Below are 44,665 nucleotides of genomic sequence, written 5' to 3' on the forward strand. Positions count from 1 at the left end.
CAGCGCGCTCTGGAACCTCCTTCGAGACGAAGCCTTCGGCTTCTCCTCAGGATGAGGGCTGAGGGTTGGCCACCAGGAAAAGAGCAGCCCCCATGACCACCGCGGCGATCGGCATCGACTTCGGCACCACCAATAGCGTCGTTGCGCTCGCCCAATCCGATGGTTCGGTGACGACGCGCTCCTTCGCCACGCGGGGCGGCGCCGTCGATGCCTATCGCTCCGCGCTGATGTTTTGGCGCGAGGGGCGCCCGCCGCAGAGCCGCATCGCCCATGTCAGTGGGCCCGACGCGCTCGACATGGCGTTGGGCATGACCACCGAGCATCGCTTTCTGCAATCGCTCAAGACCCATCTTTCCAGCCGCGCCTTCCAGGAGACGCGGCTGTTTGGCAAGCTGTTCGGGCTGGAGGATCTGATCGCCGTCTTCCTGACGGATATCGCCGCAGGCCTCGACGACCTCGCCGAGACGCCGCTGGTGTCGGGCCGGCCGGTCGTCTTCGCCGGAGAGCGGCCCGACGAGGATCTGGCGCTCGGCCGGCTCAAGGCCTCCTATGCCAAAGCCGGCATGCCGCAGGTCGACTTCGCCTATGAGCCGCTCGGCGCCGCCTATTGGTATGCCCGCGATCTGAAGCAGTCGCAGACCATGCTGGTTGCCGATTTCGGCGGCGGCACCAGCGACTTCTCGGTGATGCGCTTCGAGCCCGGCGGGGCAGGGCCTGGCGGGGCAGCGTTTGGCGGAGCAGGGCGGCTGGAGGCGATCCCGCTTTCGCATGCCGGCGTCGGCGTGGCCGGCGACACCTTCGACTACCGCATCATCGAGCACGCCATCTCGCCCGCGCTCGGAAAGGGCACCGATTACCGTTCCTTCGAGAAGCTGCTGCCGATCCCCGCGCATTACCACGCCGCCTTTGCGCAATGGCACCGCCTGTCGCTGATGAAGAGCCGCGAGACCATGGCCGAGCTGAAGGCGCTGATCCGCGATGCGGTCGAGCCGGGCAAGCTCGAGGATCTTCTGACCGTGATCGAATACGATCTCGGCTACGAGCTTTACCGGGCCGTTTCGGCCGCCAAGATCGCGCTGTCTGGTGCGAGCGAGACGGTGCTGCGATTCAAGCAGATGGGCGTCGAGATCGAGCGCCGCATCACCCGCGCCGATTTCGACGGCTGGATCGCAGCCGATGTCGGCGCCATCGAGACGGCGCTGGACCGGGCATTGGCCGAGGCGCGTGTCGAAGCCGGCGCGATCGAGGCCGTGTTCATGACCGGCGGCACCTCGCATGTGCCGGCCGTTCGCGCGCTGTTCGACCGCCGCTTCGGCGCGCAGCGGATCCATGTCGGCGATGCCTTCCGCTCGGTCGCGAGCGGGCTCGCCCTGCTGGCGCTCGACCGGACGCGCGCCCCGGTCGCAGCCTGAGCCCGGCTCTTCGCCTTGCCCGCAGGCCGGTGCGGGGCTACACCACGGACCCGAAGCCGTCTGGAGCACTTTGATGTCGTCTGATGCCGATCTGCTCGCCGACCGCCGCAGCCTGCGCCGCAAGGTGACGTTATGGCGCCTCCTCGCGGTCGTCGGCGTTCTCGGCGCGGCCGTCGTCGCGGGCCTCGCCTGGACCGGGCGCACGCCCGGCTCTCTCAGCCAGGCCCATATCGCCCGGGTCACGATCTCCGGGTTCATCTCGGGCGACCGGCGCACGCTGGAACTGGTGAAGTCGCTGGAGGAGAGCAGCGCCGCGGCCGTTCTGGTCCGGATCGACAGCCCCGGCGGCACGGTTAGCGGCTCGGAGGCGCTCTACGATGCGCTCCGCCGCCTGGCTGCCAAGAAGCCGATGGTGGCGGTCGTTGATGGTCTTGCAGCGTCGGGCGGCTATATCGCCGCGATCGGCTCGGATCGGATCGTGGCGCGTCAGACCTCGCTCGTCGGCTCGATCGGCGTGCTGTTCCAGGTCCCCAATGTGGCGCAGTTGCTGGACACGATCGGCGTCAAGGTCGAGTCGATCAAGTCGAGTCCGCTGAAGGCCGCGCCGAGCGGGTTCGAGCCGACCTCGCCGGAAGCCCGTGCCGCGCTGCAGCGCGTCGTCGACGACAATTACGACTGGTTCAAGCGGTTGGTGCGCGAGCGCCGCCGGCTGGCCGAGCCCGAGGTGGCGGTCGTGTCCGACGGGCGCGTCCATACCGGGCGGCAGGCCGCCGCGCTCAAACTGGTCGACGAGATCGGCGGCGAGCCGGAGGCGATCGCCTGGCTCGAGCGCGAGAAGGGCGTGGCGAAGGGTTTGACCGTGCGCGACTGGCGCCGCCGCAGCGAATCCTCCTCCTACGGGCTGTGGAGCGCCGGCGAGGCGATGGCCCGGGCCGCCGGGCTCGACAGCCTGGCCGCGTTGCTGGCCCGCGCCGCCGATCAACCGCTCGGTTTGCGTCTTGACGCGCCCATGGCGCTCTGGCAGCCTGCCCTCGAAAAGTGATGTTGATACAAGCGGTTATATTGCAACGATGATTAAATCAGAACTCGTTCAACGCATCGCCGAGCGCAACACGCATCTCTATCAGCGCGATATCGAGAACATCGTCACGGCGATCCTCGACGAGGTCGTCAAGGCGCTCTCGCGCGGCGACAGGGTCGAGCTTCGGGGCTTCGGCGCGTTTTCCCGCAAGGCGCGCTCCGCCCGGATCGGCCGCAACCCCCGCACGGGTGACGCGGTCGAGGTCGAAGAGAAATTCGTCCCCGTCTTCAAGACGGGCAAGGAACTGCGCCTCAGGCTCAACGACAAGGCGTGATCTCGGGGAGGGCGCTCAGGCGACGGGAAGTCGGCGCCAGAAGCGGATCGTGATCTGGAGATCGTGCAGCTGTCCGAGCTGATTGAGATCGTGCGATCTCGCAAAGGAACGCCAATGAAATCCTTCTTCAAGGCCTTGATCCTGGTTCCGATCGCGCTGGCGGTGGTGCTGTTTTCGGTGGCCAATCGGGCGCCGGTGCGGGTGTCCTTCGATCCCGTCAGCCGCGACGCGCCGCTCTTTGCCTTCGACGTGCCGCTTTTTGCCGTCGTCCTCGCTGCGCTGGCGCTCGGCGTGCTGATCGGCGGCCTCGCCTCCTGGCTGGGCCAGGGCAAGCACCGCAAGGCGGCCCGCCGCAACCGCCGCGAGGCCGAGACCTTGCGCTCCGAGACGCAGATGCTGCGCGCTGCCGTTCCCGACTCCGCCCTGCCGGCTTTGACCAACGGGCGGGCCTGATGCGGCTGTTCGCACCGGCCGACATCGACGCCGCGCTCAGCTTTCCCGGATTGATCGACACCCTCGCCGACGCTTTCCGCGGCGATGTCGTGGTGCCGCCGCGCGCGCATCATCAGATCGAAAGGGCGGGCGAAAGCGCGGTCCTGCTGATCATGCCGGCCTGGAGTGCGGCGAACGCCGCCAGGCCCTATATCGGCACCAAGATCGTTTCGGTGTTCTTCGGCAACGGCGCGCGCAACCTGCCTGGCGTCATGGGCGCTTATCTGCTGATGAATGGGGAAACCGGCGAGCCCATGGCCGTGATGGACGGCAACCGCCTGACCCTGTGGCGCACGGCCGCCGCCTCGGCTCTGGCCGCACGCACGCTTGCCAATCCAGCGGCGCATAAGTTGCTTATGGTCGGGGCCGGAGGGCTCGCGCCCTTCCTGATCAAGGCGCATCGCGCGGTGCGGCCCCTCACCGACATCGCGATCTGGGCGCGGCGTCCCGAGGCATCCGAAGCGGTCGTCGCTCAACTCGCCGCTGATGGGATCGAGGCTCGCGCCATCACCGATCTCGAAGGCGAGGCCCGCACGGCCGACATCATCTCCTGCGCCACCAACGCGACGCAGCCTTTGATCCAAGGCCGCTGGCTCAAGCGCGACGCGCATCTCGATCTGGTCGGCGCCTTCACGATGGAGATGCGCGAAGCCGACGCCGAAGCCCTGGAGCGGGCGCGCGTCGTGGTCGATTCAGCCAAGGCCATCGACGAGGGCGGCGATGTCGCCATCGCAATCGCCGAGGGCAGCTACGCCGCCGACAGGATTGCCGGCACGCTGGCAGATCTCTGCCAAGGGCGCATTCCGCCGCATGCTGACGGGGGCGAGATCACCCTGTTTAAATCGGTGGGCGTCTCGCTCGAGGATCTGGCCGCCGCGATCGCGGTCTGGGAGCATGGCTCTCCCGCGTGACGAGGCTCAACCCGCCCTGACACCAGGCCAGGCGATGCGCGTCAGACGCGCACCGGCGCGCCGCCAAGTGCGCCGAAGAACCAGAGCAGCAGCACGACCACGAGCGCGAGGCCCAGAACGCCGCCCAGGCCGTTATTGCCGTAGGAGCGGTGGCCGTAATAGCCGCCACCGCCGATGAGCAGCACGACCAGCAGCACGATGACAAGCGTCGACATGGCGAAAACCCTTTGACTGCGCATCGTGTGATCGATGCGACCTCATGTCAGGGGCAACGCGAGGCGCGCGGGCCGGGTTCCCTGGGCCGGCGATGACGGGGCGCTGAATCAGCCGCAGGCGTCGGCTACTCCGCCTTGGCGCCGACCTCCTTGATCAGATCGCCCCATTTCTTCATCTCGGTCTGAAGGAAGGCGGCGAGTTCGGTGGGCGTTCCGCCGACCGGCTCGGCGGCGAGCAGGTCCATCCGCGCCCGCAGAACCGGGTCCGCCAGACCGGCCTTGGTCGCGACCTGGATCTTGTCGATGATCGCCTGAGGCGTTTTGGCGGGCGCAAACAGGGCAAACCAGGACGAAACATCGAAGCCCGGCACGGTGTCGGCGATCGGCGCGAATTCGGGCGCGGCCGGCGAGCGCTTGGCGGTGGTGATGCCCAGGCCCCGGATCGAGCCCGCCCGGACATGCGGCAACGCCTGGGTGATGTTGTCGAAGATCAGGTCGATGCGCCCGCCGATCAGGTCCTGCGTCGCCTGCGCCGTGCCGCGATAGGGCACATGCACCATCTTGGTCCCGGTCAGCTTCTGAAAATACTCGCCCGAGAGATGCACGGAGGTGCCGATGCCAGACGAGCCATAGGTCAGCTTGCCGGGGTGGGCCTTGGCATAGGCGACAAGCTCCGCGACCGACTGGACCGGCAGATCCTTGTTCACGACCAAGAGGTTCGGCACCATCGCGACCATGCTGACGGGCGCGAGATCCTTGACCGGATCATAATTGAGCCTGGCGTAGAGATACTGGTTCGTCGCCATGCCCACCGAGACGATCAGCAGCGTGTCGCCGTTCGGCTCGGACTTGGCGACAGCGTCGGTGCCGATATTGCCACCCGCACCGGCCCGGTTCTCGACAACCAGATTGATGCCCCAGGTCTGGCCGAGCTTGTCGGCGACAAGCCGGCCGAGCACGTCGGTCGCTCCCGCCGGCGGGAATGGGACGACCAGCTTGACGGTGCGCCCCTGCGGCCAGGCGGTTTGGGCGAAGCCTGCCATCGGTGCGGCGACCGTGGCCCCAAAGCCGGCGAGCAGCGCGCGGCGGTCGATTGTGAAATCTGTCATGCTCGTCGTCCTCCCGAAGGCGCGGCGGGTTCCGGATCTTGACCGTCCAGCTGGCGCGCCAGCCCGAAGCTGCCTTCGCGCCGGCCGCTTGTCCATCGCCAAAAACGCATCCGCGTGCTTGACCTTTGTCGCATGCCCGGCCGAGTCTCTGGCCATGTCGACACTGAATCGCACCTTCGCCGCCATCTCTGCGCTCCTGATCGGGGCGTTCCTGCCCTGGGCGGGGCAGGCGCAATCCACCGCCGACGAAGAGGCGAGGCGTCGGGCCGCCAACATCGCCGCTTTCCCCGAGGCTGCGCGATCGCTGTTTGGTCAGAAGACGGCGCCGGCCAGCATGCAGGCGCGTGCCATCGGCTCCTATGCGCGGGGCTGCCTCGCTGGTGCCACCGCACTGCCGGTCGATGGCCCAAGCTGGCAGGTGATGCGGCTCAACCGCAACCGCAACTGGGGTCACCCGGTCCTGATCGACTATCTCGAGGACCTCGCCCGCGACGTACCCAGGATCACCGGCTGGCCCGGCCTGCTCGTCGGGGACATCTCGCAGCCGCGCGGCGGACCGATGCTGACCGGGCATGCCTCGCACCAGATCGGCCTCGACGCCGACATTTGGCTGACACCGATGCCGCGAGCCCGGCTTGACCGCGAGGCGCGCGAGAACATGCCCGCCGTCAACATGGCCCGGGCCGACTGGCGCGACGTCGATCCGAAGCATTGGACGCCGGCCCATACCCGCCTGATCAAGGCCGCCGCCAGTGAGCCGCGCGTCGAGCGCATCTTCGTCAATCCGGCCCTCAAGGTCGCGCTCTGCCGCGATCCCGGCGCCGACCGCTCATGGCTGAACAAGGTCCGCCCGATCTGGGGTCACAACTATCATTTCCACATCCGCATGAGCTGCCCGGCCGGTATGGCGAGTTGCAGCGGGCAGGAACCGCCGAATTTCGGTGATGGCTGCGGCGAGGAGCTGACGGGCTGGATCGAACGCCAGCGCGCTGCGATCTTCGCCCCGCCGAGGCCGCCCCGCACCGGACCGGCGCCGAAGCCCAAGCCGCCCATGTCGCTCGAAGCGTTGCCGGCCGAGTGTCGGCAGGTCCTGGTCTCGCGCTGAAGGTCGCCTTCAGCGTCGCGTGCCGGTCGTCCGCCCCGAACTATACGCGAACGGGTCTCGCTGCGGCGTGATCGCGGGCTGGGCCTGGTCGTAGCCCTCCTGGTCGAGAACGCCGGTACCCTCGTCGTCGCCGACGATCATTTCTTCCGTCGGTGGCACCGCGCCCGGCAACATCAGCGGCCCGCGCTGCTCGCTCGGCAGAGGCTGGTACCGCGCCTGCCCGGGCTGGTTGTAGCGGGGCTGGTTCAGCGGCTTGTTGTCATATTCTTCGAGGAAGCGGCGCTGGCTCTCCAGCCCCTGTACTCCAGGCGCTTGCCTGCCCGTGGTCGCCACGGGATACGCCCCTGAGACCGCACCCGGCGGCCGCATCCCTCCCGCGCTCGGCTGGCGCAGCAGGCCGCCGCCGGCGACCATGGCCGGTGCGCTGTCGCGCAGGCTCGGCTGCGCCATCGAATAGGGCCGCGCCGGATCGGGCGGCGGCAGATTGTGGTTCGGCGTGTATTTGATCACCGGCTTGCAGATGCGCCGGCCCTTGGAATGCCGGGCCAGGTCGATGTGGAAATGGTCGTAGTGGAACATGTCGGCGCCGGGGCCGAGCACCGTCGAGAAATGCTCGCAGGCCCCGACGAAGACCTCGCGCAGGAAATTCTGCTCCTCGGGCGAGCCGCGCCAGCCATCCTTGACGGTGATGTTGCGCCCGTCATTCAGGCGGAAGGAGAACACATCGACGGCATTGCCGAAGGCATGCTCGGAGGTCCGCCTCGTGCCGGTGCCGTTGTTCATGGCACGGCAGGAGTAGGATCCTGCCCGCATCTCGATGACCTGCGCACCGAGGACGTTCATCGCGGCCGGCTGAACCACCTCGGCGAGCCATTTGTCGGTGGTCGCGACGACGGGGCAGGACAGAGTCGCGCTGCTGGTCAGGCCGATGCCGCCATTGGCGAAGGCCGAGACCTTCAGTGGCTTTTCCATGCCGCAGGTGCCGGGGCCGTCGATCGGCTTGCCGCGCAGACTGACATAGGCGGAGAGCTGGACCTGGCGCGAGGCCATACAGGCGGCTTCCGCCTGGTCGCGCCAGGCGGCGCGCTGAGCCTTCTGGAAATTGCCGCAGCCCGCCAGGCCGGAGCCGAGCAGACCAAGACCGATAAGGGCAAGGTGGACGCGTCGCATGACCGTTCAAATGCGACCCGCTTCGTGAACGGTTTCTCAACCGGGTGCGCCCGGCACGACACAGCCGGATTAACTTTGGCGCCGAGGTTAATCGCGCCTTACCGCGGATGCAGAGCCGTTAACCGCCCGGCCGGCTTTGCGCGATCGAAACGCCATGCCAGAGAGGCGCAAGGCTACGCTGGGGAGTGAACGAACGCATGACGGGCAAGGCACGCTTCATCTTCCCCGTCCTGATGGCCGGCATCATGGCTTTCCTGATGACGGCGCTGGTCACCTGGCTCAATCTCGGCCTCCCGCCCGATTTCGTCAGGCACTGGCTGGCGGCCTTCGCCATCGCCTGGCCCTGTGCCGCCGCGACCGCCTTCATCGCCATCCCGGTCGCGCGCCGCGCCACGGGGCTGATCATCCGCGTCATCGGAGAATGACATGCAAAGCCTGCGCGACATCCTGAACCGCATTGCGACCGGCGAGACCTCCCCGGAGCAGGCGCTGGCCTTCAGCGCGGCACGCATCGCGCAGCGGGAGCCGGCGATCCAGGCCTTTGCCAGCCAGCCGGAGACCCTGGTGCCAGGTCAAGGTCCGCTCGCCGGCATCGCCTGCGGCGTCAAGGACATCATCGACACGGCCGATTTGCCGACAGGGATGGGCTCGTCGATCTATGAAGGCTGGCGCCCGCGCGCCGACGCGCCGATCGTCATGGCGCTGAAGGGCGCCGGCGCGACCGTCGCCGGCAAGACTCACACCACCGCCTTCGCCTTCCTCGATCCCGCACCGACGCATAATCCCCATGATCCGACGGCGAGCCCGGGGGGCTCCTCGGCCGGCTCGGCGGCGGCCGTGGCCGCGGGCATGATTCCGCTCGCCATCGGCACGCAGACCGGCGGCTCGGTGATCCGCCCCGCCGCCTATTGCGGCGTCGCAGCGATCAAGCCGTCCTATGCCCTGCTGCCGACCATCGGCGTGAAGCCCTTCTCCTGGTCGCTCGACACGCTCGGGCTGATGGCGGCGCGCGCCGACGATCTCGGGCTGGCGCTGGCGGCCATCACCGGCCGCGCCGCTCTCGACGCGCCGGCCGCCAGCCTCGCCGGGCTGCGGATCGGCATCCACCATCAGCCTTACGCCGGCGCGCCCGAGCCAGCCTCGGCAGCAGCGCTGCAGCGCTTTGAGGAACTGGCGGCGCAGGCCGGCGCCGCGCTCGTCCCGCATGCCGGGTCCGTTGCGCTGGCCGAGGCCTATCAGGCCCATGGCCCGCTCCAGGATTGGGAGGCGACGCAGGCGCTCGCCTGGGAATACGCCCATCGCCGCGAGGCGCTGCCTCCCAAGCTGCGCGCCTATCTTGATGCCGCGCGCGCGACCACGCCGGCCCAGTATGACGAGGCCCGACGCCTTTCGCGCCGGGGCCGCGACGCAGCCCGCAGCTTCTTTGCCGAGGTCGATGTTGTCGTCACCTACGCAGCCCCCGGTGAGGCGCCCGATACGATGAACTCGACCGGCGATTCCCGCTTCAACCGCCTCTGGACGCTGCTCGGCGTGCCCTGCCTGACCGTGCCGCTCATGCGTGGCCCGCGCGGACTGCCGGCGACCGTGCAGATCATGGCGGGGTTTGGTCGCGACGAGCATGTCATCGCTGTGGCGAAGGCGCTGGAAAGCCATGTTTCGGCAGGGGTCTAGCGCAGGTTATCCCCAAAACTCTTCAATGCTTTAACCGCTGCTTAAGCATACTCTTGGCTTTGCCGTGTTCGCGCCACGCTTCTGCCCCCTTGCGGCCGCCGCCAGTTCTGCTAGCCTGATGTCAGGTCAATGACACAGGAGGATGTGATGAGCCTCACGCTACGTCTCGACCGGTTGGTCATGGGGGCGGCCTTCGTTTTCATGATGCTGATCGTTTTGGGTGCGTTCTGACGGACGTCAGTCTCGAGTCGCTGAGACCGCAAGAGCCTTAATGCCGCGCCGCCGGGACATCGTCCCGGCGGCGTTCGCATGAAAGGCCATGGTCGGGAAAGACCCGCACGAGAGCGCTCGGCATCGACGCTTTCAGCTTTCAGGGCAGGGCGTCTCGCTGATCTCCCAGGACATCATGTTGATGACGCGGCCGCATCGGCCCAACCTGCGTCCCTGGCTGGTGCGGATGCAGGCCGTGGCGCCTTCCGTGATCTTGCGTCCCTCGTTCCAGCAGAAGCACAGCGGTTCGGGCGCCTGCGCCAGCCTTGGCGGGTCGATCGCGGTGGCCGGCGCGACGGTTTGAGCGCGCAGGGTCTGGGATCCGAAGGCCAATACCAGCATCGCCAGCCCCATAGGCAACGTTTGGGCATGTCCGTTCGGCTTGCGCATTACGCCGACACGCGCCGTTGGAACGGCGATCATGGTGGGCCTCCCGCATGACGATCAGGGGTTGGCGACGACCGGAGCGACAGATTAGCACCGGAACGCCGATCCGCCCAGCGTCGCTATAGTTTCAATTTATTGTTATCTGCCAGAGCGTTATTCCCCTGATCTTGCGAAGTGCGCCGGCATGGACCATATTGTCGTCAAGAGAGCCCAAGGGGGGCTCCGGGAGGAACCATGTCTCTGATCTCGCTCGCCCGTCGCGGTCGTGTCGTCGCCGTGCTCGCTGGTGCCCTGCTGCTCGTCCCCGTGCTCGCCGAAGCGCGGCCCGGCGGCAAGGGCGGTTTCGGCAGCCGCGGTTCGCGGACCCAATCGGCTCCTGCCCCGACCAATACCGCGCCCAATGGCGCGCAGCCTTTCCAGCGCAGCGCGACGCCGTCGCAGGCAGCGCCTGCGGCCGGTGCTGCCGCCGCCGCAAGCCAGGCGGCCCGTCCATCCATGGCCCGCAACTTGATGATGGGCGTTGGCGCTGGCCTGCTCGGCGCCGGTCTGTTCGGCATGCTGTCGGGCGCCGGCTTCTTCAGCGGGCTTGCATCGCTGGCGGGTATGTTCGGCTTCCTGCTGCAGATCGCCCTGATCGGCGGCGCCATCTGGCTGGCCATGCGCTTCTTCCGCCGCCGCTCCGAGCCTCAGCTTGCGGGTGCCGGTGCGCCGATGCCGCGTGAGATGGACCGGCCGCAGCCGGCCGGCATGAACACGATGGGCCGCATGGGCGCGATGGCCGGTATGGGAGGCGCGACCGCTGCACCCCAGACCACGCCGATCGAACTGTCGGGTGAGGATTTTGGCCATTTCGAGCGGCTTCTGTCCGAGGTCAACACCGCCTATTCGAACGAGGACGAGAAGGGCTTGCGCGAGCGCGTCACGCCCGAGATGTTCGGCTTCTTCGATGAGGACCTGTCTGGCAATGCCCAGAAGGGCCTGGTCGACCGTGTTTCGGACGTCAAGCTGCTGCAGGGCGACCTCGCGGAAGCCTGGCGCGAGGGCAATCTCGACTACGCCACCGTCGCGATGCGCTTCAGCCTGATCAACGCGCTCTATGAGCGCGCCAGCGGCAAGGTCGTCGAAGGTGACGCCACCGTGCCGCAGGAGGTCACGGAGCACTGGACCTTCGTGCGCCCGCGCGGCGGCGCCTGGAAGCTCTCGGGCATCCAGCCGGCGGCCTGAGCCCACCTCGACTGACGAATTGGGGAAACGGCCGGGGCAACCCGGCCGTTTTTCGTTGCGCGCTTTCGGGTGTCGCATGGGCGCGATCCGTCCTATAGGGCAAGTCCGTTGCTTGCTTACATGCGACGTCATCCCGGACGGAGCGAAGCGGAGCTCCAGGATCCATCATAAGGCACGACATTGCTCGATGATCGGTCCCGGATCGCGCGGCTCCGCGCTTGTCCGGGATGACGGAGTGCTTCTTTCCCGGCCTGTCTGCCTTTGGAGACCCTGCCCATGTCCGATATGCGTCTCGTCGTCGTCGGTGCCGCAGGCCGCATGGGCCGGATGCTGATCAAGGCGATCCATGAGGCGCCGGGCTGCACCCTCGCAGCGGCGGTCGAACGCCGGGGTTCACCGCATCTCGGCCAGGATTCCGGATTGCTCGCGGGCCTTCCGGCCAGTGGCGTCCCGGTGACGGATGCTGCCGAACCGGCTTTCGCAGCCGCCGAAGGCGTGCTCGACTTCACCACCCCAGACGCGACGGTGGCGTTTGCCGCGCTGGCCGCTCAGGCGCGCATCGCCCATATCGTCGGCACCACCGGGCTCGAGCCGCAGCATCTGGCGGAACTGGCGGAGGCGGCGCGGCAGACCGCCGTCATTCGCTCCGGCAATATGAGCCTCGGCGTCAATCTGCTGGCGGCGCTCGTGCGCAAGGTCGCCGCCACGCTGGGCACCGATTGGGACATCGAGATCGCAGAGATGCATCACCGCATGAAGGTCGATGCGCCCTCGGGGACGGCCGTTCTCCTTGGCGAAGCAGCGGCGCAGGGACGCGCGGTCGATCTGGCGCAGCAGCGCGTCGCCGTGCGCGACGGCCATACCGGTGCGCGCGAGCCCGGTACGATCGGCTTTGCAACGCTGCGCGGCGGCACCGTCGTCGGCGATCACAAGGTCATCTTCGCCGGCGCGGGCGAGCGGCTCGAACTGAGCCATATCGCCGAGGATCGCGGGTTGTTCGCGCAAGGCGCGGTCAAGGCCGCGCTCTGGGGCAGGGGGCGCAAGCCGGGCTTGTATGCGATGGCCGATGTGCTCGGCCTCGATTCCCTGTAGCCCCGCATGATGACCCGGCTCGTCGTCGCGCCCGGAATCGTGCACTGGCCGGGCTATCTCGCTCCTGACGAACAGGCGGCGCTGGTGGCCGATCTGCGCGAGGTGGCGCGCCTCGCCCCCTTTTTTCAGCCGCGCATGCCCAAGACCGGCACGCCCTTCTCGGTCCGCATGACCAATTGCGGTGCGCTGGGATGGGTGTCGGACGAGGCCGGCTATCGCTACCAGCCGCTCCATCCGGCATCCGGCGCGCCCTGGCCCCCGATGCCGGCCGTTCTCGCGCGCGCCTGGAAGGACCTTGCGGCCTACCCGCACCCGCCCCAGGCCTGTCTGGTCAATTTCTACGAGGCCAGCGCAAAGATGGGCCTGCATCAGGACCGCGACGAGCAGGATTTCGACGCGCCGGTCGTCTCGCTTTCGCTCGGCGATACGGCAGTCTTCCGGATCGGCGGGACGCAGCGCGGGGCCAAGACCATGTCGCTGAAGCTGGCCTCGGGGGACGCGCTGCTCTTTGGTGGCGAGGCCCGGCTGGCCTATCACGGCATCGACCGCATCCTCGCCGGCTCCTCGGCCCTGCTGCCGCAGGGCGGACGCATCAACCTGACGTTGCGGCGCGTGACCAAGCCTTAAGCCCGCTCTTCCGCGTCATTGCGAGAACAGCGAAGCAATCCAGCTCTGCATGCATGGCCTTCGATGCTTCGCTGCGCCCGCAATGACGCGGAAGCGTCAACGCGGCTCGTCGGACCCCGGCAGACGCGGAAACGACCAGCCCAGCAGGATCGAGCCGGCGCGCAGGCCAAAGCCTGCCGCGAGGCCGCCCAGCATAATGAGGGCGGCACTCACGCCAAGCGCGGTGAGCAGCGCCGTCGCGGTGGCGCCGGCAGCCGCGGCCGTGACGTAGAAGTCCCGGCTCCACAAAACCATCGCGCGGTCGCCGGCCAGGATGTCGCGCAGGATGCCGCCGAAGGAGGCCGTGACCGCGCCCAGTGCGATCGCCGACAGCACTGGCACCCCAGCGGCGAGCGCCTTTTGCGTGCCGGCGACAGCAAACAGTGCCAGCCCCGCCGCATCGGCCCAGAGCAGCAGCCGCTTGGCGCTCCAGCCGTCGAGACGGCCGGGGCGCAGATAGGCGATGGTCCAGGCGACGAGCGCCACGCCGGCGCAGATGATCACGCCGAGCGGCGCTTCCACCCACCAAACCGTGCGGGCCAGCAGCAGGTCTCGCAAGGTGCCGCCGCCCGCGCCCGTCACCGTGGCGAGCAGGATGAAGCCGAACGGGTCCATGCCCTTGCGGGCGGCCACCAGCGCGCCGGTCAGCGCAAAGACGGCGACGCCAGCGGCTTCCAGCATCGCTCAGTGGCCGGTCTGGGCCGTATCGACGCCTTCGGTGGCGGGGGGCTTGGGCGCGCCGGCCGAAATCCCGACCAGCGCCGGCCGCAGCACGCGCTCGCCGATCTTGTAGCCCGACTGCACGACCTTGGAGACGAGCCCCTTGGCGACCTCGGCATCGGGCGCCTCGAACATCGCCTGATGCATGTTGGGGTCGAACTTCTCGCCCAGCGGTTCGATCTTGCGCACGCCATGACGTTCCAGCGTCTTGATCAGGTCGCGTTCGGTGAGATCCACGCCTTCGATCAGCGCCTTGAGTGCCGGCTCCTCGGTGGCGCGGGCCGTCTCGGGCAGGCTCTCGATCGCGCGGCGCAGATTGTCGGCCGAGCCCAGCAGGTCGCGGGCGAAGCTCGTCACGGCATAGGCCTTGGCGTCGCCGATCTCGCGCTCGGTGCGGCGGCGCAGGTTCTCCATATCGGCCAGCGTGCGCAGCAGCTTGTCCTTCAGGTCGTCGCGCTCGGCTTCGATCCTGGCGAAATTCTCCTGGATGATCTCCTCGGGCGACTGCAGCGTGGTTTCGTCGATGACGGGCTCGGCGTTGGGGTGATCCGGCGAGGAATTCTGCGTCATGGCGTCTTCCGATTCTGACATGGTCTGGCCTCCGGCATAGGGCGTAAGCTGGCGGCGTTCGTGGCCGATATCGGGCTTATGTCGGCTTTAATCAAGCGCGCGCGGGCACCTTCGCCTTGGTCGGGCCGGCCTTGTCGTGCCAGAAGCTGAACACGTCGAGCAGGGCGCGCCGGATCGTCAGCTGTCGCGCGGTCGAGACGATCTTCGCATTGGTCAAATCGGTGACGTAGAACACGTCGACCGCCTTTTCGCCGAAGGTCGCGATATGGGCCGAGGCGATGTTGAGGTTGAGCTTGCCGATCGCGGTGGTCAGATCGTAGAGCAGGCCGGGCCGATCGAGCCCGGCGATCTCCAGCACCGTGTGGCGGGCCGACAGCACATTGTCGATGATCACCTCCGGCGCGACCTGGAAGGTCTGGCCGCGTGGCGGCGGGGCGCGGCGCTGCGCCACGAGATCGGCGATCTTGATCTCGCCCTTCAGCGCCCGCTCGATCGCAGCCGCGATCCGCTCGGCCCGGCGCAACTCGTCGTCATCCAGATCGAAGGCGCGCGAGAGCGAGATCGTGTCGAGCACCAGCCCGTCCGTCGTGGTGAAGATCTGCGCGTCGACGATGTTGCCGCCGGCAGCCGCACAAGCGCCGGTGACGATCGCGAGCAGCCGCGGATGGTCGGGCGCGAGCACGGTGAGTTCGGTCACGCCGCGGAACTGGTCGGTCTCAACCAGCGTCGTGGTTGTACGGCCTTCCGTCTCCGCCCGTCGCATGAAGCGGGCATGCTTCTCCTGCTGGGCGACATCGACCTTGATCCAGTAGGCCGGGTAGTGCCGGGCGAGATGGGCCTCGCGCGCCGCCTCGTCCCAATCGGCGAGTCGCTCCTTCAGCGCATCCTGCTTCTTCTCGACCCGCGCCTTGCGCTCGATCACCGAATGGCCGCCGGCGAGCACGATCTCGGTCTCGTAATAGAGCGTGCGCAGCAACTGACCCTTCCAGCCGTTCCAGACACCGGGGCCGACCGCCTTGATGTCGGCGACAGTCAGGACCAGCATCAGCTTGAGCCGCTCCAGCGTCTGCACGGTCGCGGCGAAGCTCTCGATCGTCTTGGGGTCGCCCAGATCGCGGCTTTGCGCGACGGTCGACATGTCGAGATGGTGTTCGACCAGCCAGGCGGCCGTCTCGGTTTGTCCCTCGGTCAGGCCGAGCCTCGGCCCGAGCTTGCGGGCGATCTTCGAACCGGCAATCGAATGATCCTCGATCCGCCCCTTGGCGATGTCGTGCAGGAACAGCGCGACGTAGAGCGCGCGACGATTGGTGATCGTCGGCATGATCTCGTTGGCGAGCGGATGCTCCGACTGCAGGACGCCGGCATCGATCTCCGCCAGCACGCCGATGGTCCGGATCAAATGCTCATCGACCGTGTAGTGGTGATACATGTTGAACTGCATCATCGCGACGACGCGGCCGAAATCCGGCACGAACTTGCCCAGAAGCCCGGATTCGTTCATCCGCCGCAGCACGGCCTCCGGCGATCGGCGCGCCGTCAGGATCTCAAGGAAGATCCGGTTTGCGTCGGGGTCGTTGCGCAGCTGCGGCGTCACCAGGCGCAGCGATTGCGTCACCAGGCGGCTGGCATCGGGATGGATCGCGATGTCGTCGCGGCTGGCGATTTCGTAGAGCCGCAGCAGGTTGACCGGGTCGCGCCGGAAGGCGTCGGGGTCGACGACGTTCAGCCGCTGGCTCTTCAGCGTGAAATCGGGGTGTCCCAGCGCCCGCACCCGTTTGCGCTTGGCGAAGGAGCCGAGCAGGCGCGAGAGCGAGGCGCGCGGCTTCTGCTGGCGCGCCTCCAGCGCCGCGCAGACGATCGCGGTCAGATCGCCGACATCCTTGGCGACCAGGAAATAGGCCTTCATGAAGCGCTCGACCGGGGCCTGGCCGCTGCGCCCGGCATAGCCGATCGAAGAAGCGACCTGCCGTTGCAGGTCGAAGGACAGCCGCTCCTCTGCCCGCCCAGTGACAAAATGCAGCCAGCAGCGCACGCGCCAGAGAAACTCCTCCGAACGCTGGAACATCAGCAGTTCCTTGCGGTCGAACAGCCCGGCGGCCACGAGTTCGCGCACATCATTGACGCGATAGGCGTATTTGGCGATCCAGAACAGCGTGTTCAGATCGCGCAGGCCGCCCTTGCCGTCCTTGACGTGGGGCTCGACGAGATAGCGTGACGTGCCGGCTCGCCGCACACGCGTCTCGCGCTCCTGCAGCTTGGCCTCGGTGAAGGCCGGCGCCGTGCCCTCGACAACCTCGGCGCCGAAGCGGCGCACCATGTCATGGAACAACAGCACGTCGCCTGCAACGAAACGCGCCTCGAGCAGCGCGGTGCGCACCGTCATGTCGGCGCGCGCCTCGCGCACGCAATCGTCGAGCGAGCGCACCGAATGCCCGACCTTCAGCTTCAGATCCCAGAGCGGATAGAGCATCGCCTCGACGACGCTCTCGCCCCAGGCCGTCTGCTTGTGCGGAAACAGAAACAGGAGATCGACATCCGATCCCGGCGCCAGCGTACCCCGGCCATAGCCGCCGACGGCCACGACTGCGATCCGCTCGGACTCGGACGGGTTCACAACCGGATAGAGATGCTCCGTCGCCGCGACATGCAGGCAGCCGACGACGCCATCCATCACCGCCGAGAGATGCTGGGCGCAGATGAGGCCGTGGCGCGGACGCTTGAGCAGTTCACGGGCTGAGGCATGGCCCTGATCGAGAACCTCACGCAAGGCCGCGACCAGCGCGCCGCGTGCATCGGCGGCGGAGTGCGAACGGGTGCCGGCGAGCAGCTCGGCCATGGCACGCCGGGGGCTCGCCAAAACGGCATTGAAGTCGAGCACCGGCTGATCGGCGATGGATGACACCCGGCCTTGACCCTCGATGGCTGTCGTCTCGGGCATGCAGCCCCTGTCGCTGGTTAGCATGTGAAGCGGATTCGCAAAGCGCTTTAATTTCACGAATTAAGACGTGTAAATAAGCATTCAACATCTGCACCTGTACTGTTTGACATACAGAACGAATGGACCTAAAAGGCGGATACGCGCCGATTTGAGCCACCCGCTTGCGGGCGCGAAACAAGTGCAGCTAAAGCGTGGGGCATGGGCGCCAACCTGTCGCTCGGTCCCTTCGCGCATCGAAAGGGACCTCTCATGATCATCACGCGCCGTATCGCCATCGCCGGCCTTGCCGCGACCTCACTGGCTTTCGCTGCCGGACAGGCCGTCGCTCAGGTACCGAAGGAAATCCGGGTCGATTACGCGACCTATAACCCCGTCAGCCTCGTCCTGAAGGACAGCGGCATCCTCGAAAAGGCCCTGGCTGCTGACGGCATCACGGTGCGCTGGGTCCAGTCGGCCGGCTCCAACAAGGCGCTGGAGTTCCTCAATGCGGGCTCGCTCGATTTCGGATCGACGGCCGGCGCCGCAGCCCTGATCGGCAAGATCAATGGCAACCCGATCAAGTCGATCTATGTCTATTCGCGCCCCGAATGGACCGCGCTCGTCACCGGCGCCAAGAGCGAGATCACCAAGGTTTCCGATCTCAAGGGCAAGCGCGTCGCCGTCACCCGCGGCACCGACCCCCATATCTTCCTGGTGCGCGCGCTGGCCGAGGCCAAGCTGACCGAGAAGGATGTCAAGCTCGTCCTGCTGCAGCATGCCGATGGGCGCCTGGCGCTGGAGCGTGGCGATGTCGATGCCTGGGCCGGGCTCGATCCGTTGATGGCCGCAGCCGAAATCGAGAGCGGCGCCAGACTGTTTCACCGCAAGGCGGCCGACAACACCTGGGGCGTGCTCAACGTCCGCGAGGCTTTCGCCAAGGACAATCCGGCCCTCGTCCGCAAGGTGCTGACGGCCTATGAGCAGGCCCGCGCTTATTCGCTGGCCAACCCGGCCGCGTTGAAGAAGACGCTGATCACATACACCAAGCTGTCGGATGCCGTCATCGAGCGCCAACTCACCCGCACCGAACTGACCCACTCGACGATCGGCCAGGCCCAGGCCGACACGATCATTGCGGCAGGCCTCGCACTCCAGGAGGCCGGCGTGGTGCCCGCCAAGAGCGATGTGAAGGCCGTGGTCGACGACCTTCTCGACCGCAGCTTCGCCGTCACCAACTAACGCCGCGTCGGCCTTGATGAGCGCGCTCGGCCTCGAGACGGCTGCGAACGAGGAGGGCGGTCCCGCTCGTTCGCGACCACGCCGGCCAGGCGTGGCGCTGGCAGGGTTCGCGCTGCCGGTGCTGCTTGCCATTCTCTGGGAGGTTGCGGTCGACACGGGCCTCGCCAATGGTCGGCTGATGCCGCCGCCGAGCGTCGTCGGCGCAACCCTCTGGGGGCTTGCCTCCTCGGGTGAACTGCTGACCCACGCCACGGCCACGCTCTGGCGGGTCGCGGCGGGCTTCGGGCTCGGCGCGGCCGCCGGCACGCTGCTCGGCGCCATCACCGGCGCCCTGCCGGTGGCGCGGGGCATCCTCGACCCGACGCTGCAGGCGCTGCGCGCCATTCCCTCGATCGCCTGGGTGCCGCTCTTCATCCTCTGGCTCGGCATCTTCGAGGCCTCGAAGGTCGCGCTGATCGCGGTCGGCGTGTTCTTCCCGGTCTATCTCGGCGTCGCCGCCGCGATCCAGGGTATCGACCGCAAGATCGTCGAGGTCGGCCGCGTTTTTCGGCTCGGCCGGCTGGCGATGGCGCGAAGGGTACTGCTGCCGGCAATCCTGCCGGCCTGGATCACGGCGCTGCGCTCGGGGCTGGGCTTAGGCTTCATGTTCGTGGTTGCGGCCGAAATCATGGGCGCCAGCGAAGGCCTCGGTTACCTCCTGGTCGACGGCCAGCAACTCGGCCGGCCCGATACCATCATCGCCGCCATCATCAGCTTCGCCGTGCTCGGCAAGCTGGCCGACGGCCTGCTCGTCGCCGTGACGCGGCCGGTTCTCGCCTGGCAGGATACGGCCCGCGACAAACTCTAGCAAGTCGTTCTCTAGCAAGTCCTCCTCTAGCAAGCCCTCTCCCTTGAGAAAGCCTTCCTCGATGCTGAGCTTCGAGACCCTGTCGAAAACCTATGCCGACGGCACGCAGGCCTTGTCGGCTGTCACCATCGACGTCGCGCCCGGCGAAATCCTGGCGCTAGTCGGTGGCTCCGGCTGCGGCAAGACCACGCTGCTGCGGCTGATCGCTGGGCTGGACCGCCCAAGCGCCGGGCGCATCCTGCTGAACGGCGAGGCCATCGTCGAGCCGCGCGCCGATGTCGGCGTGATCTTTCAGGAGCCGCGCCTGTTCCCCTGGCTCTCGGTCGCCGAGAATATCGGCTTCGGCCTGTCGCATCTTTCGTCTTTCGAGCGCGAGGGGCTGGTCGCCAACGCACTCGTCCGCGTCGGTCTCGCCGGCCATGACGGCCGATGGCCGCGCGAACTCTCCGGTGGCCAGCAGCAGCGTGTCGCCATCGCGCGCGCTTTGGTGACACGGCCGAAGCTGCTCCTGATGGACGAGCCCTTCTCGGCGCTCGACGCCACGACGCGCGCCAGCCTGCACGGCCATCTGCTGGCGCTCTGGGGCGAGAGCCGGCCGACGGTCGTCATGGTCACCCATGACGTCGAGGAGGCGGTGACGCTGGCCGACCGCATCGTGGTGATGCAACCCAAGCCGGGCCGCATCTTCGACGCGTTCGACAATCCGCTCGCCCGCCCGCGCGACCGGCTCTCCCCGGCCTTCGAGGCCGCCAAGCGCGAGATCCTGCGCAGCCTCGACCGTTCGTTGCGCGACGAGGCTCCCTACCAGCAGAAGGCCGCCGAGACGGCGGGGATGTGGTGGTGACGGCCTTCAGCCCGCCTTGCGATGCGTTTCCATATAGCGCCGCAGCACCGCGTTCATTCGCGCCTGATAGCCCCGGCCCTGCGCCTTGAACCAGGTCACGACATCTTCGTCGAACTTCGCGTTGACCGGCGTCTTCTGCGGCGGCAGGCCGATGAAGGCTTCGGCCCAATCTGCCGATGTCGTTGCCGGGTTCTCGCCGTCCGTGCGCGCCATCGCCTCGATTTCGTCCTCGGAGAGGCGTTCGATCCGGCTCCAGTCGCTGCCGCCGGCCTGGGTTTTACGGGGCGTGTCGTCGGTCATGATAGACGCTCCTTTCCTCCCGGCTCGCGGGGCGCACGGAAATCAGATGCATGCGCTGGCCGCGCGGCGTGAAGGTCACGTTGATCACACGGCCCTCGAATTCGACCAGCATGTTGAAGCGATCCTCGCCATAATTGAAGCGGCGGTCCTGCCGGGTCACCACGAAGCGCCCATCGAAGACCACGCCGATGTCGGCGAAATCATAGGCATGGGCTTCAAGGTTGAGCCGCCGCTTGCCGTCATCCCAGGAACAGCGCTCATCTGAACCCATCATTCAAATCTACATGATTATGTAGATCCCGACAAGCGACGTTGGCCTTGTGCGGGATTGCCCCTATCGGCTATCGCCATCCTCCCAGACAGACCGAAAGTGCAGACCATGGACGTCACCGCTCTCCGCGCCCTCCAGGCCCCTCTCAAGGACGCCTATCGCACCGATCCGCAGGCTGGCGTCGTGACGCTGAAGGCGCGCGGCGAGCTCGACGACCAGCACATTGCCTGCAAGGTCGAGACGGGTCGCGCCATCGCACTCGCCGGTCTGCACCCGGCGACCGGCGGTTCGGGCGCCGAACTCTGCTCCGGCGACATGCTGCTTGAAGCGCTCGTTGCCTGCGCCGGAGTCACGCTGAAGGCAGTCGCGACCGCGCTCGAGATCGAGCTCAAGAAGGGCATCGTCCATGCCGAGGGCGATCTCGACTTCCGCGGCACGCTCGGCGTCGCCAGGGATGCCGCCGTCGGCTTCAAGGCGATTCGCCTCTCCTTTGAGGTCGAAACCGACGCCTCGCAGGAGAAGCTCGACACCCTGCTGAAGCTCACCGAGCGTTATTGCGTCGTGTTTCAGACGCTGAACGTCAAGCCGGAGTTGAGTGCGACGCTGAAGGTGGGGTGATCAGTCGGTTCGCGGGACAAGCCGCAATCGGTTGCGCCGCGCACGTTCGAGGAAGCGCTTCGTGGTCTCGCGAAGCATGGCTGGCGGCAGCATTCCATAGGTTGGGCTGGACGGCTCGGAGCCTGGGACAACGCGCAGGTCCGGCCCCGGCCACAGAAAGACGTTGGCCTCTGTCAACATGATCCAGGACCGCTCGCCGTCCAGACCGAGACGGCGCTTCGTGACAGGCGGAATCTCGACGGCATCGTTGACGTCGAGCGGAGGTGAATGGGTGATTGGCAAAGCGTAGACGCGCGACCGCCCGGACGCATCTGCGATTGCGAGGACAACTGCTGCTGGCCTGTCCTTAACCGATTCCTCTTGGCCATCAGCGGCTTGGCGCTTCCAGAGATAGGCGTAGCGGATCACAAGCCCCGGAACGGGCTTGGGCCAGCTCAAAACTTCCAATCCGCAAGTTCGGCGTCGAGATGTTCGTAACCGGGCGGAACCTCCGCCTGGGCAATCAGCGCCAACTCCTCACCGCTGAGTTCTTCCGCCAGAACGACCCGGCGGTCGCGACGCAAAAGCCGCTCATACTCGCTGGCCGACATCACGACGAGCCGATCGCGACCGTTCTTGGTGATCGTCACCGGCTCGGCCAATGCCTTGTCGGCGAGCGTGCCGTAATTCTTGATGAAGTCTGCCGTCGTGACCCGCATGGCTCGTCTCCGAACAATTCGCATTATACATATAATGCGAAGGTTGCAGCCGATCAATCTCACTCAGCGTTCTGTCACTCCGCCGCCCTTTTCAGCGCCAACCCCTCGGCAAACGGCAGTGTCGGCTCGGCCTTCGCGTCGTCGAACTCCAGCGCCACGATCCGCTCGCCCCGGCTGGTGATCTTGCCCGCCGAGGTGCGCAATCCCGCGACGTCGTCCTGCGTCTGGCGAAAATGCTGGTCGAGTTTCTCCGCCCGCTCCCCAAGGCGTCGGACATCGACGAGCAGCTTGCCGACCTCGCTCTGGATCACCTGCGCCTCCTCGCGCATGCGGGCGTCGCGCACCAGCGACTGCATGAGCTGGATCGCCAGCGCCAGCAGCGAGGGCGAGACGATCATGATCCGCGCCCGGTGCGCCTTCTGGATCACGTCGTCGAAATGCTCGTGCAGGTCGGCATGGATCGATTCCGACGGCACGAACAGAAGTGCCAAGTCCTGGGTCTCGCCAGGCAGGAAATAGCGCTCGGCGATGTCCTTCACGTGCACGCCGACATCGGCGCGGACGCGGGCGGCAGCCGATTTGCGCGCCTCCTCTCCGCGCGCTCCGCGCAGCAGCGTGAAGCTCTCCAACGGAAACTTCGCGTCGATCACCAACCCGCGCCCATCGCCGGGCAGAGTGACGAGACAATCGGGCCGCTTGCCGTTCGACAGCTGCGGCTGGAACGCGAAGAAGGCGCTGGGCAGGCCGTCGCGGATGATCGCTTCCATCCGGCCCTGGCCATAGGCGCCGCGCGCTTGCTTATTGGAGAGCACGTCCTTGAGCGTCACGACCTCGGAAGTCAGGTCGGTCAGGTTCTTCTGCGCGGAATCGATCACGGCCAGCCGCTCCTGCAGCTTGCCGAGGCTTTCGCTGGTCTGGCGGACATTCTGATCCAGCCCCTGGCCGACCTTGTGACTCAAGCCGTCCATGCGGTCGGCGACCAGCCGCGCCAGATCGCCCTGCCGGGTCGAGAGGATCTCGGCCATGGACTGCATCCGCCCGGTCATCTCGGACTGGAGCCGGTTCATCTCCGCGACCTTGTCATCCATCTCACGCGCGCGCTCCGCGGCGATCGCCGCCTCCAGCGCGCGGCCCCGGCCGCCGCGCCAGGACGACAGCAGCATGAGCATCAGCAGGGCGACGCTGATGGACGCGACGCCCAACGTGGCCTCGGCCCAGGTCACCGGGCGGTCGAGCAGAATGAAGGCAATCTCTTTCATGCCGGAACGATAACCGATTCGGATGAACGAATTCGAACGAAAGCGGAACAGTTTGACCGGCGGGACACAAGCGCTTATGTCGCCGTCTCGTCATCAAAAAATCGCGCAGAACGCTCCCCATGGCCATCCGCCCGCTCGTCATCCTGCCCGACGCCCAGCTTCGGCTGGTCTCGACCCCGGTCGAGGAGATCACGCCCGAGATCCGCGCACTCGTCGCCGACATGTTCGAGACGATGTATGATGCGCCCGGCATCGGGCTGGCCGCCATCCAGATCGGGGTGCCCTGGCGCGTGGTGACGCTCGACGTCGCCAAGCGCGCGGCCAACGAACAGGCGGACGCGGAGGGCCTCGAAGCGGAAGGCGCCCAGGAAAAACGCGACGCCCAGCCGCGCAACCCGATTGCTTTCATCAATCCTGAAATCACTTGGTCGTCCGAGGAGCGCAGCGTCTATGAGGAAGGCTGTCTCTCGATCCCGGAATATTACGAAGAGGTCGAGCGTCCGGCGTCCGTGACGGTCAGCTACACCGATCTCGACGGCAAGCGGCAGGAAATCGAGGCGGAAGGTTTGCTGGCGACGTGCATCCAGCACGAAATCGACCATCTCAACGGCGTGCTCTTCATCGACCATCTCTCGCGCCTCAAGCGCGAGCGCGTCACCAAGCGCTTCGCCAAGCAGGCGCGGCGCGAGGCGTGACGCGTCAGCAACGAAATTGCCGTCATTCCGGACAAGCCGCGAAGCGGCGCTGCTCCGGAATCTATCGGAGGGCGCCGTGTTCTATGATGGATTCCGGGTCTTCGCTTCGCTCGCCCGGAATGACGGCGCGGGGCCCGGCCCTGCTGGCCCAACCAAGGTAATATCCAGCGTATGAGTTTGCGCGTCATCTTCATGGGCACGCCCGATTTCGCGGTGCCGACCCTGACCGAGATCATCGGCCAGGGCCACGAGGTCGTGAGCTGCTACACCCGCGCCCCGGCGCAGGCCGGGCGCGGGCTCGAGCTCAAGCCCTCGCCGGTGCAGAAGGCGGCCGAGCGATTCGGCATTCCCGTCTTCACGCCCTCGACCCTGAAGACTTCGGAGGTCGCCGATCAGATCGCCTCCCATGAAGCTGACGTCGCCGTCGTCGTCGCCTACGGCATGATTCTGCCGCAAGCGATCCTCGATCTGCCGGAACTGGGCTGCCTCAACCTGCACGCATCGCTGCTGCCGCGCTGGCGCGGTGCGGCGCCGATCCAGCGTGCGGTCATGGCAGGCGATGCCGAGAGCGGCGTCTGCGTCATGAAGATGGAGGCGGGTCTCGATACCGGCCCCGTCGGCATGGTCGAGCGGCTGGAGATCGGCCCCGACATGACGTCGGGCGAGTTGCACGATGCCCTGGCGCCGCTCGGCGCGGATTTGATGGTGCGCGCGCTGGCGGCGCTGGGACGCGGCGCCTTGGGCTTCACGCCCCAACCGGACGAAGGCCTGACCTACGCCGCCAAGATCGGCAACGCCGAGGCCAAGCTGAACTGGGCCCGCCCCGCCAAGCAGGTCCATGATCTTGTCCGCGGTCTTGCGCCTTTTCCCGGCGCGTTCGCGCAGATCGATCTCGGCAGGGGTCCTGAGCGTCTCAAGGTCCTGCGTTCGGCGCTGGCCGGCGGTGCGGCCGAGCCCGGCACGTTGCTCGACGACGAGGGCACGGTCGCCTGCGCGGAGGGGGCAGTGAAACTGCTCCAGGTTCAGCGGGCGGGCGGGCGGCCCGTCAGCGGGGCGGAGTTCCTGCGCGGCGCGCGCCTCGGCGCGGGCATCATGCTCTGATGCCGCGCTACAAGCTCGTCATCGAATATGACGGCACACCGTTCTCGGGCTGGCAGCGCCAGACCAACGGTCCCTCCGTGCAGCAGAGCGTGGAAGAAGCGATCGAGGCCTTCTGCGGCCATGCCGTCAGGCTGCATTGCGCCGGGCGCACGGATGCCGGCGTCCACGCCACGCACCAGGTTGCCCATGTCGATCTCGACAAGGACTGGCGCACCGACGTGGTGCGCGACGCCAGCAATGCCCGCCTCAAGCATCTTCCCGTCGCGGTGGTGAGCGCGCACGCCGTGACCGACGAATTCGATGCGCGCATTTCGGCCAAGCGGCGCTATTACATATACCGCATCATCGACCGGCGCGCGCAGCCCGCGCTCGATCGCGACCGGCTCTGGCATGTGCCGGTCAGGCTCGACCATGAGGCGATGGACCGCGCCGCCAAGGCGCTGCTCGGCCATCACGACTTCACCACCTTCCGCGCCGCGGAATGCCAGGCCAACAGCCCGATGCGCACGCTCGACCGTCTCGACGTCCGCCGCGAGGGCGACGAGATCGTGGTCTACGCCCATGCGCGCTCATTCCTGCATCATCAGGTTCGCTCGATCGTCGGCTGCCTGAAGATGGTCGGCGCGGGGCGCTGGCCGGAGAACAAGCTCGGCAAGGTCCTGGCCGCATGCGACCGCTCGCAATGCGCCGCGCTCGCACCCCCTTGCGGGCTTTACCTGGCGGGCGTGGATTACTGAGCCCCAGTGCCGTCCGGTGCCTGGAAATAGGCGCTGAGAAGTCGATAGGTGATCGCCTCCAGCGCCAGCAGATCCGCGACCGCGACGCACTCGTTCACCTGATGCATGGTCTGCCCGACGACGCCGTATTCCACGACGGGGCAGTAGCTTTTGATGAAACGCGCATCCGAGGTGCCGCCAGTGGTCGAGAGCGCCGGGCGCTTGCCGGTCTGCGCCTCGACGGCATCCGCCACCATCGCCACGAAGGGGCCGGGCTGCGTCAGGAAAGCGACCGCATTGGTCGGGTCGAAGGCGATCTCGTAGCGCACGGTGTTGCCGGCCGCCTCGCGCAGGCGTCGCTCGATCTCGGCGGCCAGGGCCTCCGGCGTCCAGACGTCGTTGAAGCGGATGTTGAACACCGCCCGGGCCTGGGCCGGCACGACATTGCTCGCGGGATTGCCGACATCAAGCGTCGTAACCTCGAGATTGCTCGGATCGAAATGCTCCGTGCCGTGGTCCAGGGGTGCAGCGTCCAGCGCCGCCAGCAGCCTGACCATGCCGCGGATCGGATTGTCGGCAAGATGGGGATAGCCGACATGGCCCTGCTTGCCATGGACGGTGAGCCGCCCGGTGAGTGAACCGCGACGGCCGATCTTGATCATGTCGCTCATGGTGGCCGGATTGGTCGGCTCGCCAAGCAGGCAATGGTCGAAGCGCTCGCCGCGCGCATGAGCCCATTCCAGCAGCTTGACGGTGCCGTTGATGGCCGGCCCTTCCTCGTCGCCGGTGATCAGAAAGGCGATCGAGCCCGGCGCATCGGGGCAGTCCCGCTGGAATCGCAGCGCGGCCGCCATCATCGCGGCGAGCCCGCCCTTCATGTCGCAGGCGCCGCGTCCATGCAGCACGCCGTCTTCGATCGCGCCACCAAACGGATCACGCGTCCAGGCAGCCGCGTCACCTACGGGCACGACATCCGTATGGCCGGCGATGACGAGCACCGGGCCTTGCGTCCCGCTCCGGGCGTAGAGGTTTTCGATTTCGGGCGTGTCCGTCGCGCTGAAGCGGGGCCGCTGGGCGTCATAGCCCCGTGACGACAGCACTGCGTCGAGCAACGCGAGTGCGCCACCCTCTTGCGGCGTGATCGAAGGGCAGCGAACCAGCGCCTGGGTCAGCGCGACAGGGTCGAGGGGATCGAAGGCGAGGTCTGGGATCGGGCTTGTGTCCATGGGCCCGCTTTACCACCGGCGCCGTCCGCCGCAAGCCGCTCGCCCCCCCGTGCGGATGGCATCAGCCCGAGATCCACCAGCGCAAACAGCCAGGCGATCAGCGCCACCGTGTCGAGCGAGGGCGTCCAGGCATAAGGCAGCCAAGGCTTGAGATGCGCCGGAAGCACGATCACGCAGATCAAAATGATGCCGTAGAGGCCGCTGCTGCCGCGATCAGTGGCTCGCTTGGCGGCCAGTGCGGCCCAGGGAAACAGCGCGAAGGCCTGGGCAAAGGCGACGATCTTCTCGGCCTCGAAGTAAAAGAACGTGAAGGCGAACTTCTGGATTCCGAACAAGCCGAGGGCCACCAGCGCGCTCCCCAGCCAGAAGCGGCGCAGCCCGATACGGCCATCAAAGTCGGTCAACAGGCGGAAGAGGGACATCGATCAGCTCCGATGTCGCCTTTCTGGCACGCCTCGGGATCGCTCGAAAGGGATATGGTAAATAAATGGTTAATGTCGCCGCGCCGGGCCCGTTGCTAAAAAAGCCTTGTCTGCCGGGGCCCGCGCGGCTAGCTGCGACGATGGATGTTGGTATTCCGCAGGACGGGACCGGGCGTGGCGCTGTCGGGGCGGCATCCGGTTTTCAAAGAGCGCAGTGGCGCTCGAGCGAGGTTTTGCGACATGACCATCCGTTTCCATCGCGCTGACCTGCCTGACGGCTTCGACGCTGGCGCCAGCGTGGCGATCGACACCGAGACCCTCGGCCTCAATCCTCACCGTGATCGTCTGTGCGTGGTGCAACTCTCGCGCGGCGACGGTTCAGCCGATGTCGTCCAGATCCCGAAGGGCGGCGCGCGGCCGGTTAACCTGATCGCGCTTCTTGAAGACCCTGCGGTTCTCAAGCTGTTCCATTTTGCACGTTTCGACATTGCCGTGCTGCGCCACGCCTTCGGTGTGGTCACCGGCCCGGTCTACTGCACCAAGATCGCCTCCAAGCTGACCCGCACCTACACCGACCGGCACGGGTTGAAGGACCTCGTGCGTGAATTGCTCGGCATCGAGCTGTCCAAGCAACAGCAATCGTCGGATTGGGGCGCAGATACGCTCAGCGACGCGCAGCTCGCCTATGCCGCCTCCGATGTGCTGCATCTGCACGCGCTGCACGCGCGGCTGGACATGATGCTCGCGCGCGAAGGCCGTCATGACTTGGCGAAAGCCTGTTTTGAATTCCTGCCGTTCCGGGCGCAGCTCGATCTGGCCGGCTGGCCGGAGACGGATATTTTCGCCCATACTTGACAAAATCCGAGCCTTCTTGCGTCAGTCCGTTGTGAGCAGCCGCTGCGAGGGCGCGCAGCGGCGACACGAAAAAGCCGTTAGCGACTGCCATTGCGCGGGGCATGACTTTGGCAATGACATCCGATCACGGGGCTGCACGCCTCAACGGGGGGCGCGAGGCCAGGACCGTGGCGCGTCGGCAGGCAGCCTTTGGCTCGGCACGCCGGCACACGCTTCTGGTGCGGTTCCTGCGCCTTGCCATTCCCGTTGGGGCTGTGGTCGCGGTTTTGGCCCTGATCGTGGCGCCGTTTCTGAACCCCTTGCGGGGGCTTGCCAGCGTATCGCTCGGCGCGGTCGGCATATCTGGCGGCAAGGTGAAGATGGATACGCCGCGCCTCTCGGGCCACCGTCAGGACAACCGTCCTTATGAAGTGACGGCCGAAGCGGCGCTTCAGGACATTCGTAATCCGACGCAGGTCGAACTGCAGAAGCTCACGGCGCGGCTCCAGATGGAACGCGAGGGCTGGGTCACGGTCAATGCGAAGACAGGCCTTTTCGATACGCAGAAGGAAAAGCTGCGATTGGTCGATGATGTTCAGGTGAAAACCGAGGGCGGCTATGAAATCCGCATGAAAACCGCGGATGTCGATTTCAAAGGCGGCACGGTGGTCTCGAAGGAGCCCGTCAAGGTCAGTCTGGGCACCACCACCGTCGACGCGGACACGCTCGACGTGAAGGACAATGGCGCGCTGATCGTTTTCCAGGGGCGCGTACGTGCCTATATTCCGAATGCGCCGGCCGGCACGATCGCCGGCCCCGAGCGGGAGGGCAGCACGCCCGCGCTGGAACTGCTCCAGTCGGGGCCTCCGCCTTCCGCCGGCGAGACACCAGCGACAGGCAACCAGCCCAACGGGACGGGACAATGACGATGAAGCCAGCCTTCCGCCCCTCACGCATGGGCCTCGCGCCCCGTCTCGCCGCGGCAGGTTTTGTGCTGGCTTTGGCGATGGTCGCAGCCGCTCCGCAGGATGCGCTAGCTCAGGCACGCGGCCGAGGCGGTGCCTCGGGTTCGCCCCTGGGCGGGCTCGGCGGCGACAGCAAGGAGCCGATCAAGATCGACGCCGACAAGCTCGACGTGCTCGACAAGGACAATCGCGCCGTGTTCAGCGGCAATGTCGTGGCCGTCCAGGGCGAGACGACGGTGCGCTGCTCGACCATGACCGTGTTCTACGAGGGCCGTGGCGGCCAGGGTGCCCCCGGTGCTAAACCGGTGCCGGCGGCAGCCCCGGCGACTCCGGCCGCGCCCGGGCAATCAGGCGACAGCTCGATCAAGCGCATTGAATGCAAGGGGCCCGTCACGGTCGTCTCGAAGACGCAGGCCGCCACGTCTGATCATGCGGTTTTTGACCGCGCCAACAATCAGGTCGTGATGACCGGCAATGTCGCGCTGAACGATGGCCCCAACATCACCCGCGGCGAGAAACTGACCTACAACACCGCTACCGGCATCGCCAATGTCGAGACCACCAAGGGCGGTCGTGTCCAGGGCTTCTTCGTGCCCAACGCCGCCGAGACGGCAAAGCCGGCGCCGGGGGCCAAGCCCGCGCCGGGTGCCAAACCTGCCGCGCCCACCAACTGAACCAGGCGCGCGCGTCGTCCCGATACGCGATCGAACCTCGCCGAACTCTCAAGCCCAGGCACAGCTTTCGCCGTGACGATGTCCGACATCCCGCAATCCGATCACTCGCTCCAAAGCGCAGCTCCGCCAACCCATCAGCGCCGCGGCCTGTTGGGCCGCCTGTTCGGGCGCTCCGGCGAGAGCCGACAAAGCGCGGCCGAGGCCGGTGTCTCGGCCGGCTCCGCATTGGGGGGGCCGGGCATCCTCGCGGTCAGCGGTCTGCGCAAGAGCTATGGCGGTCGCACCGTCGTCATCGACGCCAGCTTGCATCTGCGCCAAGGCGAGGCCGTCGGCCTGCTCGGCCCCAACGGCGCCGGCAAGACCACGATCTTCTACATGATCACGGGGCTGGTCGCGGCCGATCTTGGCACGATCTCGCTCGAAGGCAACGATATCACGCAATTGCCGATGTATCAGCGCGCGCGGCTGGGCATCGGCTATCTGCCGCAGGAGGCCTCGATCTTTCGCGGCCTCAGCGTGGAGGATAATATCCGCGCCGTGCTCGAAGTCGTCGAGCCCAACCGCAAGGCTCGCGAGCACCAGCTCGACACGCTGCTCGAAGAATTCAACATCGCGCGCCTGCGGAAGGCTCCTTCGATCGCGCTCTCCGGCGGCGAGCGGCGCCGCTGCGAGATCGCCCGCGCGCTCGCCGGCAAGCCCTCTTTCATCCTGCTTGACGAGCCCTTCGCCGGCATCGACCCGATCGCGGTCGGCGACATCCAGGCGCTGGTGCGGCAATTGACGGATCGCGGCATCGGCGTCCTGATCACCGACCACAACGTCCGCGAGACGCTGGGCCTCGTGGACCGTGCCTATATCATCCATAGCGGCCGGGTGCTCACTGAAGGCTCGCCCGCTGAGATCATCGCCAATCCCGATGTCCGCCGCGTCTATCTCGGTGAGGATTTCCGGCTCTAGCGAAGCCGTCCGCCCCTTTCGGCTTGGAAGTTCACAGCCGATACAGCGCATACTTGTCTGCGGCGATGCGGCTGCCTGCCACTGCATACCCTGACCGGATGACGGATGCCTGATTCGGTGGCATGTTGCGGTGCATGATTTTTCCTGCCTGATGAGCAGGCAAGGCTTTGACGCGCTGTCCGGACGGCGCTAGGCTGATCTTCCAAGCAAGAAGTGTGCCGAATTGGCGCGCTGACAGGGAAGGGTCGAAGCCGCAATGGCGATGATGCCGCGTATGGAGCTGCGCCAGGGCCAGTCCCTGGTGATGACGCCGCAGCTGCTGCAGGCGATCAAGCTTCTGCAGCTGTCGCATCTCGAATTGCAGACCTTCGTTGAAGGCGAGTTGGAGCGCAATCCACTGCTCGAGCGCGACGACACCTCCGAGGGCCCGCTGCAGGTCAATGGCGGCGATAACATCCATGCCGCCGACGCCGACAGCTTTGATCGCGCCGAGAGCCTGAACAGCCAGGAGGGAATGGAAAACCGGCTGGGAACCGGGCTCGACAATGTTTTTCAGGGCGAGCAGCCAAGCATGGCTAGGCTTGATACGCGCGGCGCCGACAGCCTGCCGATCATCGGCGGGGCCTATGGCGGCTCGGGCGGCTCCTTCGAGGACGGGCCCGAGGGATTCGAGAGCAGCCTGACGGTCGAGGCCTCGCTGCACGACCATCTCAGCACGCAGCTCGATCTGGCGGTCCATGAGCCGGCCGACCGCCTGATCGGCCGCCATCTCATCGATGCGGTGGATGATGCCGGCTATCTCGGCGAGCCGCTTCCCGATATTGCCGAGCGACTGGGCGTGTCGGTCGCCCGTGTCGAGGGCATCCTGCGGATCGTCCAGAGCTTCGATCCGTCGGGGGTCGCGGCGCGCGACGTCTGCGAATGCCTCTCGATCCAGTTGCGCGATCGCGACCGCTTCGACCCCGCCATGCAGGCACTCGTCGCCAATCTTCACCTCGTCGCCAAGCGCGACTTCGCCGCGCTCAAGCGCATCTGCGGTGTGGACGACGAGGACATCGCCGACATGGTCGCCGAGATCCGGCGGCTCGATCCCAAGCCGGGGCGCGGTTTCGGCGGCTCGACCGCCGAGACGGTGGTGCCCGATGTCTTCATCCGCGCCGCGCCCGACGGCTCATGGCTGGTCGATCTCAACCCTGACACGCTCCCGCGCGTCCTGATCAACCAGACCTATCATGCCAAGGTCTCGAAGGCCGCCCGCAAGGATGAGGACAGGGCCTTTATTGCCGAATGCCTGCAGACCGCGAACTGGCTGACACGCTCGCTGGAGCAGCGCGCCCGCACCATCCTGAAGGTCGCCAGCGAAATCGTCCGCCAGCAGGACGGCTTCTTCGCCCATGGCGTCGAGCATCTGCGCCCGTTGAATCTCAAGACGGTGGCCGACGCGATCGGCATGCATGAATCGACGGTCTCGCGCGTCACCTCGAACAAATACCTGATCTGCTCGCGCGGCGTCTTCGAGATGAAATATTTCTTTTCGGCCGCGATTGCCGCCACAGGCTATGGCGAGGCCCATTCGGCGGAAGCCGTGCGCTTCCGGATCCGCCAGATGATCGATGACGAGGCGCCGGCCGCTGTCCTGTCCGATGATGCGATCGTGGCGCGATTGAAGGAGGGTGGCATCGACATCGCCCGCCGCACGGTTGCGAAATACCGGGAGTCGCTGCGTATCCCCTCCTCGATGGAAAGGCGACGCGAGAAGGTCGCCATGGCCATGGGCAGTCGCTGAGGCGCAACTCCCTGTCGCTTGCGGCCATATCATTGACATACCCGGTAGCCAGTTCTTAGCTCGCTAAGATGGCCGATCTCCCGGCCATGGCTAACAAGGGGAAGCACTCCATGAGCTTGCGAATCTCCGGCAAGAACCTCGATGTCGGCGAGGCCCTGCGCGGCCAGGCCGAGGCCCGCGTGGCCGCCGCTCTCAGCAAATACTACGAGGGTGGCTATCAGGGTCACGTCACCGTCGGAAAGGACGGCACCGCCTTCAAGACCGACGGTGTGCTGCATCTGTCGTCTGGAATCACGCTCGAGGCCTCCGGCACGGCCCATGATGCCTATGCCAGCCTCGACAAGATGGCGGAGCGCATCGAGAAGCGACTGCGTCGCTACAAGCGGCGGCTCAAGGACCGCTCCGCCTCGGCCAATGGCCGTGAGCCCGGCGTCGAAATCCCCAGCTATGTGATCGCGGCTCCCGACGAGGAAATCGAGGAGATCGAACTCGAGGGAGCCGGCGATAATCCGGTGATCGTCGCGGAATCGACCAAATCCCTGCATGTTCTCACTGTCGGCGATGCCGTGGCGGAGCTCGATCTGACCGGCGCTCCGGTCGTGATCTTCCGCCATGCTGGCCATGGCCGGATGAACGTCGTATACCGCCGTCGCGACGGCAACATCGGCTGGATCGATCCGCCGGCTTCGCTGTCTTAGGTCTGTCGGGGTCCCGTAGGCCGGAACCCGTCGCGAGCCGCCATCTGTGCGGCATGGGACATGCATAGGCTGGCGCATGACGCTGATGGATCTCCTGACACCCGCGGCGGTGATTTCGCCGCTGCGGGCCAATGGCAAGAAGCAGGCGCTGCTGGAACTCGCCCAGCACGCCGCGCAGCTGACCGGTCTGCCCGAACGCGAACTGTTCGAATCGCTGCAGCAGCGCGAGCGACTGGGTTCCACCGGCATCGGCGACGGCATCGCGATCCCTCACGGCCGGATGCCGGGCATCGATCGACTGGTGGGGCTGTTTGCCCGCGCCGACAAGCCGATCGAATTCGACGCGCTGGACGGTCAGCCGGTCGACATCATCTTCGTCCTGATCGCGCCGGAAGGCGCCGGTGCCGATCATCTCAAGGCGCTGGCCCGGGTTGCCCGTGTCCTGCGCAATCAATCGGTGCTGGAGCAGGTCCGCAGCACCCGTGACCCGGCGGCGATCTATGCCGTTCTGGCCGAGACGGCTGCCCAGGCGGCCTAAGGTGCCGTCGATCGCGATCGAACGCTCTGGGATTTGACCAGATCGCAACATCGTCTATTCGATCCGGCAGCGTGCCTTGCTCACCAGCGATGGGCACCGTTCAATGCCGGAGAGCCCACTGATGGCCTTTACCCATGTCGATCTCTTCCCGCTCGGTGAGGACAGCACGCCCTATCGCTCGCTTGGCAGCGAAGGCGTCACGGTGGCGAGGCTCGGCGATCAGGAGGTGCTGAGCGTCTCGCGCGAGGCGATCCGCCGCCTCAGCGAGCAGGCCTTCATCGACATCAACCATCTGCTGCGCCCCGGCCATCTCGCCCAGCTCGCGAAAATCCTCGACGATCCCGAGGCGACCTCGAACGACAAGTTCGTCGCCTACGACCTGCTCAAGAACGCCAACATTTCTGCAGGGGGCGTCCTGCCGATGTGCCAGGACACCGGCACGGCGATCATCATGGGCAAGAAGGGGCGTCTGGTCTGGACGGAAGGGGAAGACGAGCAGGCCCTGGGCGAGGGCGTCGCCGACGCCTATTTCAAGCGCAATCTGCGCTATTCCCAGGTCGCTCCGCTGTCGATGTTCGAGGAGAAGAACACCGCCACCAACCTCCCGGCCCAGATCGACATCTATGCGGAAGGCCAAGGTCCAAACGAGTCCGCCTACAAGTTCCTCTTCGTCGCCAAGGGCGGCGGGTCGGCCAACAAGACCTTCCTGTTCCAGGCGACGCCGTCCCTCCTGACCAGGGACCGGATGATGGCCTTCCTGAAGGAGAAGATCCTGACGCTGGGCACCGCCGCCTGCCCGCCCTATCACCTCGCCATCGTCATCGGCGGCACCTCGGCCGAGCAGAACCTGAAGACGGTGAAGCTCGCCTCGACTAAGTATCTCGACGCGCTGCCGACCTCCGGATCGCCCTCGGGCCACGCCTTCCGCGACCTCGAAATGGAGGAGGAGGTCCACAAGCTGACCCAGGCGCTCGGCGTCGGCGCCCAGTTCGGCGGCAAGTATTTCTGCCATGACGTGCGCGTCATCCGCCTGCCGCGCCATGGCGCCTCGCTGCCGATCGGGCTCGGCGTCTCCTGCTCGGCCGACCGCCAGGCCAAGGGCAAGATCACCAGGGACGGCATCTTCCTCGAAGCCCTGGAGACCGACCCGTCGCGATACCTGCCCGAGGTCGAAGACGCCTCGCTCGGCGGTGACGTCGTCAAGATCGATCTCAACCGGCCGATGAGCGAGATTCTGGCGACGCTGACGCTGTACCCCGTCAAGGCGCGGCTCTCCCTCACCGGGACGATCATCGTCGCCCGCGACTCGGCCCATGCCAAGATTCGCGAGCGGCTCGAAAGCCAGCAGGGCATGCCCGACTATCTCAAGAACCACCCGGTCTATTATGCCGGTCCGGCCAAGACGCCCGACGGCATGGCCTCGGGCTCCTTCGGGCCGACCACCGCCGGCCGCATGGATTCCTTCGTCGACCAGTTCCAGTCCTTCGGCGGTTCGATGGTGATGCTCGCCAAGGGCAACCGCTCGGCAGCCGTGCGGGAAGCCTGCAAGCGCCATGGAGGCTTCTATCTCGGCTCGATCGGCGGCCCGGCGGCGCGGTTGGCGCAGGACTGCATCCGCAAGGTCGAGGTGCTGGAATATCCCGAACTCGGCATGGAGGCCGTCTGGCGCATCGAGGTCGAGGATTTTCCCGCCTTCATCGTCATCGACGACAAGGGCAACGACTTCTTCAAGGAGCTGAACCTCGGATGAGAACACTCGCTCTTGCCGGTCTCGTCCTGGCGCTGGCTCAGATGCCGCTGCCCGCCCCGGCCCAGGGCCGGCCGGCGGACTGTTCGCGCGATCTGTTCCAGAACGAAGGCGCACTGCGCCGGCAGCAGACGCGGCTGAGTGCCGTGGCCAATGCCGATCAGGCCGCGCAGTGCCGGACCTGGCGCGAGCATGTCGGTTTCCTGCAGAGTTCGCGTTCAGTCTTCGCGACCTGTCAGAGCGGCTCGCAGCGCGAGCAGAACGTCGCCATGATGGATTCCGACCTGGCCGACTACCGCGCCTTGATCGCGGGTCGTTGCGGCGGCAGGCGATGAACGGATACCGTCATCGCAAGCGCAGCGAAGCGATCCAGATGGCTCGACGGTTCTGGATTGCTTCGCTGCGCTCGCAATGACCGTGGCCGGCCTCCTACAAGAAAGCGCGTCCGATGACCGACACCCCGCCACCGCTCCAGATCGCGGTCGTCCCCGTGACGGCCTTCCAGCAAAATTGCTCGATCCTCTGGTGCACGAGGACGATGCAGGCCGCGATCGTCGATCCCGGCGGCGACGTCCCGCTCATTCTCGGCGCACTGAAGGAGATCGGCGTCACACCTGCCGCGATCTGGCTGACTCATGGCCATCTCGATCATGCAGGCGGCGCGACGGAACTGGCGGAGACGCTGTCGATCCCGGTCATCGGCCCGCATGAGGCGGACAAGTTCCTGCTCGACGATCTGCCGACCTCAGGCCTGCTGTTCGACATCCGCGACATGCGTGCGGTCACGCCAACGCGCTGGCTTGTCGAGGGCGACGAGGTCTCGGTCGGCGAGGTGGCTTTTAGCGTCCAGCATGTGCCGGGCCATACGCCCGGCCACATCACCTTCTTCCAGAAGGATCTGCGCTTCCTGCTGGCGGGCGATACCGTTTTTGCCGGCTCCGTCGGCCGCACCGATTTTCCCTATGGCAGCCACGAGACGCTGATCGGCGGCATCAAGGCCAAGCTTTTGCCGCTTGGCGACGATGTCCAGTTCCTGCCCGGCCACGGGCCCGCCAGCACGCTCGGCGAGGAGCGGTTGAACAATCAGTTCCTGACGGGCTGAAACGAAAAGACCCGCAGCGGAAATCCGCTACGGGCCTTGGAAGAACCAACGGCCATGTCCTGAACGGGTGCGCGTACATCCGGCGTCAAACGTTCGGCTCATGGCCGTCTTCTGCGGCGTTGGAGGACTGTGGAACGCCCTCGACATCGCCGTAACAGTCATATGGAGGCGGCCTGTGTCGAATTCAAGGCCGCTTCGAACCATACCCTTGGGAGCTCGTATGACCCCTGCTAGGCGTCGAGCACGCCGAGCAGGAAGTCCTGCTTGCCGATCTGGATTCCATTCTGGCGCAGGATGGCATAGGAGGTCGTGGCGTGGAAATAGAAGTTGGGCACGGCGAAGCGGGTGAGATAGGCCTCGCCGCGCATCGTCATGGTCGCGCTCGGCCCGCGCGGGAAGGTGACGTCGCTCGCCAGGCCGGCCTCGAAGGCGGCGTCGTCGATTCCCTCAACGAAAGCCAGCACCTTGGCGATGCGCGCCTTCAACTCGTCGAAGCTCTTCTCGTCGTCGGGGTGCTTGGGATTGTCGCCGCCGGCGAGGCGGGCCGCGGCGTTCTTGGCGAAGTCGCAGGCGAGTTGGATCTGGCGGGAGAAGGGCAGCATGTCGGGCGCCAGTCGCGCGCCGAGAAGCACCTCGGGCGTGATCTTGCGGGTCGCCGCCTGCTCGACCGTCTTGTCGAGGATGGCGTCGAGCGCCTTCAGGGTCTGGACGAAGCCGGTGAGCGCGGCGGAGCGGGCGGTGATGGGCATGAGACGATCCTCAAAAGAAAACGGGCCCGGAAAGGGCCCGTCGCATCGCCGATATAATCACATCGCCGGGGAATGCACCGGTGCGTGTCATCAGTCCTTGGCGCGCTCCACATAGGAGCCGTCTTCCGTCAACACGACGATGCGAACGCCGGGCCCGATATGGGGAGGCACCGCGGTGCGCACGCCGTTTGTCAACATCGCCGGCTTGTAGGAAGACGAGGCCGTCTGGCCCTTGGTGACCGGCTCGGTCTCTGCGACCTCGCAGGTGACGCGCTGCGGCAGCTCGATCGAGACGGCCTTCTCCTCGAACACCGACAGCGAGACCTTCATGCCCTCCTGGAGATAGGGCGCCATGGTCCCAACCACGTCGCCATCGACATTGATCTGGTCGAAGGTCTCGGGGTTCATGAAAACGTACTGCTCGCCGTCCTGGTAGAGATAGGTGAAGTCGCGATCCTCGACATAGGCGCGCTCGACCTGCTCGGTCGTCTTGTAGCGCTGCGTCATCTTGGTGCCGTCATGGATGCGGCGCATGTCGATCTGCGTCGTCGGTGTGCCCTTGCCGGGGAAGAAGCTCTCGGCCGAGAGCACCGAGCAGAGATGCCCATCGAGTTCGAGCACATTGCCCTTGCGAACGGAGGATGCGATGACCTTGACCACGTGGCTTGTCCTTGAGCTAGCACGGCGCCCCGGGGCGCCCGATCGAAATTCGTTGCCGCGCAACTACCGCATTTGCAGGCGAAACGGAAGCTTGCCGACGTTCCGAACCTGAGACGATGAAAAACCAGTCTTCGCCCTTCTGGCGGCCCGACGTGCATGCCGACCGTCGCCCCGCGCTGCTCGCGCGCGGTCGCATCAAGACGGCGCTGCGGCGTTGGTTCGAAGCGCGCGACTTCGTCGAGGTCGAGGCTGCGATCCTGCAGCTGTCGCCCGGCAACGAGACGCATCTGCACGGCTTTTCGACCACGCTGATCGACGATGCCGGCGCCTATCATCCTTACTATCTGCACACCTCGCCCGAATTCGCCGCCAAGAAGCTGCTGGCTGCCGGCGAGCCGCGCATCTTCGATTTCGCCCGCGTCTTCCGCAACCGCGAGCGCACCGCCCTGCATCACCCCGAATTCACGATGCTGGAATGGTATCGCGCCGGCGAAGGCTACGAGATGCTGATGCGCGACAGCGCTGCCCTCATGGCCGAAGCCGCGGAGGCTGCAGGCACGACGATGCTGCGCTGGCGCGGCGTCGAGGCCGATCCCTTTGCCGAGCCGGAACGTCTGACGCTGCAGGAGGCCTTCCGCCGTCACGCCGGCATCGACCTGCTGCGCACCGTCACCGCCGACAACGATGTCGATCGCGGCGGGCTCGCCGCCGATGCGGTCGAGGCCGGCATGCGCGTCGCCGATGACGACAGCTGGTCGGATATCTTCAGCCGCGTGCTGTCGGAGAGGATCGAGCCGCATCTGGGGCAGGGCCGGGCCACCATTCTGTGCGAATACCCGATCTCGGAGGCCGCGCTGGCCCGCCCAAAACCGGGCGATCCGCGCGTTGCCGAGCGCTTCGAGCTCTATGCCTGCGGCGTCGAACTGGCGAATGGCTTTGGCGAACTCACCGATCCGGCCGAGCAGCGCCGGCGCTTCGAGGCCGACATGGACGAGAAGGCGCGCATCTATGGCGAGCGCTATCCCGTCGACGAGGATTTCCTCGCCGCGCTCGCGCAGATGCCGGCCGCAAGCGGCATCGCGCTGGGCTTCGACCGGCTGGTGATGCTCTGCACCGGCGCGCGCCGGATCGAGGATGTACTCTGGACGCCGGTGTCCGAACCGGGCAGGGGAGCGGCATGACCCTGCACCAGCCTCCCGGCGGCCAGCCGCTGCGCAGCGTCGACGCGCTCGTCGAGGCCGGACTCGTCGCCCCCGTGCGGCGCGAGGCGCTGCAGGCGGTGGCCGATCGCTATGCCGTGTCGGTCACGCCGGCCATGGCGGCGCTGATCGACGCGACCGACCCGGCCGACCCGATTGCACGCCAGTTCATCCCCGACCCCGCCGAACTCGTCACGCTGCCCCAGGAACGCGCCGATCCGATCGGCGACGAGGCCCATTCCCCGGTCGAGGGCGTGGTCCACCGCTATCGCGACCGGGCTCTCCTCAAGCTCGTCCATGCCTGCCCGGTCTATTGCCGCTTCTGCTTCCGGCGCGAGATGGTCGGGCCCGGCGGCGATGCGCTGACCGGTGAGAAGCTCGATGCGGCGCTGGCCTATCTCGCGGGTCACCCCGAGATCTGGGAGGTGATCATGACCGGCGGCGACCCGCTGATCCTCTCCGCGCGGCGTGTGCGCGAGGTCGCCCGTCGTCTCGCCGCGATCCCCCATATCAAGGTCGCGCGCTGGCATACCCGCGTGCCGATCGTCGACCCCGACCGGATCACCGTCGATTACGCGCAGGCGCTGCGCGTGCCGGGTAAGGCGAGCTATATCGCCATCCACGCCAATCATCCGCGCGAATTCACAGCGGACGCCTGCGCCGCGCTGGCGCGCCTGGCGGATGCCGGCCATGTCCTGATCAGCCAAAGCGTGCTGCTCAGGGGCGTCAACGCCGATGTCGCGACGCTGTCGGCGCTGATGCGCGCCTTCGTCGAGAACCGGGTCAAGCCCTATTACCTGCACCATCCCGACTTCGCGCCCGGCACGGCGTCCTTCCGGCTCTCGCTGGAGGAGGGGCAGGCCCTGGTCAAAAGCCTGCGCGGCCATCTTTCGGGTCTGTGTCAGCCGACCTATATCCTCGACATCCCCGGCGGAGCGGGGAAGGTACCGGTCGGCCCCGCCTTCCTCTCAAGCTGCGAAGTGCCCGGCGCCGAGGCCGTGGTGGAAGACCGTTTCGGTTCGCACCACAACTATCCGCCGGATTGAAACTAGTACCGTTTGCAGTAGAATAACTCAGATGGACTAACTTGGGGGCGGCCGATGGATACGGTGAACATCCACGACTCAAAAACGCATCTTTCGCGGCTACTGGAAAAAGTGGCGCGGGGCGAGAGTTTCATCATCGCCGAGGCAGGCAAGCCTATGGCCAAGGTCGTCCCGTTGGACGCTTCTGAAAAACAGTCGCATCGCAGGATCGGTTTTATGGTGGGCGAGTTCACGACGCCCGATGATTTCGACAGCATGGCTGCTGCCGAGATCGAGGAGCTCTTCTCGGGTAAGCCGTTAAGCTACTGCTCGATACGCATGTAATTCTGTGGCTTGCGAGCGAACCCCATAAGCTCTCGTCGGAGGCCGTTGCCCTGATTGAAACGCCGGAGAACGGCATTTACTTCAGCGTCGCGAGTCTTTGGGAGATTGCGATCAAGAACGCGTCAAGGCGCTCAGATTTTGCGGTCAATCTGCGTCGGCTGCGCCGCAATCTGATCGACAGCAACTATCTGGAACTGAAGGCCGAAAGCGAGCATGTGTTGGCGCTGAGTGATTTGCCAGCCATCCACAAGGATCCTTTCGATCGCCTTCTGGTGGCGCAAGCTATGGCTGAGGGGATGACGCTATTGACCTCTGATGCCGTGTTGGCCCGCTATCCAGGGCCTATCCGCAAGATTTGATCAGCCATGCCGAGTCTGTGACCCGCGTCGCCGACTTGCCCCTACGAAAGACATGCCCATGCAAGAAAAACTGCCGATCGCGATCGTCTCCGATCTCGCCTGCCCCTGGTGCTTCATCGGCAAGGCGCGGCTTGAGCGGGCGCTGGAGAGCCATGGCCTGACCGAACGCGTGGCCATCACCTGGCTGCCCTATGAGCTGAACCCCGACATGCCGACCGAGGGCATGGACCGCACTGCCTATCTCGACGCCAAGTTCGGCGCCGGCAAGCGCAAGGAAATCGAGATCCGGCTTTCCGAGGCCGCGCTCGAAAGCGGCATCACCTTCAACTGGGCGGGCGTGACCAAGAGCGTGAACACCCGCATGGCGCATATGCTGGTCGCGGCCGCCTCGACCGTCCAGCGCGGCGGGGATATGAAGGCGGCTCTGTTCAAGGCCTATTGGCAGGATGGCCGCGACATCGGCGATATCGAGACCCTGGTCGCGATCGCCGTCGAGCAGGGATTCGACGAGCAGGCGGCCCGCGACGAACTCGCCAATGGCGAATTGCGCGAGACCGTGATCGGGCTCGAGGACCATGCCCGCCAGGTCGGCGTCACCGGCGTGCCCTTCTTCATCATCGACGGCAAGCTCGCGGTCTCCGGCGCGCAGACCGGCGATGTCTGGGCGCAGGTGTTCAAGCAGGTGCTCGACGACGCGGCCTGAGCAGCGACGGCTCGACGAGGTCGCGGCCTTGCGCCGAGGCTCGAATCATGCCCCATCCCCGCAAAACAGCGGGAGCGGGCCCATGAGCCAGACCATCAACGACCTGCGTGACCGCATGATCGTCGCGCTTGACGTGCCGACGATCTGGGACGCGTACCGCATCGTCTCGCAACTCGGCGACACGGCGAGCTTCTACAAGATCGGTTATGCGCTGGCCTTCGCCGGGGGCTTGCAACTGACCCAGCAGCTGGTTGCCGAGGGCAAGAAGGTCTTCCTCGATCTCAAGCTGCACGACATCGGCAACACCGTGACGGAGGGCGTCGCCTCTCTCAGTCATCTCGGCGTCGACCTGCTGACCGTTCACGCCTACCCGCAGACCATGCGCGGCGCCGTTGCGGGACGCGATGGTGCGGACCTCAAGCTGCTCGCCGTGACGGCGCTGACCTCCTACGATCAGGCCGATCTCCAGGAAGCGGGTTACAGCATGAATGTCGAGACGCTCGTGCGGCGCCGCGCCGAACAGGCCCGCACGGCGGGCATCGACGGGATCGTCTGCTCGGCCGCCGAGACCGAGATCGTCCGCGAGGTGGTCGGCGCCGATATGCTGATCGTCACGCCCGGCATCCGCCCCGCCGGCAGCGCGGCCGGTGACCAGAAGCGCACTTTGACCCCGGGCGAGGCGATCCGCGCCGGCGTCGATCATCTCGTCATCGGGCGTCCCATCATCCGCGCAGCCGACCCGCGTGGGGCGGCGGCCGCGATCATGGACGAGATCGCGGCCGCCTCCTAAGCTTGCGCCCCAATCACCCTCTCAGAGGATTCGGATCATGCCTAAGGGATATGTCGTGGCGCGCGCCAAGGTCACCAACGCGACGCAATGGGCGGCCTATGCGGCCAAAGCCTCCGAGGCGATCAAGCAATATGGCGGAACGCCGCTGGTGCGGGGCGGCCTGATGACCGTCGCGGAAGGCGAGGGCAGGGCCCGCAACGTCGTCCTCGAATTCGAGAGCTTCGAGGCGGCCAAGGCCTATGCGATGTCGCAGGAGTATTCCGAGGCGCGCAAGCTGCGCGAAGGCGCCGGCGAGATCGACATCGTCGTGGTCGAGGGAGTCTGACATGGCCAAGGGCTATTGGATCGCGCGCCTCGACGTCGAGAACGAGGAAGAATACGCACGCTATCGCGCGCTGAACGCGGTCGCCTTCGCGAAATACGGCGCGAAGTTCCTGGTCCGCGGCGGCGAGTACAAGCTCGCCCGCGGCGAGGGGCGCAAGCACAACGTCGTGCTCGAATTCAAGGACGAACAGACGGCGCGCGCCTGCTACGCTTCTCCTGAATATCAGGAGGCGGTGAAGCACCTGGCTCAGGTCGGCCAGGTCGATCTGGTCATCATCGGCGGCTATGACGGCGCCCAGCCGGGCGAATAGAACCGTCCGGGACGGCAGCGTGAGTGGGGCTTGGTGCGTTCGGATGAACCGACTTCAGCAGGACAGCCTCACCGCCCTGGGCGTCATCAGCGGCACCTCGATGGACGGCATCGACGTCTCGGTCGTCACCAGCGACGGGCGTGATGCTGTCGCCTTCGGGCCCGGCGCTTCCTACCCCTATCGCGAGAGCACGCGCGCGGCGCTCCAGGCGCTGATCGCGCAAGCAGAGCGCGCGCTGACCGAACCGCTGGTCGAACTGGAGGCCGAGGTTACGGCTGACCACCTCGCGGCGATCCAGCGTTTCATCGCGGATCATGGGATCGACCCCGCCGGCATCGATCTTGTCGGCCTGCATGGCCAGACGGTCTATCACCGTCCGCAGCAGCGCTTCACCCGCCAGTTGATTGACGGTCCCGCCGTGGCGGCGGCTCTGGGGATCCCGACCATCGACCGTTTCCGCCAGGCCGATGTCGCCGCGGGCGGGGAGGGGGCCCCCTTTGCCCCGCTCTACCACCGCGCGCTGGCGCAGGGGATGGCGCAGCCGGTGATGGTGCTGAATCTCGGCGGGGTCGGCAATGTCACCTATATCGATGGCGACGCGGTCATTGCCTTCGACACCGGCCCCGCCAGCGCCCTGCTCGACGACTTCGTCCTGCGCCGCCTCGGCCGCCCCTATGACGCCGAGGGCGCGTTGGCCGACAGCGGGACGGTTCATGACGATCTCGTCGCGGCCTTCATGGACAATCCCTTCTTTGACAGGCCGGCGCCGAAATCGCTCGACCGCAACGATTTTCACCGCCGCGCGGCCATCGTGGAGCCGCTCTCGGATGCCGATGGCGCGGCGACCTTGGCGGCCTTCACCGTCGAGAGCCTGGTCGCGGCGCTGCGCCATGTCCCGCGCCCGCCCCGGCGCTGGCTCGTCGGTGGCGGCGGGCGGCTCAACCACCACCTCATGACGCGGCTGAGCCAGCGGCTGGGCGTTCCCGTCGAGCCGGTCGAGGCTGCCGGCTGGGATGGCGATGCGCTCGAGGCGCAGCTCTTCGCCTATCTCGCGATCCGATCGGTGAAGGGGCTGCCGCTCAGCCTGCCGGGAACAACCGGCGTGCCTGCGCCGTTGACCGGCGGCAGGCTCAACCGGCTCGGTTGACGTCACAAAAATGTTGGCCGGCACCGGCTATCAATACGAACCAAGGAATTTTCGATTCGCGACCATGGCGATTTCGAAACCAAATCGCTGCAAAGGGGCTCGAAACGGGCCCAAACAGCAGCGGTTTAAGCGGTAAGCCGGCTTTGCCCGGGTGCCGGGGGATGGGCCGTCGATATTTTCTTCAAAAACCGTGTTGACATGTCTGGGTGGTGGGACCTATAAACCGCCCA

53 protein-coding genes are annotated in these 44,665 nt (G+C 66.5%); 37 read left to right on the forward strand and 16 right to left on the reverse strand.

The features are described from left to right. Nucleotides 1–92: 92 nt before the first annotated feature. From IP69_RS20530 to IP69_RS20550, 5 genes are all read left to right on the forward strand, one after another. Nucleotides 93–1,412, forward strand: coding sequence for an Hsp70 family protein (locus IP69_RS20530; RefSeq protein WP_054144691.1), 1,320 nt, complete (start codon nt 93–95; stop codon nt 1,410–1,412). Nucleotides 1,413–1,485: 73 nt separating this feature from the next. Then, nucleotides 1,486–2,454: a signal peptide peptidase SppA gene (sppA, locus tag IP69_RS20535; protein ID WP_054144692.1), complete on the forward strand. Its 969-nt coding sequence runs from the start codon at nt 1,486–1,488 to the stop codon at nt 2,452–2,454. Nucleotides 2,455–2,482: 28 nt separating this feature from the next. Beyond that, a complete protein-coding gene (gene ihfB, locus IP69_RS20540; protein WP_054144693.1) occupies nt 2,483–2,767 on the forward strand; it encodes an integration host factor subunit beta in 285 nt (94 codons plus the stop codon). A gap of 114 nt (nt 2,768–2,881) precedes the next feature. Beyond that, entirely contained in the window at nt 2,882–3,220 is a 339-nt protein-coding gene (locus tag IP69_RS20545) for a LapA family protein (RefSeq protein WP_054144694.1), read from the forward strand. Further along, nucleotides 3,220–4,170, forward strand: coding sequence for an ornithine cyclodeaminase family protein (locus IP69_RS20550; RefSeq protein WP_054144695.1), 951 nt, complete (start codon nt 3,220–3,222; stop codon nt 4,168–4,170). The genes IP69_RS20545 and IP69_RS20550 overlap by 1 nt, the downstream gene beginning before the upstream one ends. 41 nt (nt 4,171–4,211) lie before the next feature. On the opposite strand, the gene IP69_RS21595 is transcribed toward IP69_RS20550, so the two are convergent. Together IP69_RS21595 and IP69_RS20555 are read right to left on the reverse strand one after the other, a co-directional pair. Beyond that, nucleotides 4,212–4,385, reverse strand: coding sequence for a DUF3309 family protein (locus IP69_RS21595; protein ID WP_082359508.1), 174 nt, complete (start codon nt 4,383–4,385; stop codon nt 4,212–4,214). A 125-nt stretch (nt 4,386–4,510) separates the two neighbouring features. Then, nucleotides 4,511–5,494, reverse strand: a complete 984-nt coding sequence (locus IP69_RS20555; RefSeq protein ID WP_054144696.1) for a tripartite tricarboxylate transporter substrate binding protein — start codon at nt 5,492–5,494, stop codon at nt 4,511–4,513. 154 nt (nt 5,495–5,648) lie between these two features. On the opposite strand from IP69_RS20555, the gene mepA reads away from it, so the two are divergent. Beyond that, nucleotides 5,649–6,599, forward strand: a complete 951-nt coding sequence (mepA, locus tag IP69_RS20560) for a penicillin-insensitive murein endopeptidase (RefSeq protein ID WP_082359509.1) — start codon at nt 5,649–5,651, stop codon at nt 6,597–6,599. 9 nt (nt 6,600–6,608) lie between these two features. Here mepA and IP69_RS20565 read toward each other — a convergent pair whose 3' ends face one another. Further along, nucleotides 6,609–7,769 (reverse strand): extensin family protein, encoded by a 1,161-nt coding sequence (locus IP69_RS20565; protein ID WP_054144697.1) that lies wholly within the window; start codon nt 7,767–7,769, stop codon nt 6,609–6,611. A 197-nt stretch (nt 7,770–7,966) separates the two neighbouring features. Here IP69_RS20565 and IP69_RS20570 point away from each other — a divergent pair, with 197 nt between their 5' ends. Beyond that, nucleotides 7,967–8,194 (forward strand): DUF2798 domain-containing protein, encoded by a 228-nt coding sequence (locus IP69_RS20570; protein WP_054144734.1) that lies wholly within the window; start codon nt 7,967–7,969, stop codon nt 8,192–8,194. Nucleotide 8,195: 1 nt separating this feature from the next. After that, the gene (locus IP69_RS20575) at nt 8,196–9,440 is read left to right on the forward strand and encodes an amidase (RefSeq protein ID WP_054144698.1); all 1,245 of its coding nucleotides are present in this window, start codon (nt 8,196–8,198) and stop codon (nt 9,438–9,440) included. Between the two features lie 363 nt (nt 9,441–9,803). On the opposite strand, the gene IP69_RS20580 is transcribed toward IP69_RS20575, so the two are convergent. Beyond that, on the reverse strand, nt 9,804–10,133 hold the full coding sequence (locus tag IP69_RS20580; protein WP_156323589.1) for a hypothetical protein: 330 nt from the start codon (nt 10,131–10,133) through the stop codon (nt 9,804–9,806). Nucleotides 10,134–10,331: 198 nt separating this feature from the next. On the opposite strand from IP69_RS20580, the gene IP69_RS20585 reads away from it, so the two are divergent. The 3 genes from IP69_RS20585 (at nt 10,332) to IP69_RS20595 (ending at nt 13,040) form a co-directional block, all read left to right on the forward strand. After that, entirely contained in the window at nt 10,332–11,321 is a 990-nt protein-coding gene (locus tag IP69_RS20585) for a TIM44-like domain-containing protein (protein WP_054144700.1), read from the forward strand. A gap of 285 nt (nt 11,322–11,606) precedes the next feature. Further along, nucleotides 11,607–12,413, forward strand: a complete 807-nt coding sequence (gene dapB / locus IP69_RS20590) for a 4-hydroxy-tetrahydrodipicolinate reductase (RefSeq protein WP_054144735.1) — start codon at nt 11,607–11,609, stop codon at nt 12,411–12,413. Nucleotides 12,414–12,422: 9 nt separating this feature from the next. After that, nucleotides 12,423–13,040, forward strand: coding sequence for an alpha-ketoglutarate-dependent dioxygenase AlkB (locus tag IP69_RS20595; RefSeq protein WP_248306924.1), 618 nt, complete (start codon nt 12,423–12,425; stop codon nt 13,038–13,040). A gap of 96 nt (nt 13,041–13,136) precedes the next feature. Here IP69_RS20595 and IP69_RS20600 read toward each other — a convergent pair whose 3' ends face one another. The 3 genes from IP69_RS20600 to IP69_RS20610 form a co-directional block, all read right to left on the reverse strand. Further along, nucleotides 13,137–13,760, reverse strand: coding sequence for a trimeric intracellular cation channel family protein (locus tag IP69_RS20600; protein WP_054144702.1), 624 nt, complete (start codon nt 13,758–13,760; stop codon nt 13,137–13,139). Nucleotides 13,761–13,763: 3 nt separating this feature from the next. Next, on the reverse strand, nt 13,764–14,390 hold the full coding sequence (grpE, locus tag IP69_RS20605; protein WP_248306921.1) for a nucleotide exchange factor GrpE: 627 nt from the start codon (nt 14,388–14,390) through the stop codon (nt 13,764–13,766). A gap of 70 nt (nt 14,391–14,460) precedes the next feature. Further along, nucleotides 14,461–17,205, reverse strand: a complete 2,745-nt coding sequence (locus IP69_RS20610; RefSeq protein WP_054144737.1) for a [protein-PII] uridylyltransferase — start codon at nt 17,203–17,205, stop codon at nt 14,461–14,463. Nucleotides 17,206–17,556: 351 nt separating this feature from the next. On the opposite strand from IP69_RS20610, the gene IP69_RS20615 reads away from it, so the two are divergent. The 3 genes from IP69_RS20615 to IP69_RS20625 all read left to right on the forward strand — a co-directional run bounded on the left by IP69_RS20615 (nt 17,557) and on the right by IP69_RS20625 (nt 20,216). After that, nucleotides 17,557–18,525 carry an aliphatic sulfonate ABC transporter substrate-binding protein gene (locus tag IP69_RS20615; RefSeq protein ID WP_082359514.1) on the forward strand — a complete coding sequence of 323 codons (969 nt, stop codon included), beginning with the start codon at nt 17,557–17,559 and terminating at the stop codon, nt 18,523–18,525. 16 nt (nt 18,526–18,541) lie between these two features. Further along, entirely contained in the window at nt 18,542–19,372 is an 831-nt protein-coding gene (locus tag IP69_RS20620) for an ABC transporter permease (protein ID WP_054144703.1), read from the forward strand. 61 nt (nt 19,373–19,433) lie between these two features. Continuing rightward, nucleotides 19,434–20,216 carry an ABC transporter ATP-binding protein gene (locus tag IP69_RS20625; RefSeq protein WP_054144704.1) on the forward strand — a complete coding sequence of 261 codons (783 nt, stop codon included), beginning with the start codon at nt 19,434–19,436 and terminating at the stop codon, nt 20,214–20,216. Nucleotides 20,217–20,222: 6 nt separating this feature from the next. Here IP69_RS20625 and IP69_RS20630 read toward each other — a convergent pair whose 3' ends face one another. Both IP69_RS20630 and IP69_RS20635 read right to left on the reverse strand, forming a co-directional pair. Continuing rightward, nucleotides 20,223–20,516 carry a BrnA antitoxin family protein gene (locus tag IP69_RS20630; RefSeq protein WP_054144705.1) on the reverse strand — a complete coding sequence of 98 codons (294 nt, stop codon included), beginning with the start codon at nt 20,514–20,516 and terminating at the stop codon, nt 20,223–20,225. Then, entirely contained in the window at nt 20,494–20,790 is a 297-nt protein-coding gene (locus IP69_RS20635) for a BrnT family toxin (protein WP_248306922.1), read from the reverse strand. Before IP69_RS20635 ends, IP69_RS20630 begins: the two co-directional genes overlap by 23 nt. A 105-nt stretch (nt 20,791–20,895) precedes the next feature. Here IP69_RS20635 and IP69_RS20640 point away from each other — a divergent pair, with 105 nt between their 5' ends. Beyond that, nucleotides 20,896–21,405 carry an OsmC family protein gene (locus IP69_RS20640; protein ID WP_054144706.1) on the forward strand — a complete coding sequence of 170 codons (510 nt, stop codon included), beginning with the start codon at nt 20,896–20,898 and terminating at the stop codon, nt 21,403–21,405. Here IP69_RS20640 and IP69_RS20645 read toward each other — a convergent pair whose 3' ends face one another. The 3 genes from IP69_RS20645 to rmuC all read right to left on the reverse strand — a co-directional run bounded on the left by IP69_RS20645 (nt 21,406) and on the right by rmuC (nt 23,362). Continuing rightward, nucleotides 21,406–21,843 (reverse strand): hypothetical protein, encoded by a 438-nt coding sequence (locus IP69_RS20645; RefSeq protein WP_054144707.1) that lies wholly within the window; start codon nt 21,841–21,843, stop codon nt 21,406–21,408. Next, nucleotides 21,840–22,103, reverse strand: a complete 264-nt coding sequence (locus IP69_RS20650; protein ID WP_054144708.1) for a type II toxin-antitoxin system prevent-host-death family antitoxin — start codon at nt 22,101–22,103, stop codon at nt 21,840–21,842. The genes IP69_RS20645 and IP69_RS20650 overlap by 4 nt, the downstream gene beginning before the upstream one ends. 74 nt (nt 22,104–22,177) lie before the next feature. Further along, nucleotides 22,178–23,362 carry a DNA recombination protein RmuC gene (rmuC, locus tag IP69_RS20655; RefSeq protein WP_054144709.1) on the reverse strand — a complete coding sequence of 395 codons (1,185 nt, stop codon included), beginning with the start codon at nt 23,360–23,362 and terminating at the stop codon, nt 22,178–22,180. 119 nt (nt 23,363–23,481) lie between these two features. On the opposite strand from rmuC, the gene def reads away from it, so the two are divergent. From def to truA, 3 genes are all read left to right on the forward strand, one after another. Next, complete coding sequence (gene def / locus IP69_RS20660) at nt 23,482–24,057, forward strand: peptide deformylase (protein ID WP_054144710.1); 576 nt, start codon at nt 23,482–23,484, stop codon at nt 24,055–24,057. A 171-nt stretch (nt 24,058–24,228) separates the two neighbouring features. Next, nucleotides 24,229–25,158 (forward strand): methionyl-tRNA formyltransferase, encoded by a 930-nt coding sequence (gene fmt, locus IP69_RS20665; RefSeq protein WP_054144711.1) that lies wholly within the window; start codon nt 24,229–24,231, stop codon nt 25,156–25,158. Further along, a complete protein-coding gene (gene truA / locus IP69_RS20670) occupies nt 25,158–25,895 on the forward strand; it encodes a tRNA pseudouridine(38-40) synthase TruA (RefSeq protein ID WP_054144712.1) in 738 nt (245 codons plus the stop codon). The genes fmt and truA overlap by 1 nt, the downstream gene beginning before the upstream one ends. Here truA and dapE read toward each other — a convergent pair. Next, the gene (dapE, locus tag IP69_RS20675) at nt 25,889–27,100 is read right to left on the reverse strand and encodes a succinyl-diaminopimelate desuccinylase (protein ID WP_054144713.1); all 1,212 of its coding nucleotides are present in this window, start codon (nt 27,098–27,100) and stop codon (nt 25,889–25,891) included. The genes truA and dapE overlap by 7 nt on opposite strands. Beyond that, a complete protein-coding gene (locus tag IP69_RS20680) occupies nt 27,043–27,522 on the reverse strand; it encodes a DUF805 domain-containing protein (RefSeq protein ID WP_054144714.1) in 480 nt (159 codons plus the stop codon). Before IP69_RS20680 ends, dapE begins: the two co-directional genes overlap by 58 nt. A gap of 240 nt (nt 27,523–27,762) precedes the next feature. On the opposite strand from IP69_RS20680, the gene IP69_RS20685 reads away from it, so the two are divergent. The 10 genes from IP69_RS20685 to IP69_RS20730 all read left to right on the forward strand — a co-directional run bounded on the left by IP69_RS20685 (nt 27,763) and on the right by IP69_RS20730 (nt 36,823). After that, a complete protein-coding gene (locus IP69_RS20685; RefSeq protein ID WP_054144715.1) occupies nt 27,763–28,377 on the forward strand; it encodes a ribonuclease D in 615 nt (204 codons plus the stop codon). A 167-nt stretch (nt 28,378–28,544) separates the two neighbouring features. After that, nucleotides 28,545–29,282 carry an LPS export ABC transporter periplasmic protein LptC gene (lptC, locus tag IP69_RS20690; protein ID WP_197279992.1) on the forward strand — a complete coding sequence of 246 codons (738 nt, stop codon included), beginning with the start codon at nt 28,545–28,547 and terminating at the stop codon, nt 29,280–29,282. Beyond that, nucleotides 29,279–29,995: an LptA/OstA family protein gene (locus IP69_RS20695; RefSeq protein ID WP_248306923.1), complete on the forward strand. Its 717-nt coding sequence runs from the start codon at nt 29,279–29,281 to the stop codon at nt 29,993–29,995. The genes lptC and IP69_RS20695 overlap by 4 nt, the downstream gene beginning before the upstream one ends. A gap of 78 nt (nt 29,996–30,073) precedes the next feature. Beyond that, nucleotides 30,074–30,952: an LPS export ABC transporter ATP-binding protein gene (gene lptB / locus IP69_RS20700; RefSeq protein WP_054144718.1), complete on the forward strand. Its 879-nt coding sequence runs from the start codon at nt 30,074–30,076 to the stop codon at nt 30,950–30,952. A 256-nt stretch (nt 30,953–31,208) separates the two neighbouring features. After that, the gene (gene rpoN, locus IP69_RS20705) at nt 31,209–32,738 is read left to right on the forward strand and encodes an RNA polymerase factor sigma-54 (protein WP_054144719.1); all 1,530 of its coding nucleotides are present in this window, start codon (nt 31,209–31,211) and stop codon (nt 32,736–32,738) included. A 110-nt stretch (nt 32,739–32,848) separates the two neighbouring features. Next, the gene (gene raiA, locus IP69_RS20710) at nt 32,849–33,436 is read left to right on the forward strand and encodes a ribosome-associated translation inhibitor RaiA (RefSeq protein ID WP_054144740.1); all 588 of its coding nucleotides are present in this window, start codon (nt 32,849–32,851) and stop codon (nt 33,434–33,436) included. Between the two features lie 76 nt (nt 33,437–33,512). Continuing rightward, entirely contained in the window at nt 33,513–33,974 is a 462-nt protein-coding gene (ptsN, locus tag IP69_RS20715; RefSeq protein ID WP_054144720.1) for a PTS IIA-like nitrogen regulatory protein PtsN, read from the forward strand. A gap of 121 nt (nt 33,975–34,095) precedes the next feature. Further along, entirely contained in the window at nt 34,096–35,724 is a 1,629-nt protein-coding gene (locus IP69_RS20720) for a fumarate hydratase (RefSeq protein ID WP_054144721.1), read from the forward strand. Beyond that, complete coding sequence (locus tag IP69_RS20725) at nt 35,721–36,056, forward strand: hypothetical protein (protein WP_054144722.1); 336 nt, start codon at nt 35,721–35,723, stop codon at nt 36,054–36,056. The genes IP69_RS20720 and IP69_RS20725 overlap by 4 nt, the downstream gene beginning before the upstream one ends. A 113-nt stretch (nt 36,057–36,169) precedes the next feature. Next, the gene (locus IP69_RS20730; protein WP_054144723.1) at nt 36,170–36,823 is read left to right on the forward strand and encodes an MBL fold metallo-hydrolase; all 654 of its coding nucleotides are present in this window, start codon (nt 36,170–36,172) and stop codon (nt 36,821–36,823) included. A gap of 230 nt (nt 36,824–37,053) precedes the next feature. Here the strand turns inward: IP69_RS20730 and IP69_RS20735 are convergent, their stop codons facing one another. Next, nucleotides 37,054–37,572, reverse strand: a complete 519-nt coding sequence (locus tag IP69_RS20735) for a DUF1993 domain-containing protein (RefSeq protein WP_054144724.1) — start codon at nt 37,570–37,572, stop codon at nt 37,054–37,056. A 90-nt stretch (nt 37,573–37,662) separates the two neighbouring features. Then, nucleotides 37,663–38,232: an elongation factor P gene (gene efp, locus IP69_RS20740; RefSeq protein ID WP_054144725.1), complete on the reverse strand. Its 570-nt coding sequence runs from the start codon at nt 38,230–38,232 to the stop codon at nt 37,663–37,665. A 116-nt stretch (nt 38,233–38,348) separates the two neighbouring features. Here efp and epmA point away from each other — a divergent pair, with 116 nt between their 5' ends. From epmA to IP69_RS20780, 9 genes are all read left to right on the forward strand, one after another. Next, nucleotides 38,349–39,413, forward strand: a complete 1,065-nt coding sequence (epmA, locus tag IP69_RS20745) for an EF-P lysine aminoacylase EpmA (protein ID WP_054144726.1) — start codon at nt 38,349–38,351, stop codon at nt 39,411–39,413. Then, nucleotides 39,410–40,477: a lysine-2,3-aminomutase-like protein gene (locus IP69_RS20750; RefSeq protein ID WP_054144727.1), complete on the forward strand. Its 1,068-nt coding sequence runs from the start codon at nt 39,410–39,412 to the stop codon at nt 40,475–40,477. Before epmA ends, IP69_RS20750 begins: the two co-directional genes overlap by 4 nt. Nucleotides 40,478–40,531: 54 nt before the next feature. After that, nucleotides 40,532–40,801, forward strand: coding sequence for a type II toxin-antitoxin system Phd/YefM family antitoxin (locus tag IP69_RS20755; protein ID WP_054144728.1), 270 nt, complete (start codon nt 40,532–40,534; stop codon nt 40,799–40,801). A 2-nt stretch (nt 40,802–40,803) separates the two neighbouring features. Continuing rightward, nucleotides 40,804–41,160, forward strand: a complete 357-nt coding sequence (locus IP69_RS21600; RefSeq protein ID WP_349236312.1) for a type II toxin-antitoxin system VapC family toxin — start codon at nt 40,804–40,806, stop codon at nt 41,158–41,160. A 58-nt stretch (nt 41,161–41,218) separates the two neighbouring features. After that, entirely contained in the window at nt 41,219–41,863 is a 645-nt protein-coding gene (locus tag IP69_RS20760; protein WP_054144741.1) for a DsbA family oxidoreductase, read from the forward strand. Between the two features lie 82 nt (nt 41,864–41,945). Then, the gene (pyrF, locus tag IP69_RS20765; protein ID WP_054144729.1) at nt 41,946–42,653 is read left to right on the forward strand and encodes an orotidine-5'-phosphate decarboxylase; all 708 of its coding nucleotides are present in this window, start codon (nt 41,946–41,948) and stop codon (nt 42,651–42,653) included. Between the two features lie 37 nt (nt 42,654–42,690). After that, nucleotides 42,691–42,978: a DUF1330 domain-containing protein gene (locus IP69_RS20770; protein WP_054144730.1), complete on the forward strand. Its 288-nt coding sequence runs from the start codon at nt 42,691–42,693 to the stop codon at nt 42,976–42,978. A 1-nt stretch (nt 42,979) separates the two neighbouring features. Continuing rightward, nucleotides 42,980–43,288: a DUF1330 domain-containing protein gene (locus tag IP69_RS20775; protein ID WP_054144731.1), complete on the forward strand. Its 309-nt coding sequence runs from the start codon at nt 42,980–42,982 to the stop codon at nt 43,286–43,288. Nucleotides 43,289–43,331: 43 nt separating this feature from the next. After that, nucleotides 43,332–44,435 (forward strand): anhydro-N-acetylmuramic acid kinase, encoded by a 1,104-nt coding sequence (locus tag IP69_RS20780; protein ID WP_054144732.1) that lies wholly within the window; start codon nt 43,332–43,334, stop codon nt 44,433–44,435. The last annotated feature ends 230 nt before the right edge of the window (nt 44,436–44,665 follow it).

The organism is Allobosea sp. AAP35, assembly GCF_001295925.1.
GTDB lineage: Bacteria > Pseudomonadota > Alphaproteobacteria > Rhizobiales > Beijerinckiaceae > Allobosea.

Bases quoted from the DNA above. Each gene is read 5' to 3' on its own strand.
- dapE (WP_054144713.1), bottom strand. From the start codon at position 27,100: ATGGACACAAGCCCGATCCCAGACCTCGCCTTCGATCCCCTCGACCCT.
- IP69_RS20695 (WP_248306923.1), top strand. From the start codon at position 29,279: ATGACGATGAAGCCAGCCTTCCGCCCCTCACGCATGGGCCTCGCGCCC.
- IP69_RS20595 (WP_248306924.1), top strand. From the start codon at position 12,423: ATGACCCGGCTCGTCGTCGCGCCCGGAATCGTGCACTGGCCGGGCTAT.
- IP69_RS20565 (WP_054144697.1), bottom strand. From the start codon at position 7,769: ATGCGACGCGTCCACCTTGCCCTTATCGGTCTTGGTCTGCTCGGCTCC.
- IP69_RS20570 (WP_054144734.1), top strand. From the start codon at position 7,967: ATGACGGGCAAGGCACGCTTCATCTTCCCCGTCCTGATGGCCGGCATC.
- epmA (WP_054144726.1), top strand. From the start codon at position 38,349: ATGAAAAACCAGTCTTCGCCCTTCTGGCGGCCCGACGTGCATGCCGAC.
- IP69_RS20685 (WP_054144715.1), top strand. From the start codon at position 27,763: ATGACCATCCGTTTCCATCGCGCTGACCTGCCTGACGGCTTCGACGCT.
- IP69_RS21595 (WP_082359508.1), bottom strand. From the start codon at position 4,385: ATGTCGACGCTTGTCATCGTGCTGCTGGTCGTGCTGCTCATCGGCGGT.
- IP69_RS20610 (WP_054144737.1), bottom strand. From the start codon at position 17,205: ATGGCCGAGCTGCTCGCCGGCACCCGTTCGCACTCCGCCGCCGATGCA.
- IP69_RS20735 (WP_054144724.1), bottom strand. From the start codon at position 37,572: ATGCCCATCACCGCCCGCTCCGCCGCGCTCACCGGCTTCGTCCAGACC.
- IP69_RS20770 (WP_054144730.1), top strand. From the start codon at position 42,691: ATGCCTAAGGGATATGTCGTGGCGCGCGCCAAGGTCACCAACGCGACG.
- IP69_RS20750 (WP_054144727.1), top strand. From the start codon at position 39,410: ATGACCCTGCACCAGCCTCCCGGCGGCCAGCCGCTGCGCAGCGTCGAC.
- ptsN (WP_054144720.1), top strand. From the start codon at position 33,513: ATGACGCTGATGGATCTCCTGACACCCGCGGCGGTGATTTCGCCGCTG.
- def (WP_054144710.1), top strand. From the start codon at position 23,482: ATGGCCATCCGCCCGCTCGTCATCCTGCCCGACGCCCAGCTTCGGCTG.
- IP69_RS20775 (WP_054144731.1), top strand. From the start codon at position 42,980: ATGGCCAAGGGCTATTGGATCGCGCGCCTCGACGTCGAGAACGAGGAA.
- IP69_RS20650 (WP_054144708.1), bottom strand. From the start codon at position 22,103: ATGCGGGTCACGACGGCAGACTTCATCAAGAATTACGGCACGCTCGCC.
- IP69_RS20555 (WP_054144696.1), bottom strand. From the start codon at position 5,494: ATGACAGATTTCACAATCGACCGCCGCGCGCTGCTCGCCGGCTTTGGG.
- IP69_RS20730 (WP_054144723.1), top strand. From the start codon at position 36,170: ATGACCGACACCCCGCCACCGCTCCAGATCGCGGTCGTCCCCGTGACG.
- IP69_RS20630 (WP_054144705.1), bottom strand. From the start codon at position 20,516: ATGACCGACGACACGCCCCGTAAAACCCAGGCCGGCGGCAGCGACTGG.
- truA (WP_054144712.1), top strand. From the start codon at position 25,158: ATGCCGCGCTACAAGCTCGTCATCGAATATGACGGCACACCGTTCTCG.
- lptB (WP_054144718.1), top strand. From the start codon at position 30,074: ATGTCCGACATCCCGCAATCCGATCACTCGCTCCAAAGCGCAGCTCCG.
- IP69_RS20780 (WP_054144732.1), top strand. From the start codon at position 43,332: ATGAACCGACTTCAGCAGGACAGCCTCACCGCCCTGGGCGTCATCAGC.
- IP69_RS20530 (WP_054144691.1), top strand. From the start codon at position 93: ATGACCACCGCGGCGATCGGCATCGACTTCGGCACCACCAATAGCGTC.
- IP69_RS20725 (WP_054144722.1), top strand. From the start codon at position 35,721: ATGAGAACACTCGCTCTTGCCGGTCTCGTCCTGGCGCTGGCTCAGATG.
- IP69_RS20585 (WP_054144700.1), top strand. From the start codon at position 10,332: ATGTCTCTGATCTCGCTCGCCCGTCGCGGTCGTGTCGTCGCCGTGCTC.
- IP69_RS20545 (WP_054144694.1), top strand. From the start codon at position 2,882: ATGAAATCCTTCTTCAAGGCCTTGATCCTGGTTCCGATCGCGCTGGCG.
- IP69_RS20680 (WP_054144714.1), bottom strand. From the start codon at position 27,522: ATGTCCCTCTTCCGCCTGTTGACCGACTTTGATGGCCGTATCGGGCTG.
- IP69_RS20550 (WP_054144695.1), top strand. From the start codon at position 3,220: ATGCGGCTGTTCGCACCGGCCGACATCGACGCCGCGCTCAGCTTTCCC.
- IP69_RS20580 (WP_156323589.1), bottom strand. From the start codon at position 10,133: ATGATCGCCGTTCCAACGGCGCGTGTCGGCGTAATGCGCAAGCCGAAC.
- raiA (WP_054144740.1), top strand. From the start codon at position 32,849: ATGAGCTTGCGAATCTCCGGCAAGAACCTCGATGTCGGCGAGGCCCTG.
- IP69_RS20620 (WP_054144703.1), top strand. From the start codon at position 18,542: ATGAGCGCGCTCGGCCTCGAGACGGCTGCGAACGAGGAGGGCGGTCCC.
- IP69_RS20760 (WP_054144741.1), top strand. From the start codon at position 41,219: ATGCAAGAAAAACTGCCGATCGCGATCGTCTCCGATCTCGCCTGCCCC.
- IP69_RS20615 (WP_082359514.1), top strand. From the start codon at position 17,557: ATGATCATCACGCGCCGTATCGCCATCGCCGGCCTTGCCGCGACCTCA.
- IP69_RS20635 (WP_248306922.1), bottom strand. From the start codon at position 20,790: ATGATGGGTTCAGATGAGCGCTGTTCCTGGGATGACGGCAAGCGGCGG.
- grpE (WP_248306921.1), bottom strand. From the start codon at position 14,390: ATGTCAGAATCGGAAGACGCCATGACGCAGAATTCCTCGCCGGATCAC.
- ihfB (WP_054144693.1), top strand. From the start codon at position 2,483: ATGATTAAATCAGAACTCGTTCAACGCATCGCCGAGCGCAACACGCAT.
- IP69_RS20625 (WP_054144704.1), top strand. From the start codon at position 19,434: ATGCTGAGCTTCGAGACCCTGTCGAAAACCTATGCCGACGGCACGCAG.
- mepA (WP_082359509.1), top strand. From the start codon at position 5,649: ATGTCGACACTGAATCGCACCTTCGCCGCCATCTCTGCGCTCCTGATC.
- rpoN (WP_054144719.1), top strand. From the start codon at position 31,209: ATGGCGATGATGCCGCGTATGGAGCTGCGCCAGGGCCAGTCCCTGGTG.
- IP69_RS20640 (WP_054144706.1), top strand. From the start codon at position 20,896: ATGGACGTCACCGCTCTCCGCGCCCTCCAGGCCCCTCTCAAGGACGCC.
- fmt (WP_054144711.1), top strand. From the start codon at position 24,229: ATGAGTTTGCGCGTCATCTTCATGGGCACGCCCGATTTCGCGGTGCCG.
- rmuC (WP_054144709.1), bottom strand. From the start codon at position 23,362: ATGAAAGAGATTGCCTTCATTCTGCTCGACCGCCCGGTGACCTGGGCC.
- IP69_RS20755 (WP_054144728.1), top strand. From the start codon at position 40,532: ATGGATACGGTGAACATCCACGACTCAAAAACGCATCTTTCGCGGCTA.
- sppA (WP_054144692.1), top strand. From the start codon at position 1,486: ATGTCGTCTGATGCCGATCTGCTCGCCGACCGCCGCAGCCTGCGCCGC.
- IP69_RS20575 (WP_054144698.1), top strand. From the start codon at position 8,196: ATGCAAAGCCTGCGCGACATCCTGAACCGCATTGCGACCGGCGAGACC.
- pyrF (WP_054144729.1), top strand. From the start codon at position 41,946: ATGAGCCAGACCATCAACGACCTGCGTGACCGCATGATCGTCGCGCTT.
- dapB (WP_054144735.1), top strand. From the start codon at position 11,607: ATGCGTCTCGTCGTCGTCGGTGCCGCAGGCCGCATGGGCCGGATGCTG.
- IP69_RS20600 (WP_054144702.1), bottom strand. From the start codon at position 13,760: ATGCTGGAAGCCGCTGGCGTCGCCGTCTTTGCGCTGACCGGCGCGCTG.
- IP69_RS20720 (WP_054144721.1), top strand. From the start codon at position 34,096: ATGGCCTTTACCCATGTCGATCTCTTCCCGCTCGGTGAGGACAGCACG.